This is a genomic window from Micrococcus sp. (assembly GCF_030523875.1).
Taxonomy (GTDB): Bacteria; Actinomycetota; Actinomycetes; order Actinomycetales; family Micrococcaceae; genus Micrococcus.
The window spans coordinates 1-48,323 of the sequence record NZ_JAUNHR010000006.1 but is presented as its reverse complement, the minus strand read 5'-3'; the positions used below and the strand labels follow the sequence as shown (position 1 = coordinate 48,323).

Sequence of the window (48,323 nt, the reverse complement as noted above, 5' to 3'; positions counted from 1 at the left end):
CGCCAGCTGGCCGTGGGCCTGGCCGTGGCCCAGCGCCGACGCGCCGAGGCCGAGCGCGTGGCCGCCGCGGAGGCGGAGGCCCTGCGCGCGCACCAGGCCCGCGAGACCCGGGCCCTCATGCTCGCCGCCCGGGAGCTGGACGGCCCCGAACGGGTCCCCGCCCCGGACCGCCGCCCCGCGCTGGCCTCCCCCGAGGAGGGGCTCGACGACGACGCCCTGCTCGCCCGCGCCCGTCAGGTCCTGCCGGAGTGGCGGCGCCGCGAGCGCCTGGCCACGAAGGCCGCGGCCGTGCAGGCCATGTCCCAGGGGTCCCGGCCCGCGGCCGGGCCCACGGCCCCCACGTTCCCCCTGGTGCCCGGCTACGCCCCGCCGTCGGGGCCGGAGGAGGAGGTCGGCCGCGCCACGGGCCGGGACCGCCTGGCCCAGCTCGGCGTGAGCGCCGCGTTCGTCCTGTTCGTGCTGGCGAGCGCGTGGGGCCTGGGCCTGGCCGGGTTCCTGCCGGGCCTGGACGCCCTCGACGCCGGCTCCTACCGCACCGCCCACGAGGGCCGGTACCGGGCGGACGCCACCGTCCTCTCCCTGTTCTTCCTGCACCCGGCGGTCTGGCCCGTGCTGTGGGCGCTGCTGGGGCTGTACGTCCTCCACCAGTGGGCCCCGCGCCAGGGCGCGGCGACCCGTCAGCGGCAGACCCGGTGGCCCGTGGCCGCGGTGCTCGTGCTGACGGCGGCCTGGTTCCCCCTGGCGATCCTGGTCCCGTGGGGCCTGGAGTCCGTGGTGTGGCTGGCCGCGCTGGCCCTGATGGTGGTGGTGCTGCGCCGGTTCACCGCCGCGCCCGCCCGCACCCCGGCGGCCCGGCTCTGCACCGACGGCGCGCTCGGCACGCTCGCCGGGCTGCTGCTCGCGGCCGCCCCGACCACCGTGGCCGCGGCGCTCGCGGCCCACGGTGTGGCCGCGCCGTGGCTGCCGGCGGCGCTGCCCGGCACGCTCGCGGTGGCGGCGGTGCTGCTGGCCGGCTTCCGCCTGGCCCTGGAGGACCGCGGCCGCGTGGGGCTCGCCCTGGGGATGTCCTGGTCGCTGGTGTGCCTGGCACTGCCGCGCCTGCTGCCCGCCCCGGTGGGCTCGCACACCAGCGCCTGGGTGGGGCTGACCGCCGCGTTCGGCGCGCTCGCCCTGCTGCTGGCCGTGCTCCTGCGACGCACCTGGGTGCGCGAGCTGGAGGAGGACGCGGCCGCGTCCTCGGACGCCTCCCGCTGAGCCGGGCCCGCGGTCAGCGGGCGGCCGGCACCGGCAGCCAGCGCCCGCCCTCGCGCCGCAGCACGTCGAGGCGCCCGGTGGTGGCGACGCCGCCCACCGCCTCCGCCATGCGCGCCCCCACCGCGGCGGCCTCCTCGTCCTCGGCCCGGCGGTGCGAAGCCGGGACGGTGAAGCGCAGCACGATGCGCGGCACGCGCCCGACGACCTCCACGTCCTTCGCCGCGACCTCGTGCGTGGCCCCGACGGCGGCCTCGGCCGTGTCCATGACGTCCTCCGGGCGGTGGCCCGGGAGGACGTCGCCGATCTGCAGGCGCGCGCGGAAGGAGGGCATGGGCTCCAGGGTAGGCGGGGTGCGCCGTCGTCATGGGCGGCGGTGCGCGGTGAGCGGAGCGGCGCGCACCGGACGTGCCCCGGGAGGGTTTCTCCGGTAGAACAGAGGGCATGAGCGTGCGCACCCCCGACCCCAACCCGGGATGGCTGTCCGAGGAGGACCTCTACGAGGCCCGCCGGCGGCTGCCCATGGTCTACGTGGAGGCGATCCCGGTGCGGCTCGACGCCCTGGGCTACGTCTCCGAGATCGGTCTGCTGTACGTGGCGGACGAGACGGGGCAGTTCCAGCGCACGTTCGTGTCCGGGCGGGTGATGTACCGGGAGACCATCCGGGCGGCGCTGATGCGCCACCTCGAGAAGGACCTCGGCCCGCTGGCGTTCCCGCAGCTGCCGCCGTCGATCGTGCCGTGCGCGGTGGCGGAGTACTTCCCGGCCCCCTCGGAGACCGGGCTGACGGACGACCGGCAGCACGCCGTGTCCCTCGTGTACGTGATGCCGGTGACGGGCGAGTGCAGCCCGCGTCAGGACGCGCTCGAGCTGACGTGGCTGACGCCGGAGGAGGCCCTGGGCGAGGACGTCCAGGCGGAGTTCATCGGAGGCCGCGGGAACCTGGTGCGCCAGGCCCTGGCCCACGTGGGATGGGGACGCTGACATGGCACCGATCGCGGGCGGGTACCTCCGCCACCTCAAGGCCCAGGACGTGCAGCCGGGCGACTCCTTCCTCACGCGCCGCGGCGACCCCGCCCCGCCCGTGGCCTCCACGCGGGTGGTGCGGGACGACTTCGGCACGCCCGCCCTCGTGATCGCGACGCTGCAGGGCGGGCGCGAGGTGAGGATCGCCCACGGCTCCGTGATCCGCGTGCGCACGGACCGCCCCGAGGAGGTCAAGGCCGCGGCGGACACCTCCTTCTCCCCCGTGGACGCCGGCTCGCCCGAGTCCCGCGTGGTGGCCGTGGGCCGGCGCCACCTCGACGACGTCGAGCTGACCGCCACCGCCGCGCGCCTGTCCCACGGGCTGAACCTGCGCTCCGGGTCCCAGCTGGAGGACCTGTTCGGCATGGCCGAGCGGATGTACCTGCTGCACGAGGACACCGAGGGCACGCTCTCGACGCTGGGGCTGCTGACGAACCTGCCGTGGGACGGGGCCGTGGGCCGCTGGAAGTCCATCCAGGCGGCGCTCGGACTGGCCTCGCTCATCCTGCGCGAGGAGGGCGACCACATCACGGCCGCGAACCTGGGCGCCCGGCTCAAGGAGGCCGACGAGGTCCCCTCCGAACCCGGCCGCGCCGCCCGCGTGCTCGAGGTGCGCCAGCGCCAGCTGGACGCCCCGCAGCTCTACGAGCGGGAGGTCTCCAAGGCCCTGCAGTCGCACGACCAGGAGGCCGAGTACCGCTGGCGCCGCGCCCGCTTCGCGCAGCTGCTGTACCTGCGCGGCCGCGGCGGCTCCCAGACCCTCTCCGAGGCGGACCTGGACTCGCGGATCGCGCGCGAGCTGGGGACGCTGCGCACCCTGGCCCGGGAGCTCGAGGCGAAGGCCGCCCGCGGGGCGTGAGGCGAGGAGGCCTCGCCTCCCTCGGCTCCGTCGACAGCCGACCCCGGCGTGAACTGGTGAGGACACACCCTATTCCGGCCTCGTGAGGGCCCCATGAGGGTGTGTCCTCACCAGCAACGCCGAGGCGGGAGGCGACCCTGGGCCGGTGACCCCCGGGGCTGGGTTGTCCACAGCACCGACGGGTGCCGAGCGGGCGCGCCTCCCTCGGGAGCAAGGTGGCCCTATGGCCAGACCGCCCCTTCCGCTGCCACCCCCTCTGCACGGCGCCGTCTTCACCTTCGACGAGCTCGACGACGTCGGCGTCTCCCGCTACCGCGTGCGCGCCGCGGACGTCGAGCGGCTGGGACGCGGGCTGTTCCGCCACCACCCGAGCGACGGGTCCGCGCCGCCCCGGCGGACGAGCGTGCCGTGGGACGCGGAGGTGGCGGCCACCCTGCTCCGGGATCGGCTGGACGCGGTGGTCTCCGATCTCTCCGCCGCCCAGGTGCACGGCCTGCCCCTGCCCGCGTGGGCGGAGACGGACGGCCGCCTGCATCTCACCGTCGCCCGGGCCCACCGGATCGACCGCCCAGGGGTCTGCACGCGCCGGCGCGCGGTGGACCGCCGGCACCTCGTCATCCGGCGCGGGCTGCGCTGCACGTCGCCCATCCGGACCCTGTGGGACCTGTGCGCGCCGTCATCGGGGCTGACGTTCGACGACCTCGTGGTGATCGCGGACGCGCTGATGCCGCAGGAGTGGGTGGAGGGCTTCGGCCTCGGCGAGGTGCGCGTGGGGACCCGGGACCTGACGGCGGTGCTCGAGGAGATGGGGCGGTTCCGTGGGGTGCGGCGGGCCCGCGAGGTCGCCGCGCTGATGCGGGAGGGCGTGGGCTCGCCACAGGAGACCCGCACGCGACTCGCCCTCCTGGACGCGGGCCTGCCCGTGCCGGAGGTCGCGGCGGTCCTCACCGACGACGACGGCGTGGCCGGTCCGACCGTGGATCTCGCCTACCCACGGTGGCGGGTCGTCATCCAGTATGAGGGCGCCCGCCATCGGTCCGTCCGACAGCAGGAGAGGGACGTCGAGCGGGACCGCTGGTGCGAGCTGCACGGGTGGCTCGTGGTGAAGGTGACGGCCCGCGACTTGCGGGACGGCCTACGGAATGTGCTGCCGATCCTCCGGGCCCGCATCGCGGCATCCGCCTGACCCCACCACCCCGCGCCCCCTGTCCTGCCCCCGCCCCGTCCCGCGCTGCCACGCTTACTGGTGAGGACACACCCTCATGGGCGCGTTGCGGACTCAGATGAGGGCGTGTCCTCACCAGTTCGTCGATGTGCGGGTGGCCCCCGCGACACGCGGAGCCGCGGACGGTGATCCACGTCTCGCCAGGCTCTACTCTGACGCGATGACCAGCACCGACCCCGCCCGCCCCGGCGACGACGCCGCGCGCCCCTTCCTCCTCGTCCAGACGCGGCCCGAGGACGACGCCGCCACGGCCGAGGTCGAGTCCGTCCGCCGCCTCGGCGGCTACCCCGAGGACCGGCTGCGGGTGATGCGCCTGGACCGCCGCGTGGCCGAGGCAGGCACGGACCGGGCCGTCACGGACGGCACGGACGGCGCCGCGGCCCTGGCCGGAGCGGACGCCGGCGGCGACGCCGAGGCGCAGGCGGCGGCCGGCGTCGTGGACTGGGCGGCGGAGCTGGACGGCGTGGCCGGGGTGATCCTGCCCGGCAGCCCGTTCACGGGGTCGGACCCGGAGGAGTCGAAGTCGGACCTGCAGCGCGCCGTGGAGGCGGAGCTGGGACGGCTGATGGCGCTCGTGATCGAGCGGCAGACCCCGTTCCTGGGCTGCTGCTACGGCGTGGGCACGCTGGGGCGGGCGGCGGGCGGCGTCGTGGACACCACCCACCGGGAACTGCCCGGGCCCATCCCCGTGACCCTCACGGAGGACGGTGCCGAGGACCCGCTGCTGGCCGGGATGCCCGACGAGTTCACCGCGTACGTGGGCCACAAGGAGGCCATCCGGGAGCTGCCCCCGGGCGCCGTGCTCCTGGCGAGCGGGCAGGCGTGCCCCGTGCAGATGTTCCGCGTGGGCGAGCACCTCTACGCCACCCAGTTCCACCCCGAGCTGGACCAGGACGGCCTGCTCGAGCGGCTGGCCATCTACTCGCACCACGGCTACTTCTCCGAGGACGAGGCCGGGGACATGTTCGCGGCCATCCGGAGCCGGGAGGCCCCGATCCCGCCGCGGATCCTCGAGAACTTCCGCGAGGTCTACGGCTGACGGCGCCGGGGCGGCGTCACACCCAGCCGCGGCGCACCGCCTCCGCGCCCAGCTGGAAGCGGCTCTCTGCCCCCGCCCGGCGGGACAGCTCCGCCAGGCGCCGCTGCACGGTGCGCGTGGACACCCCCAGCTGCCGGGCCAGCGCCTCGTCGGTGAGCCCCGCGGCCAGGAGCGTCAGCAGCCGCCGGTCCTCGTGCTCGGGCCCCTGCCCCGGGGCGGCCACGGGGGCGGCCTGGTCCCACTGCTGCTCGAAGAGCCGGATCAGCGCCCCCAGCAGGAGCGACCCCCGCACCAGCAGACCCTCCCCCGTCTCCGAGAGGGCCTCGGGAGGACCGTCCTCCGCGGGCAGCGCCACGAGGGCGGCCGACTCGTCCGCCACGAGCATCTTGAACGGCAGCCGCGGGAGCACACGGGCCTCCTCCCCGGGGCCGGCGAGGTCCTCCCGCCCCCCGTCGGTCCCCTGCAGGGAACGGCTCTCGTAGACCACGCGCCAGCGCACCCCCCGCCGCGCGGATGCGGGCTGGGCCTGACCGGGCAGCGGCCCGGGGGCGAAGTACGGGCCCCGGTCGAACCCCCGGATCACGGCCACGGCGTCCCCGGCCAGACGCACCGCGGCGCGGGTCACCTCCTCCGCGCCCACGAGCACCTGCAGGGACTCGGCACCGGCGCCGGGACGTTGCCGGTACTCCGCCCCCAGGGCCTCGGCGGCGTGCCGCAGCGCGTCGACGGCCCGTTGCCGGCGCAGCGTCTCCGCCCGCAGGGGCGGCCAGGGGGACAGCGCCGTCGCCCGCCCGTCCCGGACGGAGACGAGCCCCGCCTCGACCAGCCGCTCCCACGGGCCCCGCTCCGGATCCGCGGCGACGGGCCCGCTCGCCAGCAGACGGCGGTACGCGGCGACGTCGGCGGACGACAGGCCCAGGAGGGACAGGTCCGGCTCCGCCGCGGCCGCCTCCGCATGGTCCGCCCGATCCCGCTGATCCGACTCGGTCATGCCCCTCCCTCTGCCGCTGGCACATCTCCGTCATGGCGGGGGCCCGCCTCAGCGCCCCGATGTGCTGTGCATCACACCATGGTGGACTGAGACTCTCACGGACGCCTGCCCGGCGTCATCTCGCATCCACCGTGAAGGATCCCCATGTCTGCTCGCCCTTCTCGACGCCGCGTCGTCGGCGTGACCACCGCGGTCACGCTGGCCCTCGCCGGCGCCACCGTCGCCGGCGCCGCGCCCGGCGGCGTCCCCGGCGCGGCCCCCTCCGCGACCGAACAGGCCGTCGGCCACCTCATCGGCCCCGCCCAGCGCACCGTGCCCGCCTCCTTCCAGGACGGCGCGTACATCGTGCTGATGGCCCAGGACCCGGTCGCCACCTACGACGGCGGCCTCCCCGGCTACGCCGCCACCAAGCCCACTCCGGGCGGCCTCGCCAAGCTGGACGCCGCCAGCCCGGCCGCGAAGAAGTACGCGCAGCGCCTGGCCGCCGGCCAGAACGCGGCGCTCAAGCGCGCCGGCGCGCCCGCCAGCAAGGTGCACACCCGCTACACCACGGCCGTCAACGGGTTCGCGGGCACCTTCACCGGCCGCGAGGCCGCCGCGCTCGCGACCGACCCGGACGTCCTCGCCGTCGTCCCCAACGAGATCCTGCAGCTGGACACGGTCTCCTCCCCCGAGTTCCTGGGCCTGAGCGGCCCGGGCGGCGTCTGGGAGGACCTCGTCGGCGCCGACGGCGACCCGGCGGAGATCGGCCAGGGCGTCGTCGTGGGCGTCGTGGACTCCGGCATCATCCCGGACAGCCCCTCCTTCGTCGATGCCGGCCACCAGGCGCCCCCCGCGGACTGGCAGGGCTCGTGCGAGACCGCGGACCCGGAGACGTTCCCGGCGGACAGCTGCAACGACAAGCTGATCGGCGCCAAGTACTTCGTCAACGGCTTCGGCGCCACCCGCCTGGCCGAGGACGAGTCCCTCTCCCCCTACGACGCGGGCGGACACGGCACCCACACCGCCTCCACCGCCGCCGGCAACCACGGCGTGACCGCCACGGTCGACGGCGTCGCGCGCGGCGAGATCTCCGGCATGGCGCCGGGCGCCCACGTGGCCGCCTACAAGGCCTGCTGGGAGGGCCCGACCTCGGGCGGCTGCTCGACCATCGACACCGTGGCCGCGATCGACGCGGCCGTGGCCGACGGCGTGGACGTCATCAACTTCTCGATCTCCGGCTCCCGCACGGAGGTCATGGACCCCGTGGAGCTGGCCTTCCTGAACGCCGCCTCCGCCGGCGTCTTCGTGGCGGCGTCCTCGGGCAACTCGGGGCCGACCCCCTCCACCACGGCGCACGCCTCCCCGTGGATCACCACCGTCGCCGCCTCGGCCCACGCCGTGTACGAGCAGACCCTCGTCACCGGCGACGGCGAGCGCCACATCGGCGCCTCGATCATGCGTCCGCTCGAGGAGGAGACCCCCATGGCGTACGCCGGGGACCTCGTCGCTGAGGGCGCGGACCCGGCCAAGGCGGCCCTGTGCATCGCCGACACCCTGGACCCGGTCAAGACCGAGGGCAAGCTCGTGGTCTGCGACCGCGGTGAGAGCGGCCGCGCGGAGAAGTCGTTCGTGGTCGAGGGCGCCGGCGGCGCCGGCATGGTCCTCGTGAACGTGGACGACTCCCAGGGCCTGAACGCCGACGTGCACGCGATCCCGGCCGTCCACCTGCCGGCCTCCGAGCGCGAGGAGGTGGTGGCCTACGCCTCCACCGAGGGCGCCACCGGCCGCATCCTGCCCACCAACGAGGGCTCCACCACGCAGACCCCACTGGTCGCGGCGTTCTCCTCGCGCGGCCCGTCGCTGGCGGCGGAGTCCGACCTGCTCAAGCCGGACATCTCCGCCCCGGGCGTGGACGTGCTCGCCGCGTACTCCCCGAACCGCGGCGGCGAGGACTTCGCCTACTCGTCCGGCACCTCCATGTCCTCCCCGCACATCGCCGGCCTGGCCGCGCTCGTGAAGCGGGGTCGGCCCGACTTCAGCCCCATGGAGATCAAGTCCGCGATGATGACCACGGCGCGCGACCACGCCGAGGCCACCTCGCCGTTCGCCGAGGGCGCCGGCTTCGTCGACCCGACCCGCATGATGAACCCGGGACTGACCTTCGACTCGGACCGCGCCGACTGGTACGACTTCCTGGCCGGCCAGGGTGTCGTGTACTCGGACACCGGCAACCCGGTCTCGGAGAACCCGATCGACGCCTCGGACCTGAACGTCCCCTCGCTGGCGCTCGGTGAGCTCTTCGGCGCGCAGACCGTGACCCGCACCGTGACCGCCGTCGACGGCGGCGGCACGTGGACGGCGAGCGTCGAGGGCGCCTCCGGCCTGGACGTGTCCGTCTCCCCGGCCACGTTCACCCTGGCCGACGCCCAGTCCCAAGACGTGGAGATCACCGTGGCGGCCGGCGCGGCCACCCCGGGCGAGTGGGCCACCGCCCACATCGTGTGGACCAGCTCGGACGGCTCCACCGTGCGCATGCCGCTCGTGGCGCAGCCGGGCGTCGCCGACGCCCCGGAGGCCGTCGAGGGCCACACCACCGACACGACGCTTTCCCTGCCGGTCCGCTCGGGTGTGGACGGCACCCTCGAGACCCGTGTCCGCGGCCTGGTCCGCGTGGAGGAGAGCACCGGAGAGGCTCCGGAGCAGGCGGTCTTCAACGCCGCCGACCCCCGCCTGACCGGCCATCCCTTCCCGTACCCCAACGGCTACCCGCAGGTGCGGATCGAGGCGGAGACCGTCGGCGACGTCGAGGCCGACCTCGACATCTACGTCATGAGCTCCTGGTCCTCGTACCCGGTGCAGCGCTCCGTGTCCCGCGGCACGGGCCCCGAGGTCTTCGACGGCCTGATCTACTCCTCCGCCCCGGAGCACACGATCTACGTGGTGGCCAAGGGCAGCACGGAGGCGACGGTGCCCTACACCCTGCGCGTCTCCTTCCCGACCGAGGAGGACACCGGCGTCCTCACCTTCGACCCGTCCGCCGCGACGGTGACCTCCGGTGAGACCCACGTCCTCCAGGGGGTGCTGACCACGGACGGCGAGTCCGCCTACAACGGCTACGTGGACGTGCTCCACGAGGGCCGCGTGGTGGACACCACCGCCGTCCGGATCCTCAACGGCGCGAAGACGCCCGAGGAGCCGGTGGACCCGGTGGACCCGCCCGTCGATCCCGTCGACCCGCCCGTCGATCCGGTGGTCCCCCCGGTGACGCCTGAGGAGCCGGGAGCCGGCGAGTGCGTCCACCCTCGTGACGGCGGCGACCCCAAGGAGTGGAAGAAGTGCACGTCCGGCTCGGGCACCGATGGGCCCGGCACCGGGACGAAGCCCGGCAAGGGCAAGGGCCGCGGCCGCTGATCGGACCGACCCGCCCCGGTCCGGCTCGGACCGGGGCGGCCGGACCTGAGCGCCGCTCCCGCTCGCTCCACCGCTGAAGGGCCCGGACGCCTCCTGGCGTCCGGGCCCTTCGCCGTGCCGCGGCGGTTCGGCCGTCGACCGAGTGCGTACGGTGGAGCCCATGACGGACATGAGCCCAGCCGCCCCCGACGCGTCCTCTCTCCCCTACGTCTCCGGCCCCGCCCTGCGCGCCGCCCTGAGCCCGACGCGCGCCGTTGACGCCCTCGAACGCACCCTCGCCGACGGCCTGGACCCGGAGTCCGACGCCCCGCGCACCCGCGTGGAGACCTCCTCCGGCACGCTCCTGCAGATGCCGTCCACGCGCGGCCACGACGTCGGCACGAAGCTGCTCACCCTCACCCCGGACAACGCCTCGACGGGCCTGCCGGTCATCCAGGGCGTCTACGTGCTCTTCGGCGGACCTGCGCAGGCCCCCCGCGCCGTCCTCGACGGCATCGAGCTGACGAACCTGCGGACCTCGGCGGTGTCCGCGCTCGGCGCGCGCCTGGCCGGGGCCACGACGCCGGACGCTCACCTCGTCCTCTTCGGCACCGGTGTGCAGGCCTGGGAGCATGCCGTGACGTTCTGCGAGGTCTTCTCCGTCGGACGGATCACCGTGGTCGGCCGGAACGGAGAGCGGGCCGAGGCCCTCGCCGCGCGGATCGCGGAGGAGCTGGACGTCCCGGCTCAGGCCGGCGATGCGGACGCGGTGACCCAGGCGGACGTGGTGGTGTGCTGCACCGCCTCCGCGGTCCCGCTCTTTGACGGCGCCCGGGTGAAGGACGACGCCGTGGTGGTCGCCATGGGCGCCCACACCCCGGACGCCCGCGAGCTGGACGACGCGCTGCTCTCCCGCGCCCAGGTGATCGTCGAGTCCCGCGACTCGGCGCTGCGCGAAGCCGGGGAGGTGGTGCTCGGCATGGAGTCGGGCGCGGTGGCCGAGCCGGAGCTGGTCACCTTCGCGGACCTGGCCACAGGCCGGGTGAGGCGGCAGGCGGGGGTGCCGGCCGCCGCCGTGACCACGGGCATGCCGTGGCAGGACCTGGTGGTGGCCTCCGCGGTGATGGACGCCCTGGGCGGCTGACCGGAGACGACGACAGGGCGGCCTCCGTGGGACCGCCCCGTCGTGAACTCGCGAGTGCTCAGGCGCGGCGTGAGGCCGCCGTGGCGACGCCGCCCAGGACCGCGAGCAGCGTGGCGGTCACGAGCCACAGGAAGCCGCCACCGATGTTCGGGTCCGAATCCATGACCCAGAGCTGGGTAGCGATCAGCACGAGCGCGAGGGCCACCGCCGCCACACCGAGACCGCGGACGGAGCGACCGGCGTGACGGCCGACCGCGACCAGCACGACGGCTCCGACCAGGGCCACGAGGTGCTCCACGGCGATGAAGGCGTAGGTGCCGGCGACCGTGCCGGGCGCGGTGGTCTCCGTCAGCATCATGAACACGGTGACCGCCAACGGCACCCCCAGCGCGAGGCCGGCCGCCGTGAAGAGGCGGGGGCTCGGCGCTCCGCGGGCGGGGCGCGTGGCGTCACGCGAGGTCTCGGTGCTCATGAGGGGGCTCCTTCGGAGTCGGTGGCTGCCCTTCCAGGGCGTCCCGTCGTCGGAACACTGAAGCACACACGTCCCGTGCCGCTCTCGAACGCCGGGGCGCAGGCCCCGCCGGGCGCCCCCACTACCCTGGATCCCATGCCCGACACCCCGCAGCCCCCCGCCGCCCCCGCGCATCCGGACCACTTCGGGTTCGAGGTGACGCACCGGCTGGAGGACGGCGGCACGGACGGGGCGCCGCTGGGCCGCACGGGCGTCATCCGCACCCCGCACGGGGAGATCCGGACGCCGGCGTTCATCCCGGTGGCCACGCAGGCGACCGTGAAGGCGGTGCTGCCGGAGTCGATGCAGGATCTCGGCGCGCAGGCCCTGCTGGCCAACGCCTACCACCTCTACCTGCAGCCCGGCGACGACCTCCTGGACGAGGCCGGCGGGCTCGGGGCCTTCATGAACTGGCCCGGCCCCACCTTCACGGACTCCGGCGGCTTCCAGGTGATGTCCCTGGGCTCGGGGTTCAAGAAGGTCATCGACATGAAGGGCCCGGACGCCCCCTCCGGCGCGGGCGCGGACGACGCCGTCGCCCCCGGCAAGGAGCGCCTGGCGAACGTGGACGACGACGGCGTCTGGTTCAAGTCCCACCTCACCGGGGACCGGCACCGGTTCACCCCGGAGCGGTCCCTGCAGATCCAGCACCACCTCGGCGCGGACGTGATGTTCGCGTTCGACGAGCTGACCACCCTGCACAACTCCCGCGGCTACCAGGAGGAGGCGCTCGAGCGCACCCGCCGGTGGGCCCAGCGCTGCCTGGACGAGCACGCCCGCCTCACCGCCGAGCGCGCCGCGAAGCCGTACCAGGCGCTGTTCGGTGTGATCCAGGGCGCCCAGTACGAGGACCTGCGCCGCAAGGCCTGCCGGGACCTGGCCGCCATGGAGACGGAGTTCGCCGCCGACGGGGGCGCCGTGCGCCACGGCTTCGACGGCTACGGCGTGGGCGGGGCGCTGGAGAAGGAGAACCTCGGGACGATCGTGGGCTGGTGCGCCCAGGAGCTGCCCGAGGACCGCCCGCGTCACCTGCTCGGCATCTCCGAGCCGGACGACCTGTTCACGGCCGTGGAGAACGGCGCCGACACCTTCGACTGCGTCTCCCCCACCCGCGTGGCCCGCACCGGCGCGTTCTACACCCGCGACGGGCGCTACAACCTGCCCGGCGCCAAGTACAAGCGGGACTTCGGCCCGCTGGACCCCGAGTGCGACTGCTACAGCTGCGCGCACTACTCGCGCGCCTACATCCGCCACCTCTACAAGGCCAAGGAGATGGTGTCCCACACGCTGATCTCCATCCACAACGAGCGCTTCACCGTCTCCCTCGTGGACCGGATCCGCGCGTCGATGGCGGACGGCACCTACGCGGAGCTCAAGGCCGAGACCCTGGGCCGGTACTACGCCACGAAGCGCTGAGGCCGCTCCCGCCCCTTGTGGTCACGACATGCCGTGCGTCGTCCCGGTCCTCCGGCGTGTCGTGACCACAACCTGGACGACGACGCCGCCCCACCTCGCCGGCTGCCCGGACGGCCTCAGCCCTCCCGCAGCTCGTTCTTGCGGATCTTGCCGGTGGCCGTGCGCGGCATCTCCTCGACCGGCACGAACCGGTCCGGGACCTTGAACCCGGCCAAGCGCTCCCGGCAGTGGGCGCGCAGCGCGTCCTCGTCCGGCCGCTCCGCGCCGGAGCGGTACACCACGTAGGCCACGGGGCGCTCACCCCAGCGCTCATCGGCCACGGCCACCACGGCGACGTCGGTCACCGCCGGGTGCGCGGCGATCACGCCCTCCACCTCGATCGAGGAGATGTTCTCCCCGCCGGAGATGATGATGTCCTTGGCGCGGTCCCGCAGCTGGACGTAGCCGTCCGGGTGCATCACGCCGAGGTCCCCGGAGTGGAACCAGCCGCCGCGGAAGGCCTCCTCGGTGGCCTCGGGGTTCTTGAAGTACCCGAGCATCACGCCCTCGCCGCGCATCACCACCTCGCCCATGGTCGTGCCGTCCGCCGGCACGGGGACCATGTCCATGTCCACCACCGCGACCTCGCCCACCAGGGGCATGGCCACGCCCTGCCGGGCCATCACGGCGGCGCGCTCCCCGGCCTCCAGCTCCGCCCACTCGGGCTGCGGCTCGCACACCGTGAACGGGCCGTGGGTCTCGGTGAGCCCGTAGACGTGCACCGGGGTGATGTTGAGCCCCTCCAGCGCCTGGATCACCGACGGCGGCGGCGCGGCCCCGGCGGCCGCCATCCGGACCTCGCGGTCCACGGGGTGGGCGCGCTCGGCCTCGATCAGCATGGCCGCCACGATCGGCGCGCCGCACAGGTGGGTGACCCCCTCGCCGTCGAGCGCGTCCCACACCGCGTCCTGACGCACCGCGCGCAGGCACACGTGGGTGCCGCCGGCCGCGGTGACGGCCCACGGGCGGGTCCAGCCGTTGCAGTGGAACATCGGCAGCGTCCAGAGGTACCGGGTGGCGCCCGTGAACCGCTGCGTGAGGACGTTGGCCAGAGCCGTCTGCTGCGCGCTGCGGTGCGTGTACCGCACGCCCTTGGGCCGGCCGGTGGTGCCGGAGGTGTAGTTCAGGGTGATCGGCGCGTCCTCGTCATCCACCGTCCACGGCAGGTCGGGCCCGTCCGCGCCCTCGGCGACGAGCGCGTCGTAGGTGAGCCGGCCGTCGTCGGGCACGGCGTGGCCCGCCGTCTCGTCCACGACCTCGGCGACCGCGGCGCCCGTGCCGATCCGCTCGACGACGCCGCGCACCGCCTCCGCCACGTCCCCGTCGGCGAGGACCACGCGAGCCTCGGCGTGCTCGAGGATGTACTCCAGCTCGCGGGCGGTGAGGCGCGGGTTGAGGGCGCACAGCACGCCCCCGGCGAGCGGCACGGCGAAGTGCGCGGCGAGCATCGCCGGGACGTTCGGCAGGACCGCGGCCACGGTCTGGCCGGGCTCGATCCGGGCCGCGAGCGCCCGGGCCAGGGACTGCACATGGGCGGCGAACGCGCGGTAGTCCCACCGGAGGTCGCCGTAGACCACGGCCTCCCGGTCGCCGAAGACGGCGGCCGTGCGGCCCAGGAAGGCCAGCGGGGTGAGCGGGGCGCCGTCGGCGGAAACGGGCTCGGAGGCGGAGCGGGGGGTGTCCTGAGTCACAGTCATGCCCGCCATGATGTCGCACCGGGCGCCCCGGAACCACCCGGGTCCGCGCATGACGACCGCGCTGCGAAGCGCTGAGGCCCCTCCTCCTGCCCTCACGCTGTCACGCAGATGGCTGGTCCCACGGCGTCCGGGACGCTGAAAACAGCCATATGCGTGACAGCTGGGGCGGGGCGGCTCAGGCGAAGGCGCCCTTGCCGGTGATGTCGCGGCCGACGATCAGGGCCTGGACGGTCTCGGTGCCCTCGTAGGTGTGGATCGCCTCGAGATCGGCGAAGTGCTTGCCCACCTCGTTCTCGAGCAGGATGCCGTTGCCGCCGAGCAGGTCGCGCGCGTTGGCGGCGATCGAGCGGGCGGTGCGGGTGGCCGAGTACTTGGCCAGGGAGGCCTGCGGGCCGGTGAGGCGGCCGGCGTCCTCGAGCTGGGCGGCACGGAGCACCAGCAGCTGGACCTGGGTCAGCTCGGAGAGCATGCGGGCCAGGCGCTCCTGGACGATCTGCGACTCTGCCAGCGGGCGCCCGAACTGCACGCGCTGCTTCGCGTACTGCACGGCGGCCTCGTAGCAGCCGATCGCGTGGCCCACGGCGGACCAGGCGACGCCGAGGCGAGTGGCGAACAGCACGGCGGCGGTGTTCTTGAAGGACTGGGCGTCCGGCATGACGTCCTCCTCCGGCACGAACACGTCGTCGTACGTGATGAGTGCCTGGTGGATCGCGCGGAGCGCCATCTTCCCGCGGATGACCTCGGCGCTGTAGCCCTCGGCGTCCTGCTGGACGATGAAGCCCTTGACCTGGCCGTCCTCGGTGGAGCGGGCCCAGGTGACGGTGATGCCGCCGGCCGCGCCGTTGCCGATCCACTTCTTGTGGCCGTCGAGCCGCCAGCCGCCCTCCACGGGGGTGGCGCTGGTCTGCAGGGACACGGAGTCGGAGCCGTGGGTGGGCTCGGTCAGGGCGAACGCGCCGAAGAGCTCGCCGGCCGCCATGGCCGGGAGGTACTTGGCCTTCTGCTCCTCGGAGCCGCACATCTGGATGGAGCGCATGGCCAGGCCGCCCTGGACGCCCACGATCGTGGCGAGGGAGCCGTCCACGCGGGAGAGCTCCATGGAGGCCAGCCCGGAGGCCAGGCGGGACGGGGTCGCGCGGCCCTCGATCTCGACGCCGTCGCGCAGCAGGTCGGCCTCGGCCAGGCCGGCGATCAGCTGGGTCGGGTACTCGCCCTTGTCCCACGCCTCCTGGAGGGTGCGCTGCACCTCGGGGGTGAGGAACGCCCGCGCAGCGCGGTGCAGGGCGAGGTCCTCCTCGGACAGGTCGGCGAAGACGGCGTACGCGTCGGTGTCCAGGGGACCGGTGACGTCGTAGGCGGGCTCGGCGGTGGGCAGCTGCTCGGTCATGGGGGCCTCCGAGGGGTCGTGGCGGGAGCGCGTCGGGCGCGCGTCGTGGTCCACGGTACACCAGTGCTGACACTGCGTCTCATCTTCTTTGAACGGCGTCTCATGCCGGGGGCGGGCGTGGCACCATGACCCGCATGACCCCCGCCGAGGACACGCTCACCGCGCTCATCCATCTGCTGGACCAGGAGGGCTACGACGCCGTCACCGTGGACCAGCTCGCCCGCGAGGCGGGGATGAGCCGGGCGTCCTTCTTCCGTCACGTCGGCGGCAAGGAGGAGGTGGTCTTCGCGGACCACGCCGCCCTGCTGGAGCGGCTGGCCGTGTTCCTGCGCGGCACGTCGCTGCCCGTGGACGAGGTCCTCGCGGAGGCGGTGCTGCAGGTCTTCCGGCACCACGTCCAGGACCCCGAGCGGGCCCGCGCCCGCGCCCGCCTGCTGCGCGGTTCCCAGGCGCTGCGCACGCGCGAGCTGCTGACCTCGCACCGCTACGAGATGCTCTTCTCCGAGTGGCTTGCCCACGCCCTCCCGGACACCCCGGAGCGGGACGGGGTGGCGGCCGGGCTGGCGGCCGCCGTCGTCGCCGTCCACAACCGCGCCCTGCGGGCCTGGCTGCGCTCCCCCGACGACGACGCCGACGCCGCCCTGCGCGCCGAGGTCACCACCGTGGTCACGCGCCTGACACACGCTCCCGGCGAGGCGGAGCGGACGCTCGCGGCGGTGCGGCGCCTGCTCGCCTGACCGGCGGGCCGGGCGTGAGGGCCCGGACACGGCTCCGCCCGACGACGCAGGAGGTCGCCGGGCGGAGCGGTCGAGACCGGGGCGCGTCAGGCGCGGCCGGCCACCTGGGCGTTGTCCGAGCCGAAGGCGGGCGGGTAGCGGAACTCGCCGGACGGGGCCTCGGCCCCCTCCTGCAGCACGAGCACCTGGAGCGCCTCGGGCTGCGTGGCGAAGGACGCCGTGATCCCGGCCTCGGCGGCGGGGCGGAAGCCGAACCGCGAGTAGTACTCGGGCCAGCCGTAGACCACCACGACCTTCTCGCCGTCGGCGCGGGCGGCCTGCAGCAGGCTCTCCACGATCGCGGTGCCGGCGCCCTGGCCCTGGTGCTCGGGGAGCACGGCGTGCGGGGCGAGGGCGAGCACGGGGTCGGTGTCCACATGGGCGCGGACCAGCAGGCCGTGCCCCTCGGGGTCGGAGTGCAGGTCCGTGCCCGGCACGGCGCCGATCATCACCACGTGGGAGTACTGGGGCAGCCAGCCCTCGCCGCCGCCGGCCAGCTCCTCCACGAGGTCCGCCTCGGCGGACGAGCCGAAGGCCAGCTCAGACAGGACGCGGATCGCGCGGCGGTCCCCCGGGTCGGCGTGGTCAGCCTTGCGGGTGGCCCAGCGCGGGCCGAGGTCCTGACCGGAGGGAATGGACGGGGTGGGGGTGTTCTGACGATCGGTGCTCATGGGCCCCACGCTAGCCACGGATGTGACGTGGCCGACAGGGGTGGGGCCCATGAGTCCGGGCATGACGCCCGGCGTCAGCCGATCTGCAGCTCGCCCATGGGGCCGAAGCCCTCGGCGCCGACCTGCTCGGAGATGATCTGCGGGGTCGTGGCCAGCAGCGGGCGCATGGCGTCGAGGCCCTCCTGGAAGTGGGGGGACTCCACGTGGGCCTTCGCACCCTCGTCGGTGAAGCCCTCGAGGAGGAAGTACTCGTTCTCCCCGCCCTCCACGGGCCGGTACCACTCGAAGAACATGTTGCCCGCCTCCGAGCGGACGTCCGCGGTGTACTGCGCGACGGCGTCCATCCACTGGTCGGCGAGCTCGGGCTTCACGGTGAACTTGAGGTTGATGAGGATCATGCGGCCATGCTCGCACCGCGGCCGCCGCGGCGTCCCGCCCTGACGCGCCGTGCAATGATCCACAGCGCCGCCACGACGGCCGCCAGCACCACGACGACGAGCACCGGCAGGAACAGCGCCGCGGCGGTGAGGGCCAGCGCCGAGGCGTCCTCCGCCGTCGAGAGCACGGGTGCCGCCGCGCCCACGGTCACCGTGTTGGCGGCCGCCCGCGTGCCGGCCTTGGTCAGGTGCACCACGAGCGCCAGGACCGCGCCGATCGCGATCGGGACCCACACCCGGGAGCTGAGCAGGGTGTCCGGGTCCTGGACGGTCACCGTCTCCGCGCCCACGCCCGAGGCGAAGGTGATGCCGCCGGCGGCCGGGCGGACCAGGGTCTGCAGGACGTCGTTGGCGGAGTCCACGGCGGGGATCTTGTCCGCCACCACCTCGGCCACGAGCAGCACGCCCAGGATCCAGAGGGACACGTCCGAGGAGAGCCAGGACCAGGCCGGCGGCAGCTCCACGAGCCCGGTGAAGCGGTCCAGCAGGCCCAGGGCGAGCATGGGGATGAAGGCGTTGAGCCCGGCCGAGGTGGCCAGGCCCGTGCCGGTGAGGATCTCGAGCATGCGCGGGGTCCGTCCTTCGCGGTGCGGCCCCGGCGGTCCGGGGCGGGCGGCGGGGCCGTGCGACCCCGCCCGAGGGGGAACCGCGCACGGCACCGGGGTGTTCCCTCCTACGATGGCCCCATGACCCAGACCCAGGACACCCCCCGCACCGCCGCCTCCCCCGCCCTGGCCCTCACCGTGGCCGGCTCCGAGGCGACCGGCGGCGCCGGCGCCCAGGCGGACCTCAAGACGTTCCAGGAGCTCGGCGTCTTCGGCATCGTCTCGCTGACCTGCATCGTCTCCTTCGACCCGGCCGCCGGCTGGGACCACCGGTTCTTCCCCGTGCCGCAGGACGTCCAGCAGGCCCAGCTCGAGGCGATCCTGGGCGACTACCCGGAGGCGCTGCGCACCGTGAAGCTCGGCATGCAGGGCTCCCCGGAGACCATCCGCACCACCGCCGAGGCCCTGCGCGGCCACACCTGGGACCACGTGGTCCTGGACCCCGTGCTGATCTGCAAGGGCCAGGAGGCCGGCCACGCCCTGGACACGGACCAGGCCCTGAAGGCCGAGCTGCTGCCGATGGCCACCTTCACCACCCCGAACCACTTCGAGACCGAGCAGCTCTCCGGCATGACCGTGGAGACCGTGGACGACCTGATCGCCGCGGCGCGGCGGATCCACGAGATCTCCGGCGCCGCCGTCCTGGCCAAGGGCGGCATGCACATCGAGGGCCCGGACGCCGTCGACGTGTTCGTGGACGGGGAGACCGTGGAGGTCCTCTCCGAGCCCAAGATCGGCGACTCCGGCGTCTCCGGCGCCGGCTGCTCGCTGGCCGCCGCCGTCACGGCGGAGCTCGCCAAGGGCGCCACCCCGCTGGAGGCCGCACGCCGCGCCAAGGAGTTCGTCACCGCGGGCATCCGCCAGGCCGTCTCCGGTCAGACCCCGTTCGCCGCCCTGTGGCAGGGCGACCTGCGCGCGTGAGCGACGGCCGCCCGGCCCGCCGCGGCGCCTGAGGGCCGCCGCCGTGGGACCGTCCGCGCCGCCGCCCCTCGAGGGGCTGGACCTCGCCGTGGCCACCGCCCTGCAGGTGGATCCGCGCGCCTCCTGGCGCCGGATCGCCCGAGTGCTGGACGCGCCCGAGCGCACCGTGGCCCGCCACGGCGCGGCCCTGCTGGAGTCCGGCACGGTCCAGGTCGCCGGCATGCCCACGAAGGCGGAGACAGCCCTGCTCACCGTGCGCTGCGCCCCCGGCACCGCCCGCGTGGCCGTCGAGGCCCTCGCCCAGCGCCCGGACACCACGTTCGCCTACGCCGTGACCGGCGGTGCGGACGCGGTGGCGGAGCTGCTGTTCGACGCCGGCCGCATGACGCCGGTGCTCCTGCAGGAGATCCCCACCGTCGTGGGGCTGACGGAGGTGCACACGGCGCCGGTCCTGCGCTACTTCCGGACCATCCGGCGGTGGACCTCCGGGGCCCTGACGGACGCGCAGGTGGCGGCGCTGCGCACGGAGGACGGCCCCGAGCTGTCCGCGATGGGCCACACGGAGCCCCTGAGCCCCGTGGACCGGCGGCTCACCGAGGCGCTCGTGGCGGACGGCCGCGCCACCGTGGAGGCGCTCGCCCGGGCCGCGGACGTCTCCGAGTCGACGGCGGCGCGCCGGCTCTCAGCGCTGCTCTCCTCGGAGCGGGTCCAGGTCCGGGCCCTCGTGGAGCCGGCGCGGCTCGGGCTGCCCGTGGAGGCGCTCCTGTGGATCAGCGCGCCGCCCTCGCGCGTGGACCGGCTCGGCCGCCTCCTCGCGGAGGATCCGCGGGTGCGCTACGCCGCGGCCGTGGCCGGGGAGCACCAGGTGGTGGCGGACGTGACCTGCCGGACCACCACGGAGCTGTACGAGCTGACCACGGCCTCCCCCTGGCTCGAGCACACCTCCGCGGTGGAGACCTCGCTCGTGCTGCACGCCCGCAAGCGGGGCGGCCGAACCCTCCCCTGGACGGATTGATCCGGCCGATTCCGTCACCGCCCCCCGCGCCAGGCCCTCCGAGAGGTGGGAGATGACGGAATCAGCCAGAGACGTGGCGATATCCGGAGTTCATTGCCAGGATCCGTGACGTGGGTCACGCTGATGGTGCAGCCGTGACCGCGGCACCCCCACCCCGCACCGGGAGGCCCCCATGCTCGTCCCCGCCCTCGCCGGCACCATCGACCCGGAGTCGACGGACATCCTCGCCGTCGCGAACCACCCGCTGCTCTGGGCCTTCGCCCTGGGCGTGTTCGCGATCATCCTCGTCCAGTCCTTCCTGTACATCCGCGCCGCCCGCAGGGCCGCCCCGGACCTCGACATCCCCGCCACGGAGCTCACCACCGCGTTCCGCTCGGGCGCGATCGCCTCGGTGGGCCCCTCGCTCGCCGTCGTGATCGTGGCGATCTCCCTCCTCGCCCTGTTCGGCACCCCCGCCGTCCTCGTGCGCATCGGCCTGATCGGCTCCGCCGCCTTCGAGACCGGCGCGGCCAAGATCGCTGCGGGCTCCACGGGCGCTCCGCTCGGCGGCGCCGGGTACGACCAGCAGGTCTTCGCGCTGGCATTCATCACGATGTCCCTGGGCGGCGCCGGCTGGATCCTCGCGACCCTCCTGTTCACGCCGATCCTGCGCCGCGGCTCTGCGAAGCTCTCCGAGGTCAACCCGGTGGTCCTCACGGTGATCCCGGCCGCCGCCGTCCTCGGCGCGTTCGCCGGCCTCACCTTCGGCGAGTTCGCCAAGACCACGCCGAACTCCCCGGTCGTGTGGATCACCGCGGGCGTCTCCGCCGCCGTCATGCTGCTGCTCCTGTTCACGGCCAAGGCCCTGCGGGCCGACTGGCTCAAGGAGTGGGCCCTCGGCATCGCCATCATCGTGGGGCTCGTGGCGGCGTACTTCGCCCACGTCGCCCTGGTCCCGGCCGCCTGACGCGCGCCCCTCCCCCGCACCCCGCAGCACCTCAGGAGCCCCCATGAGCACCGCAGCCACCACCACCGCCACCCCCGGCCTGGCCCACCAGGCCGCCCTGGACGGATTCGTCCGCAGCACCTCTCGCACCGGCACCTGGACCATGCTGGTCGGGCTGCTGCTGTCCCTCGCCGGCCCCGCCTGGCTCTACTTCTTCACCGATCTCGGCGTCACGGGCCCGCAGATCCTCACCGCCTGGCTCCTCGTGGCCACCACCTTCGGCGTCCTGTGGATCGTCGAGCCCATCGCCTACTTCCCCGTCCTGGGATCCTCCGCGATGTACCAGGCGTTCCTGATCGGCAACATCTCCTCGAAGCTGCTGCCGGCCGCCGTCGTCGCCCAGGACGCCGTCAAGGCCAAGCCGGGCACCGCCCGCGGCGACATCGCCGCCGTGATGGCCATCTGCGGCGCCGCCACGGTCCACCTCCTCAGCCTGTTCGTGTTCGTGGGCCTGCTGGGCACCTGGCTCGTGTCCCTCCTGCCCAAGGACGTCATGCTCGTGGTGAGCACGTACATCCTGCCCGCCGTCCTCGGCGCCGTGATCGTGCAGGCCATCTGGTCCTACAAGGCCCCGCGCACCACGATCGTGGCGCTCGTGGTCGGCGCCGCGGTCGCGTTCCTGCTGGTGCCCACCCTGGCCCCGCTGTGGAAGCCGCTCGCGTTCCTCGGGACGCCCCTGACCGTGGTCCTTACCGTGGTGATCGCCTACCTCGTGCGCCCCAAGGCCATGCCGGCCCGGCGTGAGACCGGGGAGCTGCACTACTGAGCCCCGCCTGAACCCTCCCGGGCCACGCCCCCGTCCGCACGACGGCGGGGCGCGGCTTGGACCTCGGCCCCGCCTCCGTCCTGGCGAGAGGATCGAGGCAGACCCCACGCGTCCGCGGCCGGCCGCCGCGGACCCGCCGCATGAGAGACCGGAGGACCCGATGACCGACGTCCGCACCGCCCCCGCCCCCCTGCCCGAGGCCCTGCGCCTGGACGAGGAGCTGACACAGACCCTCCACGAGGAGTACGTCCACCTGCACCGGAGCCCGGAGCTGTCCATGCAGGAGCACGGGACGGCCGCGTGGATCGAGGCGCGCCTCGACGAGCTGGGGATCGAGCACGAGCGGGTGGGCGGGACCGGCGTCGTCGGCATCCTGCGCCACCCGGACGCCACAGACGGACCCGTGGTCGCGTATCGGGCGGACACCGACGCCCTGCCGATGAAGGAGGACTCCGGGGTCGAGTACGAGTCCACCGCGCGCGGCACACTGCCCGACGGCACCGACGTCCCCGTCATGCACGCCTGCGGGCACGACTCGCACGTGGCCATGGCGGTCACCGCGGCCCGCGTGCTGGCGCGGAACCCCGAGACGTGGCACGGCACGGTCGTCTTCGTCTTCCAGCCCGGCGAGGAGACGGCGGCCGGGGCCAGGGCCATGCTCGACGACGGCCTCTGGGACCGCGCCCCCCGACCGGTCGCCGTGATCGGGCAGCACGTGATGCCCGCCCCGGCCGGGGTGATCGCCTACGCGCTCGGGGACGCGATGTGCCTGGCCGACTCCTTCAGAGTGACCTTCCGCGGCAAGGGCGCCCACGGGTCCATGCCCGAGCGCGCGATCGATCCCATCCTCCTCGCCTCGCACGCCGTGACCCGTCTGCAGGGGATCGTCTCCCGGGAGATCGCACCGGCGGACAAGGCCGTGGTGACCGTCGGGACCTTCCACGCCGGGATGAAGGAGAACATCATCCCGGACTCCGCGGAGATCGCTCTCAACGTCCGCACCCCCACCCCGGAGGTGCGGGACACGGTGGCGTCGGCGATCACGCGCATCCTGCACGCCGAAGCCCAGGCGTCGGGTGCCCCGGAGCCGGAGATCGAGCGGTACAACTCCTTCCCCCGGACCCACAACGACGAGGGCACGACGAGGCAGGTCATGGCCGCGATCGGGGCGGAGCTGGGCGAGGACCGCATCGTGGAGGTGCCTCAGATGATGGGGTCCGAGGACGTGGGTGCCCTGGCGGACGCCATCGACGTCCCCCTGGTCTACTGGTTCCTGGGCGGATTCGCTGCGACCGACCCCGCGGAAAACCCCGCGAACCACACCCCGCAGTTCGCCCCGCTCATCGAGCCCACGCTCACCACCGGCGTGCGGGCCGCCCTCGCCGGCCTGCTGCACTTCGTGGGCCGCTGATCCGACGGTTCCCCTCCCTCCCTCCCTGCAGCTATGGGGGCGTTTTGCGTCGGCATGGACGCTCCATGCCGACGCAGAACGCCCCCGAAAGCTGTGGTGGGTCAGAGTCGGGCCCGTGGGAGCATGACGGGATGACGACGTCCCTCTTCCCGACCGCCCCGCTCACCCGCTCCCAGGAGAGGGCGCTGCACCTGAGGCCCTCCGCCCTGGCTCCCGGGGGCCGCGTGTACGGCCCCGTCATGGCGGCGGCCCTCGCGGCCGCCGCCCTGCCCGACCCGAATGCGGGGTCGCGAGCCCGCCGGGAGGGCGCCCAGCGCGCGATCGCCGCCGTGTCGGGGGTCTACGGCGCCGCGGAGGCCGGGGCGGCCGCGCACTGCGCCCGGATCGCCTCCGGACGGCCGACGGTCGGCCGCGCCCGCCTGGCCGTCGGAGGCCTCGGGCTCGCCGGCGGGGCGGCCCTCGCGGGGGTGTCCCTGGCCGCCGCCCCGGTGAACCGCCGCACGGACGCCTGGCTCGTCCGCGGGCTGGAGGCCGTGGGCGTCGCCCGACCGCGCTGGGCCGTCGCCGGGCTGACCGCCGCGGCGGTCCTGGCCTGCAACGCCGCCGACCGCGCGGCCCTGCGCAAGGCGAGGGCCGCCGCAGCGCTCCGCGGCCCCGGCTCCGAGGGGACCGCCACGGAGGCGGGCGGGGAGCTCTCGCTGGTGGAGGTCCCCGCCGACGCCCGCGCGCTCCTGGAGGCGATGCTCGACGCCGCCCCCGCCGGCCGCGCCGCCCTGCCCGGCGGGGAGGCGCTGCGGGCCCAGCTGCCGCACGTGGGGGCCGCGGACCCGGGCGAGGGGATCACGTTCACGGACTGGCTGCCGCTCGTGGTGGCCGAGGACGCCGCCGTCCAGCGCGCGGTGCCCCACGACTTCACATGGCCCGTGCGCGCCCGGTTCGAGCACGGGGGCGAGGCGTTCGAGCTGACGCTCCGGGTGCTGGACGGCGAGCTCGGCGCGCTGGTGCTCGAGCCCGTGGACGAGTCCCGCGAGGAGTCCTGGGAGGCCCGCGCCACGCTCGAGCGCTGGCCTCGCGTGGACGAGGTGCGCCTCGTGGTCGACGGCGCCGCCCGCCCCTCCGCCTGAGCCGGCGGCCCCGGAGGCGGCCGGGGCGCTGACTAGACTGGGCCCGCCCCGTCGGCCGCGTGCCCCCGCGCCGCGGACCTGCGGGGCGTCCCCCGCCGTCGTCCTTCGGAGCCCCGCCATGACCACCCCCGCCCCGGTCACGTCCACCGCCCGCGCCCGCCGGAAGGCTGCGCGCGCGGCCGCCGGGCCCCGGCTGCGGCTGCGCATGGGCCTGAACGGCTTCCTGGTGGCCTGGCTGCTGCCGAACCTGCTGATGGCGGCGCTGGTGCTGGCCCTGACGCTGATCCCGTCCCTGCAGGAGCTGGGCTCGCTGACGCCGCTGCTCACCGTGGTGGGCGTGGCTGGCCTGGTGATCGGCCTGCCGCTCTGCCTGCTGGTGAACCACCTCTTCCGCCACGTGCTCAACCAGTGGGTCCATGTGCTCGCGTATGCGCTCGTGGGCATGCTGTACGGCCTGGTGGTGCTCACCCAGGGCGCGGCGGGCATCCTGCCGATGCTCATCCCCGTGATCGGCTTCCCGGCGGCGGTCCTCATGGGGCTGGGCCGGCTCGCGGCGCGCCCGCTGGTGCACGTGGAGTCCCCCGCCGCGGACGACGACGCGGTCCCCGCCTCCGTCTGAGTCCGGAGGGGACCGGGACCGGACGGGCCCCGGACACAGCGAGAGGGACGGTGATCCGTGGATCACCGTCCCTCTCTCAGAGCTGACGTCCGGGGCCCGCATCCCCTCAGGCATGTATCCCGGCTCGTGGGGCTCATCATGTGCACCGTCTCATGGGGCGTGTCCCAGTCTAGGAAGGTCCCCACCGGGGCGACACTGGCCGAAGGTGCAGACTTCCGCTTGTCAATGTGATCTATGTCACACAGAGCGTGTGCGGGCATCGAGCGGACGGTGAGTCGGTCCCGTGGGACCGGCTCCGTCCGGCCGGTGGTGCGGGACGCTCGCCCGGACCCGCCAGCCCTCCCGGGTGGGGCCGGCCTCCAGGTGCCCGCCGAACGCCTCGATGCGGTCCCGCATGGAGGACAGGCCGATCCGCGAGGAGTTCTCCCGCACGTCCTGCGGACCGTCCGCGGGCAGCGTGTTGAGCACCTCGAGCACCACGTATGGACCCTCGACGGCGATGCACACGCTGCACCGCTGCCCGGCTCCGGCGTGCTTGGCCACGTTGGTGACGGCCTCCTGCATCACGCGGTACAGCGCGGCACGGACGCCCAGGTTCAGGTCCAGGCTGCCGATGTCCACGCTGGCCTCGGCGTCCAACCCCGCGAGCCGCAGCTCCTCGGCCATGCGCCGCGCCCCCGGGCCCAGCTGCGCCACCGTGGCGGCCTCCTCCGTCTCCCCGGTGCCGGGAGCCGGGACCGGCTCGATGACGCCCTCCTGCTGGAGCACCGCCAGCATCCGGCGGAGGTCCACGAGCGCCTCCCGCGCCGAGTCGCCCACCACGCGCAGGACGTCCTGGGCGGCCTCGGCCGTGCCGATGTAGGCCGCCGCACCCGTCTGCATGGAGATGATCGTCAGGTTGTGCGCCACGATGTCGTGCAGGTCGCGCGCGAGGATTCGGCGCTCCCGCTCGGCCGCCTCCCGCGCGCGGCGCTCCGCCTCGGCGAGACGCTGCCGGTGCAGCCGGCGCTGGTGGTGCATGAGGCGGACGTAGAGCCCCACCCCCGCGCCGAGGACGGTCACGGGGGTCGCGACCCAGAGGACCCCCGGCCCCTCCCCCGTGGCCCAGGGCAGCGCCGCGAGCCAGGCCGCTCCCAGGCCGATCGCGCTCCAGGCGAACGCGGACGCCCGGGCGGTGGCCAGCACGGAGCCCAGCAGGGCGGGCAGCAGCAGGATCGGGAGCACCGGGTCCGCCCCGGCGACCACCAGGAGCGCCATGGGAACGGCCAGGGCGAAGGCCACCGTGGTGCGCCACCACTGGGCCAGGAAGGCGACCGCTCCCGTCAGCAGGACGGCGGAGTCCAGGACCGACCCCTGCCCGCCCGCGCGCTGGGCGATCATCAGGTCCGACGCGGTGGAGGCGACGGCGAGCACGGAACCGAGCACCAGGTAGATCCGACCGGCCGGCACCGCGTCCCAGAAGCCGACGGGGGCGCCGTCGTCCGGGGGCAGCGAGACGAGGGCCGCCGGTCCGGTCGACCGACGGCCCCGGGGGAGGGCGGGGATCAGCCGCAGAACATGCCCCAGCGCTCGCAGAGCAGGCGCCGCGTCGAATCCGCCATGCCCGTGGGCGAGGCCTCGACCTCGGTCGGAGCGCTCACGGCGGTCGCGACGGCGGCCCCGGCGGCCTCGGGGGTGGACGCGGCGGCGCCCGGGGCGCTGACGAGGGAGGCCGCGGCGAGGAGCGCGGCGGCGGAGGCGAGGCGGGTGCGAGTGATCATGGACACAAGGGTAGACCCGAGGGGGCCCGCTGCACAGCAGGTCATCAGGTGGCGCAGACCCGACGCCCTCCTCCGCGCCGTCCCGGGCACGGCCTACTCTGGGGGCATGTCCGAGACTCCCGGAACGGCCACGGAGGACATCCGCGTCCTCATCGCCGACGACCAGCCCCTGATGAGCGGTGCCCTGCGCATCATGATCGACTCCACGCCCGGCCTCACGTGCGTGGGCGTCGCCGCCGACGGCCTGGAGGCCGTCGAGGTGTGCAACGCGACACGCACCGACGTCGTCCTCATGGACATGCAGATGCCGCGCATGGACGGCGTGGAGGCGACCCGCCGGATCGTGGCGTCCCACCCGGAGACGCGGGTCCTGGCCATCACCACGTTCTCCTCCGAGGACTATCTCGTGCCCGCCCTGCGGGCCGGCGCGGCGGGCTACCTCCTCAAGGACGCGCAGCCGGCCACCGTGCTCGGCGCGGTGCGGGCGGTCCGTCGCGGCGAGTCCGTGCTCTCCCCCGCGGTGGCGCACAAGCTCATCGCCGCCGTCGAGACGGAGCGTCCCGCCGTCGGCGCCCTCCAGGTCTGCCCCGGGGACCCGGACGGATCCGACCTCACGCCGCGCGAGCGCGAGGTCCTGGACCTCCTGGCGCGCGGACGCTCCAACCCGGAGATCGCCGCCGAGCTGCACGTGTCCGAGTCCACCGTCAAGGGCAACCTCGGCCGGATCATGGACAAGCTCGAGGTCCGCGACCGCGTCCAGGTGATCATCCGCGCCGCCCAGCTCGGGCTCGTGACGCTGTCCCTGGACTGACGCCTCCCGGGTCCTGCCGGGCGGGACCTCAGCGGGCGGCGAGGGCGTTGCGGCGGGCGTTGAGGTCCTGCAGCACGCCCAGCCCCTGCTGCACCACGGGGTCCGCCGTCGCCAGGAGCTTCTCCTTCGCCGGCGCGTAGGCGAGGTCGGTGAACGTCCCCCGGGCCGGATCCAGGGCCTGGATCCGCTGCTGCACGAGGCGCACCGAGTCCACCGCGTCGGCGTAGGCCACGGAGGTGGCGTCGATCTCGGCGACGGTCTCCGCCTTGGGTGTCGTGGGGGTCTGCTCGAGGGCGGTGGTCGCCTCGAACAGCTGGTAGCCCATGCTGCACTGCTCGTCCCGGTCGTAGAGGCCCACGCCGTTGTCCCGGCTGCCGGCGGTCTGGGCCACCAGGTTGGCCTCCGCGATCTCCTCCTCGGTCTCCCGGCCCACGCCGAGGCCGGTGGGCGCGGCCATGCCCGCCTCGGCCATGGCGACGTTGACCTTGTCCCCGCCGATCTCGAAGACGGCCGCCTCCTGGCCCTCGGGGGCGCCCTCGTCACTGGTGTCGATCCGCACGGTGGCGCCCTGCGGCAGACGGTCGCGCAGCCAGACGTAGGCCTCCTCGCCCATGCAGAACTCGGGGCCCACCCGGTAGCCCTCGGGATTGCGGATGGCCGACCGCACGCCGGCCATGGTGAGGGTCCGCTCCTCACCGTCCCTGTTGACCACCACCGTGTTGCCGTCCACCACGTTGACCACCTGGACCGTCCTGCTCTCCAGGACCATGCCGCGCACCACGGTGAGCGCGCCGAGGGTCAGCAGGAGCGCCGCCACGATGAGGAAGACGACGAGGGCCTTCGTGGGCACGCGGGCCTGGGCGGCGACGTGGGTCATGGCACTTCCTCGGGACGGACGGCGGGGGACGGCGGCGGACGGCCGCCCGTCGATTCGACGGGGACGGCGAGGCCCGGAGCCCGAGTCTAGCGAAGGGCTCCGGGCCCCCTGCCCGGACGCGGCGGCCGCGGGCGCGGCCGGCCCCCCCGGCGCCGGCCGGTCAGCGCTCGCGCCGGTAGAACGGCAGGGCCACCACGGTGAACGGCTCGCCCTTGCCGCGCAGGTCCACCTGGAGGGACGTGCCCTCGGCGGCGGCCTCACGGCGCACGCGCGCCATGGCCACCGGGTGGCCGAGCGTCGGGCTCGGGGCGCCCGAGGTGACCTCGCCCACGGTGTTCCCGTCGGCGTCGAGGACGGCGTAGCCGTGGCGGGCCGCCCGGCGGCCGTCGCCGCGCAGGCCCACGAGGACCTCGTCCACCTCGTCCTTGCCGACGAGCGCGTCCTTCCCGACGAAGTCGACCTCCTTGGAGGCGGGGACGGCGAAGCTCACGCCGGAGGCGTGGGGCTGGTGCGCGGTGTCCAGCTCGTTGCCGTACAGCGGCATGCCCGCCTCGAGCCGCAGCGAGTCGCGCGCGGCCAGGCCGCAGAGCGTCAGCTCGACGTCGGCGGCCTCCGCGGCGCGCACGACGGCGCTCCACACCGCCGACCCGCGGTCGCCCGCCTCCGCGGGCGAGGAGGCCGGCAGGAACAGCTCGAAGCCGTCCTCACCGGTGTAGCCGGTGCGGGCCACGACGGCGGTGACGTCCCCGGCGTCGGTGGGCACGGTCAGGGTGAGGTGGCCGTAGTACTTCAGCTCGGCGAGCCGCTCGGCCTCCTGCGGCATGAGCTGCGCCAGGACGGCCTCGGAGCGGGGGCCCTGCACGGCCACGAGGGCCGTGTCGGCGGACTCGTCCACCACGGTGGCGTCCCAGCCGGAGGCGCGCTGGGTCAGCGCGGTGACCACGGCGGCGATGTTGCCCGCGTTGGGCACCACCATGAACTCCTGCTCGCCGCCCTCGGCACCGTCGTCCATCCGGTAGACGATCAGGTCGTCCAGGATGGTGCCGGCGTCGGTGAGGCAGAGCGCGTACTTGGCGCGACCCGGCTTGAGCGTGGAGAGCGTGCTGGAGAGCGCGTGGTCCAGCATCGCGCCGGACTGCGGGCCGGAGACGCGCACCTCGCCCATGTGGGAGAGGTCGAAGACGCCCGCGGACGCGCGGACGGCGCGGTGCTCGGACAGCTCGGAGCCGTACTTCAGCGGCATGTTCCAGCCGCCGAAGTCGGTGAACGTGGCGCCCGCGGCCTCATGGACGGGGTGCAGCGGGGAGTTGCGTGCGGAATCGGACATGACGGGATCCTCTCAGTGGCTGGTGGAGGCGGTCGCGGCGGCGGGGATCGGCTCCGGGTCCGCGGGCGCCTCCGCCGCGGCCTGCTCGAAGGCCTCCGGCGGGGGGCAGGAGCAGACCAGGTTGCGGTCGCCGTACGCGCCGTCGATGCGGCCCACCGGCGGCAGGTACTTGTCCTCCAGCAGGGAGGGCAGCGGGTAGAGCGCCTGGGCCTGCGTGTAGGAACGGTCCCACGTGCCGGTGACGGCGGAGGCCAGGGTGTGCGGCGCGCGGCGGAGCACGGAGTCCTCCACGGTCTCGGGCGTGGTGGCGGTGATCTCGCCGTGGATGGAGACCATGGCCTCGATGAACCGCTCGATCTCCGCGAGGTCCTCGGACTCCGTGGGCTCCACCATGAGGGTGCCGGCCACCGGGAACGCCAGGGTCGGCGCGTGGAAGCCGTAGTCGATCAGGCGCTTGCACACGTCCTCGGCGGTGACGCCGTGACGCGCGGTCAGCTCGCGCAGGTCGAGGATGCACTCGTGCGCCACCAGGCCGTCGTTGCCCGCGTACAGCGTGGGGAAGTGGCCCTCGAGCCGGCGCGCGATGTAGTTGGCGCTGACCAGGGCCTGGGCGGTGGCCTCGCGGAGGCCCTCGCCGCCCATCATGGCGATGTACGCCCACGAGATCGGCAGCACGCCCGCCGAGCCGTGCGGCGCGGCGGTGACGAGGTTCTCCCGCGAGGGCAGGAACGGCACCAGGTGCTCGCCCACCGCCACCGGGCCGACGCCGGGGCCGCCGCCGCCGTGCGGGATGCAGAAGGTCTTGTGCAGGTTCAGGTGGGAGACGTCACCGCCGAACCGGCCCGGCTGGGCCAGGCCCACGAGCGCGTTCAGGTTGGCGCCGTCGATGTACACCTGGCCGCCCGCGGCGTGGACCTTGTCGCACACCTCGCGCACGTCCGCGTCGTACACGCCGTGCGTGGACGGGTAGGTGATCATGATCGCCGCGACCCTGCCCTCGTTGGCCGCGATCTTCGCGTCGAGGTCCTCGGCGGAGATCGTGCCGTCCTCGGCGGTGGCGACCACCACGACCTTCAGGCCGGCCAGGACGGCCGAGGCCGCGTTGGTGCCGTGCGCCGAGGCGGGGATCAGGCAGACGTCGCGCTCGCCGTCGCCGTTGGCCAGGTGGTACTGGCGGATGGCCCACAGGCCCGCGAACTCGCCCTGCGAGCCGGCGTTCGGCGCCACGGAGACGCCCGCGTAGCCGGTGATCTCCGCGAGCCGGGACTCGAGGTCCTGGATCAGGAAGCGCCAGCCCTCGGTCTGGTGGTCCGGGGCGAACGGGTGGATGGAGCAGAACTCGGGCCAGGAGATGGACTCCATCTCCGTGGTCGCGTTGAGCTTCATGGTGCACGAGCCCAGCGGGATCATCGTGCGGTCCAGGGCGAGGTCGCGGTTCGCCAGCTTGGTGACGTAGCGCAGCATCTGCGTCTCGGAGCGGTGGGTGTTGAACACCGGGTGGGTGAGGTACTCCGAGGTGCGGCGCTGGGCCTCCGGCACGGCCGGGGTGGCCACGGCGCCCTCGTGGGGGGCCGGGGGCAGCGAGGCGGGGTCGACCTCGAACGCCTCGAGCACGGAGGTCAGGTCCTCGTCCACGGTGGTCTCGTCGCACGCCACGCGGACGGTGTCGGCGTCCACGAGGCGCAGGTTCACGCCGTTCTCCTCGGCGGCGCGCACGATCTCCTCGGCGCGGCCGGGGACCTCGAGCGTGAGGGTGTCGAAGTACTCCGCGTGCGCCACGGTGACGCCGCCGTCCGCGAGCGCCGTGGCGAGGCGATGGGCCTGGCCGTGCGCGTGGCGGGCGATCGCGGCGATGCCCTGGGGGCCGTGGTAGACGGCGTACATGGAGGCGACGATCGCCAGGAGGGCCTGCGCGGTGCAGATGTTGGAGGTGGCCTTCTCACGGCGGATGTGCTGCTCGCGGGTCTGCAGGGCCAGGCGGTAGGCGGGGCGGCCGGCGTCGTCGTGGGAGACGCCCACGAGGCGGCCCGGCAGCTGGCGCTGGATGCCCTCCTTCACCGCCATGTAGGCGGCGTGGGGACCGCCGAAGAACAGCGGGACGCCGAAGCGCTGGGAGGAGCCGATCGCGATGTCCGCGCCCTGCTCGCCGGGGGGCGTGATCAGGGCCAGGGAGAGGATGTCCGCGGCGATGGTGACGAGGGCACCGGCCTCCTTGGCGGCGTCGATCGCGGCGGCGTGGTCGCGGATGCGGCCGGAGTCGCCGGGCTGCTGCAGCACGATGCCGCACAGGCCCTTGGCCTCGACGTCGGCGCGCACGTCCTCGGGGATGCCCGCGGACAGGTCGGCCACGCGCACGTCCAGGCCCACGGCCTCGGCGCGCATCAGGGCGACGGAGCGGGTCTGGGGGAACAGGTCCGCGTCCAGGAGGGTGATGCCGTCCGCCTTCTTGCGGTTGGCGCGGTGCATCAAGAGCACGGCCTCAGCGGCCGCGGACGCCTCGTCCAGCAGGGACGCGTTGGCGATGGGCAGGGCGGTCAGGTCCTGGACCATCTGCTGGTAGTTGAGCAGGGCCTCGAGACGACCCTGGGAGATCTCCGGCTGGTACGGGGTGTAGGCCGTGTACCAGGCGGGGTTCTCCAGCACCTTGCGCAGGATCACGCCGGGGGTGACGGTGTCCGAGAAGCCCTGGCCGATCATCTGGGTCTTCACGACGTTGCGGTCGGCGATCTCGCGCAGCTGCTCGAGGGCGGCGGCCTCGGTGAGCGGGGCCGGCAGGTCGAGGGACCGCTCCTGGCGGATCACGGGCGGCACGGCGGCGTCCACGAGCTCCTCCACCGAGCCGTAGCCCAGGGTGTCGAGCATGTGCTGGACGTCGTCGGCGCGGGGGCCGATGTGGCGGGAGACGAACGGGGCCGAGGCGGTGTCCCGCGGCTCCGTGGTGGTCTGGGGGCTGGTCACGAGTACCTCCGGGGGTCCTGCCGCATGCGCGGCGTGGCTCTGCGCCTCCCCGCTCTGTCATGCACCTGCGCGCCGACGCCGGCGGGCCGGGACGGGCGGCAGACGGCCCCGCCCGCCCGCGGGTGCGGGCGTCGGTGGTGCGGGACGACTTCCAGAGCGTCATGGTCCCCGCGCGGTCCGTCTGCCTGAGAGATTCCCGGGGAGGTCTTGCTCCTTCGGCGGCCGGCGTTCGGCGCCCTCCGGCCCCGCTCCGACGCTCTCCCACGCGGGGCTCTGTGACGTCGCCGACAGTATTCCACACGGTCCCGGGAGCCGGTCCAGGGGCCGGTTGCCAGGCCGCCCCCGGGCCCGTCTAGCGTCGATGATGACGGCGGGGTCGCCGACGGCCCCGCGCCGCCGACGAAGGAGGAGATGCGATGTTCACGCGCAGCCGAGCCGATGTCGAGGAGGTCGAGTGGGGCGGAGGCACCAGTGAGCGGCTGGTGACCGCCCAGGACGGCGTGGGGTTCGCCGTCGCCCACACCGTGGTCCGGGCCGGGAGCTCGTCCAAGCTGCAGTACCGCGACCACCAGGAGGCCTGCTACTGCATCGCCGGGGACGGGTCCGTCGTCGAGCCCGACGGCACCGTCCACGAGATCACGCCGGGCGTCGTCTACGTGCTCCCCGACCACGAGCCCCACGAGCTCCGCGGGGGCACGGAGGACATGCACCTGGTGTCCGTCTTCAACCCCGCGATCACCGGAGACGAGCAGCACACGCTCTCCGAGGACGGGTACTCCAGCTACTGACGAGCGGGGGGGCATCCCCTTCCGCCCCCGCAGGAAGTCGGCGCCCGTCCGGACCTAAGGTGAGCGGGTGAGCCCCACCGCCGTCCCGTCCACCCCGCTGCGCCTTGCTCCGGGAGTGGCCGTGTGCGCGCTGCTCGGCCTCGCCGCCCTGGCCGTGGCGACGGCGGCACACCCCTGGGCCCCGGCCCTGAGCCCCCTGCTGCTGGCCGTCCTGGCGGGGGCGGCCTGGCGGAACCTGGCGCCCGTCCCCGCGGCGCTGGGCCCCGGGGTGGCGTTCACCGCCAAGCCCGTCCTGCGGGCCGGCATCGTGCTGCTGGGCCTGCAGCTGTCCCTGCCCGAGGTCCTCGCCCTCGGCCCCGGTGCCCTCGCCCTGGTGGCGGGGACCGTGGGGGCGACCTTCGCCGTCGCCGTGCTCCTGGGGCGGGCCCTGCGCCTGCCCGACGACCTGACCCTGCTGGTGGCCTCCGGCTTCTCGATCTGCGGCGCGGCGGCCGTGGCCGGCGCCGACTCCGTGGTCCGGGCCCGCCGTGAGATGGCGGCGAGCGCCCTCGGCCTCGTGGTGCTCTTCGGCACCCTGATGATCCCGCTCATGCCGGCGCTCACCGCGGCCCTCGGGCTCGACGCCCGCACCGCCGGCCTGTGGATCGGCGCCTCCACCCACGAGGTGGCGCAGGTGGTGGCCGCCGGCGGGATCGTGGGCCCGGAGGCCCTGCAGACGGCCGTGACCGTGAAGCTGGCGCGGGTGCTGATGCTCGCCCCCGTCCTGGCCGGGCTCGCCTGGTGGATGCGCCGGCGGGCCGCGGCGGGGGACCACGGCCCCCTCGGCGAGGGCCAGGGCGCCGCCCGCCCGCCGCTGGTGCCGTGGTTCGTGCTGGGGTTCGTGGCCCTCATGCTCGTGCGCTCCACCGGCCTCGTCCCCGGCCCCGCCCTCGAGGCCGCCGCGGCGGTCCAGCAGCTGCTGCTCGCCGCCGCCATGGCCGCCCTCGGCCTGGGGGTGGACCTGCGCGCGATCGCCCGCCTCGGCCCCCGGCCCCTCGCCCTCGGCGCCGGCACGACGGCGGCCGCGCTCGTCGTCGGCGGGGCGGGGGCGCTGCTGGCGGGCTGAGCCGGGGAGGGAGCAGGAGCCCGGGCTGGCTCACACGAAGGCGGAGACCCCCGTCAGCGCCCGGCCGACGATCAGGGCGTTGATGCTCTGGGTGCCCTCGTAGGTGTAGATGGCCTCGACGTCGCCCATGAAGCGGGCCATCTCGTACGAGGCCACGATCCCGTTGCCGCCCATCGCGTCCCGGGCCAGGGCCGCGGACTCGCGGGCCAGGCGGGTGGATGTGGCCTTGGCGGCGGCGGCGTGGACCATGTCCAGCGTGCCGTCGTCCTGGAGGCGCTGGATCTGCATCATCAGGCCCGTGGCGGCCGCCAGGTTGCCGGCCACCTGCGCGATCGCGGCCTGCACCAGCTGGAACCTCGCCAGGGGCTTGCCGAACTGGGTGCGGCTGAGCGCGTAGTCCCGCAGCACGCGCAGGATGCCCTGCTGCACGCCCACGCCCTGCCAGCCCACCCAGGCGCGGGAGTCGCGGAGCATCTCGCGGGTGGCGTCGAAGGAGCGGGCGCCGGGGAGCAGGCCGTCGGGGCCGAGGCGGACGTCGTCGAACACCATGTCCGCGTTCTGCATGATGCGCAGGCCGAGCTTGCCGGTGATCTTGGAGGCGGAGAAGCCGGGCGCGTCGGTGGGGACGAGGAAGCACTTGACCTGCCCGTCCGAGGTGTCCTTGGCCCACACCAGGGCGACGGCGGCCACCGTGCCCGCGCCGATCCAGCGCTTGGTGCCGCGGAGGACCCAGCCGTCCCCGTCCGGGGTGGCGGTGGTCTCCACGCCGCCGGCGATGTCCGAGCCGTGGTCCGGCTCGGTGAGGCAGAAGGCGCCCAGGGCGTCGAAGCGGCGCAGCGCCGGGACCCAGCGGTCCCTCTGCTCCTGCGTGCCGAAGCGCTCGATGGAGCCGATGTTGAGCTCGTTGTGGATGCCCACGAGCGCCGACAGGGAGAGGTCCACCCGGGCGATCGCCACGTGCGCGAGGTTCTGGAAGAGGCGGGAGGTCCCGAGGAAGTCGAGCTCGCCCAGGCCCACCTCGGCGAGGCCGGGCAGCAGCTCCATCGGCAGGGTCTCGGTGTTCCACGGCTCGGCCAGGTGGGGTCGGACGTGCTCCTCGAGGTGCGCCTCGATGGCCGCGAGGCGCTCCTGCTCCTCCGGGGGCAGGAGGGAGCGCAGGTCGAACAGGTCCACGTCGGGCAGGGCCGCGCGGTCGGGGGCAGGGGCGGGCGAGGGGGTCATGCGACGGCTCCTTCGGCGGGACGGGGTCGGGAGGGCGCGGCGTGGTCGGCCGCATGATGTCGGAAAGTCTCTTTACCGATTATAGGACTTCCACGTACATTGGCGAGTGTCGCAGATCACACCCCGGCGCACCATCGAGCACCCGCTCCCCCTCCGCCGGGGCCCCCAGCCAGGAGGACGCCGATGACCACCGCTTCCGTGACCGACCGGTTCCGCGCCGCGCGCGACCTGCTCGTCGAGTGCCAGGAGGACTACGAGCGCGCCCGCGCCGAGTTCGAGTGGCCCCGCTTCGAGCACTTCAACTTCGGCTTCGACTGGTTCGACGCCCTCGCCGCCCGCCCGGACCGCGCGGACACCCCGGCGCTGATCATCTCCGACGCCGGCGGCGGCCACCTCTCCCGCACCTACGCCGAGCTCTCGGCCGCCTCCAACCGCGCCGCGAACTGGCTGCGCGGCCAGGGGATCGCCCCCGGGGACCGCGTGATCCTCATGCTGGACAACCAGGTGGAGCTCTGGGAGCTCATGGTCGCCTGCATCAAGCTGCGCGCGGTGATGGTCCCCACCACCACGCAGATGACCGCCACCGACCTCGCCGACCGCGCGGAGCGGGCGGAGGCGGCCTGGGTGGTCGCCTCCGCGGAGAACCTCGCCAAGTTCGCCGGGGTGGGCGAGGGCCTGCGCCTCGTGCACATCCCGGTCGTGGCCGCCGAGGGCGCCGCCCGCACCGCCCCCGAGGTCGCCGGGCACACGGTCCTCTCCTACGACGACGCCGCGTCCGCCTCCTCGGAGCTCACCCCGGACGCGCCCACGCCGGCGGACGAGACCCTGCTGCTCTACTTCACCTCCGGCACCACCTCGAAGCCCAAGCTCGTGGAGCACACCCACACCTCGTACCCCGTGGGCCACCTGACCACCGTGTACTGGATCGGGCTGGAGCCGGGCGACGTCCACCTCAACGTGGCCTCCCCCGGCTGGGCCAAGCACGCGTGGTCCAACTTCTTCGCCCCGTGGATCGCGGAGGCCACGATCTTCGTGCACAACGCCCGCAAGTTCGACCCGGTCGCCCTCATGGCGGACATGGACGAGTTCGGCGTGACCTCCCTGTGCGCCCCGCCCACGGTGTGGCGCATGCTCATCAAGGCGGACCTGAGCCTGCTCAGGACCCCGCCGGTCAAGACCATCTCCGCCGGGGAGCCGCTCAACGCCGAGGTGATCGACCAGGTCCACCGCGCGTGGGGCACCACCATCCGGGACGGGTTCGGCATGACGGAGACCACCCTGCAGGTGGCCAACACCCCGGGCCAGAAGCTCGTGATCGGCTCCATGGGCCGCGCCCTGCCGGGCATGGACGTGGTGCTGATCGACCCGCTCACGGGGGAGGAGGCCGCCGAGGGCGAGATCTGCCTGCGGCTGGACCCCCGCCCCGTGGGCCTGCTCACGTCCTACTTCGGCAACCGGGAGAAGACGGACGAGGTCTTCCGGGACGGCGTGTTCCACACGGGGGACATCGCCTCCCGGGACGAGAACGGCGTGCTCACCTACGTGGGCCGCGCGGACGACGTCTTCAAGTCCTCGGACTACAAGATCAGCCCGTTCGAGCTGGAGTCCGTCCTGGTCCAGCACCCCGCCGTGGTCGAGGCCGCGATCGTCCCCACCCCGGACGAGGTGCGCCTGGCCGTGCCGAAGGCGTTCGTGACCCTCGCGGCGGCCTACGAGCCCACCGCCGAGACCGCGCGGGACATCCTCCAGCACGCCCCCACCCAGCTGCCCCCGTACAAGCGGGTCCGCCGCATCGAGTTCCTCGAGCTGCCCAAGACCATCTCCGGCAAGATCCGCCGCGTGGAGCTGCGGAAGGCGGAGGTCTCCCGCACGGAGACCGGCCGGACGCCCGAAGGCTTCGGCACCGAGTTCCTCGAGGAGGAGCTGGACCTGAAGCGCTGAGCGGGGCCCGTAGGATGGCGGGAATGAGCCCCCGTCACCCCCTGCCCAAGGACCCCATCGCGGACGCCCGCGGCCACTGGGAGCGCCACGGCTGGGAGGAGGAGGCCGCCCCGATGGCGGCCGTCACCGCGATCATGCGCGTCCAGCAGATCCTCCTGGCCCGCACGCAGGCGGCCCTCAAGCCGTTCGGGCTGACCTTCGCCCGCTACGAGCTCCTGGCCCTGCTGAGCTTCTCCCGCGAGGGCCGGCAGCTCATGTCCCGCGTGGGCGCGGTGCTGCAGGTGCACCCCACGTCCGTGACCAACGCGGTGGACCGCCTCGAGGCGGCCGGCCTCGTGGAGCGCCAGCCGCACGAGACGGACCGCCGGGCCCTGGTCCTGGCCCTCACGCCGGAGGGGCGGCGCGTGGCCGCGGAGGCCACCGCCGCCCTCAACGCGGAGGTCTTCGGCCGCACCGGCTTCACGGACGACGACGTCGAGCACCTCAACGAGATCCTCGCCCGCTTCCGGGCCCAGGCCGGGGACTTCGAGGCCGGCGGGGCCTGAGCCACACGACGCACCGGTCCCCCTCGCACGACGACGGCTCCGCCCCCTCGAGGGGGGCGGAGCCGTCGTCGTACGGGACCGTCAGCGGGGCGCGGCCCCGGTCGGCGGGGCGCCGGTCAGCGCGGCTCGAGGCGCACGGCGCCGTCGAGGCGGATGGTCTCGCCGTTGAGGAAGGGGTTGGAGACGATCTGCTCCACGAGCAGGGCATAGTCGTCCGCACGGCCCAGGCGCGCCGGGTGCGGCGTCTTGGTGGCGAGCGCCTCCCGGGCGGCCTCGGGCAGCCCGGCCATCATCGGGGTCTCGAAGAGGCCCGGCGCCACGGTGACCACGCGGATCCGGGAGGACGCGAGCTCGCGGGCGGCGGGCAGGGTCAGCGAGTGCACGGCGCCCTTGGAGGCCGAGTAGGCGATCTGGCCGATCTGGCCGTCGAACGCGGCCACGGACGCGGTGTTGACGATCACGCCACGGTCCTCGCGCCACAGCTCCTGCTCCTTCATGGCGGCGGCGGCGTGCGCCATGAAGGCCACCGTGCCCACCACGTTGACGGCGAGCACCTTCGCGAGCACGTCCGCGGAGAGCGGCCCCTCACGCCCCACCAGCTTGCCCGGGGTCGCGACGCCGGCGCAGTTCACCAGCACGCGCAGCGGCCCCGCCCCGAGGGCGGCCGCCACGGCCTCCTCGGCGGTCTCCTCCCGGGTCACGTCCCCGGTGACGAACCGGGCGCGGTCCCCCAGGGCGGCCACGGCGTCCGCACGGAGGGCCTCCCCCTCGCGGTCCGGCAGGTCCACCACCACGACGGCGGCCCCCGCCTCGGCGAGGCGCCGCGCGGTGGCGTGGCCCAGGCCCGAGGCCCCTCCGGTGACGATCGCGCTGGCGCCCTGCAGGTCCATCGACTCACGACGTGCCATGGGTGTCCCCTTTCTCTGCCGGAGATCTCTCTGCCGGAGATCATCCGGCGACAGATAGTTGCATGTCCTACGGTATGTGCCTAGATTACCGGAACAGAGACACAGATCACACTCCCGGGCCGCCGTCGGCTCGGGCTGGCTCCGACCGCCCCGTCCGACGAGGAGACGCCATGTCCCAGCAGATCATCCCCCACTTCATCCACGGCGAGCGCACGACGGGCGACGGCGAGCGCACCGCCGACGTCTTCGAGCCGGCCACGGGTCGGGTGCAGGCCCGGGTGGCCCTGGCCTCCCCCGAGGAGGTCGTGCAGGCGGTGGACTCCGCCGAGCGCGCGTTCGCCGAGTGGTCCGCGCTCAACGCGCAGCGCCGCGGCCGGATCCTCCTGAAGTGGGTGGACCTGATCAACGAGCACATGGACGAGCTGGCCACCCTGCTCTCGAAGGAGCACGGCAAGACGTTCCCGGACGCCAAGGGCGACGTCCAGCGCGGCGTCGAGGTGGTGGAGTTCGCCGCGGGCGCCCCGCACCTGCTCAAGGGCGAGTTCAGCACCTCGGCCGGCACCGGGATCGACGTGCACTCGCTGCGCCAGCCGCTCGGCGTCGTCGCCGGCATCACCCCGTTCAACTTCCCCGCCATGATCCCCCTGTGGAAGGCCGGCATCGCCCTGGCCGCGGGCAACACGTTCGTGCTCAAGCCCTCCGAGCGGGACCCCTCCGTGCCGGTGCGCCTGGCCGAGCTCGCGCTCGAGGCGGGCATGCCCCCCGGCACCCTGAACGTGGTCCACGGGGACAAGACCGCCGTGGACGCGCTGATCGACGACCCGCGCGTGCAGGCCGTGGGCTTCGTGGGCTCCACCCCGATCGCCCGCTCCATCTACGAGCACGCCGCCCGCCGCGGCATCCGCGCCCAGTGCTTCGGCGGCGCGAAGAACCACGCGGTGATCATGCCCGACGCGGACCTGGAGATGGCCGCGGACGCCCTGATCGGCGCCGCGTTCGGCTCCGCCGGCGAGCGCTGCATGGCCATCTCCGTGGCCGTGCCCGTGGGCGAGGAGACCGCCGACCGCCTCGTGGCCCTGCTCCGCGAGCGCATGGCCGGGCTCACCGTGGGCCCCTCGCTCGAGGAGTCCTCCGACTTCGGCCCCGTCGTCTCCCAGGACGCGAAGGAGCGGATCGAGGGCCTCATCCAGACGGGCGTGGACGAGGGCGCGGAGCTCGTCGTCGACGGCCGCGGCGTGCAGGTGCCCGGGCACGAGGACGGCTTCTACGTGGGGGCGACCCTGTTCGACCGCGTCACCCCGGACATGCGGATCCACCGCGAGGAGATCTTCGGGCCGGTGCTGTGCGTGGTCCGCGCGGAGGACTACGAGGCCGCCCTGGCCCTGCCGAACGACCACGAGTACGGCAACGGCGTGGCGATCTTCACCCGCGACGGCGACACGGCCCGCGACTTCACCGCCCGGGTGCAGTGCGGCATGGTCGGCGTCAACGTGCCGATCCCCGTGCCGATCGCGTACTACACGTTCGGCGGCTGGAAGGCGTCCGGCTTCGGCGACCTGAACCAGCACGGCACGGACGGCCTGAAGTTCTACACGAAGACCAAGACGGTCACCACGCGCTGGCCCTCCGGGGCGCGCGAGGGCGCCAGCTTCGTGATGCCCGCCGGCTCCTGACCCGCCGACCCACCCTCCAGGAGGAGACCATGACCACCGTCCTGTTCCTCGGCCTCGGCCACATGGGCGGCCCGATGGCCGCCAACCTCGCCGGCGCCGGCCACCGCGTGCTCGGCTTCGACCTCGTCCCCGCGGCCCTCGAGGCCGCCCGCGCCGCCGGCGTGGAGACCGTGACGGACACCGCCGCGGCGGCGGCGGAGGCCGACGTCGTCCTCACCATGCTGCCCAACGGCCGCCTCGTGCTGGACGTCTACCGGGGCCGCGAGGGCGCCCCGGGCCTGCTGGACGCCGCGCGCCCCGGCACGGTCTTCCTGGACTGCTCCACGATCGAGGTGGCCCAGGCCCGCGCGGCTGCGGAGGCGGCGGAGGCGGCGGGCATGCGCGCCGCCGACGCCCCGGTCTCCGGCGGCCAGGTGGGCGCCGAGGCCGGCACCCTGGCGTTCATGGTCGGCGCGGCCGAGGAGGTCTTCGCCGAGATCCGGCCGCTGCTGGAGGTCATGGGCCGGCGGATCGTGCACTGCGGCGGGCCCGGGCTGGGCCAGGCCGCGAAGGTCTGCAACAACATGGTGCTCGGGATCAGTCAGATCGCCGTGGCCGAGGCCTTCGTGCTCGGCGAGCGCCTCGGCCTGGACCACCAGGCGCTGTACGACGTCATGAGCGAGGCCTCCGGCCAGTGCTGGGCGCTGACCACCAACTGCCCCGTCCCCGGCCCGGTCCCCGGCTCCCCCGCCAACCGGGACTACGCCCCGGGCTTCGCCGGCGCCCTCATGTACAAGGACCTGACCCTTGCCCTGCACGCGCTGGACGACCAGGGTGTCCAGGGAGGCCTGGGTCGTGCCGCCCAGGGGATCTACGAGCGGTACGCGGCAGGCGACGGCGCCTCCCGCGACTTCTCGGGGATCGTCGAGACCATCCGTGCCGCAGGGAAGGACGCCTGAACCATGACCGAGCAGACCACACCCCAGCAGGACTCCGCCGAGTCCCCCGTGATCGTCAGCCGGGACGGCCGCGTGGGCCGCATCCAGCTGAACCGGCCGAAGGCGCTCAACGCGCTGAACGCCGCCACCATGGAGGCCGTGGTGGCCGCCGCCGTCGAGTTCGACGCCGACCCGGAGGTGGGCGCGATCCTGCTGCTCGGCTCCGAGAAGGCCTTCGCCGCCGGTGCCGACATCAAGGAGATGAAGGACAAGGACGGGTCCGAGATGTACGCGGCCGACTGGTTCCGCCGCTGGGAGGACCTGACCCGTCTGCGCATCCCGATCGTGGCGTGCGTGCAGGGCTACGCCCTGGGCGGCGGCTGCGAGCTGGCCATGATGGCGGACGTGCTCGTGGCCGGGCGCTCGGCGAAGTTCGGCCAGCCGGAGATCACGCTCGGCGTGCTGCCCGGCATGGGCGGCTCGCAGCGCCTGACCAAGTCCGTGGGCAAGGCCAAGGCCATGGACATGGTGCTCACCGGCCGCATGGTGGAGGCCGAGGAGGCCGAGCGCATGGGCCTGGTCTCCCGCCTCGTGGCGGACGAGGACGCGGTGAGCACGGCCGAGGAGGTCGCCGCGACGATCGCCGGGTTCTCCAAGCCCGCCGCCATGATGAACAAGGAGGCCGTGCTCAACGCCTTCGAGACCCCGCTGACCCAGGGCCTGGTGTTCGAGCGCCGCGTGTTCCACGGGCTGTTCTCCTCGGCCGACCAGGCCGAGGGCATGGCCGCCTTCGCGGAGAAGCGCTCCCCGGAGTGGACGCACCGCTGAGCCGCGCACGCCCCCGCCGCCCGCCCCGAGACCCCCAGGAGGACGCATGACCGAGCAGACCGCACCCGAGCAGGAGATCCTGACGGAGGTGGCCGACGGCGTCGGCCTGATCACCCTGAACCGCCCGAAGGCCATGAACGCGCTCTCGCACGGCATGGTGGTGGCGATCCGTGAGCAGCTCGAGGCGTGGGCGGAGGATGCGGACGTGCGCGCCGTCGTCGTGCGCGGGGCGGGCGAGCGCGGCCTGTGCGCCGGCGGCGACGTGAAGACCCTGCACGGCATGATCACGCAGGGCCGCGCCGCCGAGGCCATGGGCTACTTCCACGATGAGTACCGGATGAACCACGCGATCGCCGCGTACCCCAAGCCGTACGTGGCGCTCATGGACGGGTTCGTCCTCGGCGGCGGCGTGGGCGTGTCCGCGCACGGCTCGCACCGCGTGGTCACGGAGCGCACGAAGGTGGGCATGCCGGAGACCGGCATCGGCTTCACGCCCGACGTCGGCGGGTCCTGGCTGCTGGCCCGCGCGCCGCACCGCCTGGGCCGCCACCTGGGCCTGACCTCGGAATTCGCCTCCGGCGCGGACGCGGTGGCCCTGGGCTTCGCGGACGTGCTGGTGTCCTCCGGGGACCTCGCCGCCGTGGTGGCGGACCTGCGGGCCGCCCTGCGCGAGGCCGACGCCGCCGGGGCCGAGGCCGCGGTGGACGCGGTGCTGGCCCGGCACGCCCAGGAGCCCGGCGAGGCCCCGCTGGTCACCGCCGCCGCGTGGCTCGAGCCGGCCTACGCCCACGACACGGTGGAGGAGGTCCTCGCGGAGCTGGAGCGGGTGGCCGCCGAGCACGAGGACGCGCAGGTGCGCGAGCACGCCGGGACCATCGTGGAGACCCTGCGCGCCAAGTCCCCGACGTCCGTGAAGGTCACCCTGGAGGCCCTGCGCCGCCTCGAGGGGATCGAGGACGGGGACGTGCGGGACGCGCTGCGCCAGGAGTACCGGCTCGCCTCCCACATGGTGCGCCGGCACGACATGGCCGAGGGCATCCGCGCCCAGCTCGTGGACAAGGACCGGAACCCGCAGTGGGACCCGGCCACGATCGAGGAGGTGGGCGACGACGTCGTCCAGGCCCACTTCGGCGCTCCGGCCGACGGGGAGCTCGCCCTCGGCTGACCGCCCCGGATCGACCCAGGCCCTTCCCGCCCCTCCGCCCCGCGCTTTCGCACGCGGAACAGGCCCTGTTCCGCGTGCGAAAGTGCTGATTCGCCCGACTCCACGTTCGACAACACGCCGCCCCGGTAGGCTCTGCCCGTGCCGACGACGACCCCCGCGACCCGCCCCGACCCCGCCACCGACCCCCGCCTGAACGGGCCCCGCCGCCTGCCGCTGGGGCGGCCGGAGCAGCTGTCCGGCCTGCGCCGCCGGGAGACGGTCCGCCTGACCGCCGACGGCGACCTGCACCCCGCGGACTGGGAGGTCGGCCCGTGGACCCGCGACCTGGACGGCCGCCCCACCGGCGCGGCCGCGTGCGTGGCCGTGGACAACCTCACCGCGGTGACCCTGCACTGGGCCGCGGAGAACGCCATGACGGCCGTGGTCACCACGCAGCTGCAGATCAACGTGCTCCGGCCCCTGCCGGCCTTCGACCCGGCCGACCCCGCGGACCGGCCGCGCCTGGCGATGCTCGGCGTGCCCCTGGTGCACGACGCCCTGGGCGGGGCGGCCCGCGGCCTCCTGGTCGACGACGCCGGCATGCCCTACGTGGAGGCCACCGGCTGGTTCCAGGCCGTGGACGGCATCCAGTCGGCCGGGCGGGACGCGTTCGTCGAGCGGGCCGCCCAGCCGATCGCCGAGGCGGACCGGGACTCGATGGCGACGGTGACCGCCGTCGTCCCGGAGAGCGTGCCCGCCCCGCGCCCGGGCGAGCGTCCCGCGGTGACCGAGGATGCGGTGGAGGGCCTGCGGTTCCGCCACGAGCCCGCCCTGGACAACCCCGGCGCCATGACGCACGGCGGCATCCAGACCATGCGTGCGGTCCTGGCCGCCCAGGCCGCCCTGCCGGACCGGCAGGAGTACGACGTGCAAGCGGTGCAGGTGGTGTTCGCCCGCCCGGGTCTCGGCGAGCAGGTGGCCCTGACACGCGTGCGGCACGCGGGGCGGAGCCTGCGCATCGTGGAGGTCGAGCTGGTGGGCCTGGACCCGGAGACCGGCGCACCCCTGACGGGGCGGCCGGCCATCCAGGCGCAGGTCAGCTTCCGCGCCGCGCAGCGCTGACGCCCGGTTCGGGGGCCCGCCTCAGCGGGCGGCCGGCTCCGAGCCCACCGAGGTGCCGGACACGGGCACGTCCTCGTGGCCGAGCAGGTCCTCCCGGCGCAGCATGGCCGTGCCGACGAGGGCGACGGCGGCGGTGAGGAGGAAGAAGTACATCGGGGAGGACACGTCACCGGTCTCGGCGATCAGCCAGGTGGCGATGAACGGGGCCGAGCCGCCGAACAGCGCGACCGGGACGTTGTACCCCAGCGCGATGCCGGTGGAGCGCACGTGCGCGGGCATGAGCTCGGTCATGGTGGCGTAGGGCACGCCGCAGTAGAGGCCGGTGGTGACGCCCAGGGCCAGCAGGGCGGGCACCAGAGGCAGCGCACCGTCGGTGCCGGGCGCCGTGGTGAAGAACCAGACGACGGCGCCGGCCACCAGGACGGCTCCGATGGCGAGCATGGGCCGGCGGTCGCCCATGCGGTCCGAGACGGCGCCGCCGATCGGCATGCAGATCGCGGCGACGGAGCCGGTGAGCAGAACGAGCCAGAAGATGGCGCCCGGGCCCAGCTCCAGGATGGTCCGCATGTAGGTGGTCAGGTACGTGAGCACCAGGTAGAAGGTGGAGCCCAGCAGCGTGATCAGGGCGCCCATGAGGAACAGCTGGCGCTGGTGCCGCAGGGTCTCGCGCAGCGGCGCCTTCGACGTCTTGCCCTCGGAGTGCAGGCGGCGGAACTCCGGGCTGTCCTCGAGCTTCATGCGGATGAACACGGCCACCACCCCGAGGACGCCGGCCAGCAGGAACGGCAGGCGCCAGCCCCAGGCGCCCATGGCCTCGGTGCCGAGGACGGCGGTCAGGCCGTTGGCCACGACGCCGCCCAGGAGCAGGCCGGAGGCGGCGGTCACCATGAGGAAGGAGGTGGCGAAGCCACGGCGTCCCTTGACGGCGTACTCGGCCACGAACGCGGAGATGGTGGAGACCTCTCCGCCCGCGGAGAAGCCCTGGACGAGGCGCAGGAGGACCAGCAGGGCCGGGGCGGCGACGCCGATGGTCTCGTAGGTGGGCAGCATGCCGATCAGGGCGGTGGCGCCGCACATGAGCCCGAGCACCAGCATGAGGGTCTTTCGCCGCCCGATCCTGTCCGCGAGGGGCCCGAAGAAGAGGCCGCCGAGCGGGCGGACGAAGAAGGACAGCGCGAAGACGGCGAACGCGGACAGGATGCCGACCGTCGGGTTCTCGCTGACGAAGAAGTTGGCGGCCACGTAGACGGCAAGGAAGCCGTACACGCCGTAGTCGTACCACTCGATCAGGTGGCCGGCGATGGCACCGACGAAGGCCTTGCGGCGCTGGGCCGGGCTGACGTGGTCGTCGATCTCATGGACCTGGGCGGAGGGTGAAGCGGGGGTGTCTGCCATGGCGGCCTCCTGGTGGCGGGCACAGAGGCGGACGCCCCGCTCTGTGTCTCACATCACACTAGGGGCAGATAGTAGGACGTGCAAGGAGTTTCTCTGCAGCCCCTTCGGCTCAGCGCCCGACGCGGCCGAAGCGCTCGGCCACGGGCGAGACGATCGCGGGCTTGAGCAGCACCCAGGCCGCCGCCGTCACCGCGCAGGCCACGAGGAAGGCCACGAGCCCCCACGCGTCCGCCGCGTCGCGCGCCAGGAACATCGCGTTCAGGTTGTGGAGGACGCCGGAGAGCAGCGTGAGGGCCACGTGCACCACGATGAACAGCACGAACAGCACCATCACGGGGAAGTGCACGCGGCGGGCCAGCTCCATGGGGAACGCCCGGCTCAGGGCCGCGTTCTCCGCCGGCCACCAGCTGGACATGCGGAACCCGGTCAGGGCGGCCAGGGGCGCCAGGACGAACACCACGCCCGCGTAGGCCGTCATCTGCAGCGCGTTGTAGTGCACCCAGCCGTCGTGGGCGGGCCAGTCCAGGGTGGCGTACTGCAGCGCCGTGGAGGCCATGTGCATCGGGGTGGCCGGATCCGTGGGGATCAGCCGCATCCAGTGCCCGGTGGCGAACACCAGCACGGCGAACACCAGCCCGTTGAGCAGCCACAGCGCGTCCAGGACCTGGTGGATCCAGATGGTGAGCGAGAACTTCTTCCCCGTGCTGCCGGGCGGGGCGAACAGCCCCGGCTTCTTCGGGGTGAAGTTCGCCGGGGGGCGCGTCTCGTGGCGCACCTGCAGGCCCGTGCGGATGACCAACACCATCAGGAATGCGTTCAGGAAGTGCTGCCAGGCCAGCCAGGCCGGGATGCCGACGGGCGTGGCCTCCGGGTGCACGGGCACGCCCGGGTACCGGGCCACGAACTCCGCCACGGCCGGCACGGTGACCAGCCAGCGCGCGCCGAGCACGGCCAACAGGCCCAGTACGACGACGCCGCCCACCGCCACGCCGAGGCGTCGCCGCACGGACGGGGCCGACTTCCTCGCCTCGCCGTCCGGCGAGCGCCGGGACGCGGTGGGGGTGGGGACCGAGGAGGCCGGCGGGGCCTCGCGGGTGGCCGCGGCCGTGGTGGCGGAGGCGCCGGACACGGCCGCCGGGGCGGGGGCCGGGGTCTCAGCGGGCGGGGCGGGGGCTTCGACGGGAGCGTCGGTGACGGCCTGGACCTCGTCGGCGTGTTCGGCCGGGACCGGCGTGGCGGTCACGGCCGTTGCGACGGGCTCGGCCTCGGGAACGGCGACGGGCGCCTCCGCGGCGATCGGCTCCGGGGCGGCCGGCGGCCAGGGCGTGCCGCGGAAGGCGGTGTACCCGGCCATGCGCTGACCCGGCTCCCGGGCTGCGGAGGGGGCAGCCGCGGCGGCGGCAGGCGCGGTCTCCGAAACCGGGGAGGCCTCCAACTCAGGGGCGGACGAGGCGACGGGCGCGACGGCGGGCGCCTCGGCGGTCATGACCGCGGGCGCCTCGGCCGTGCGCGGCGGCCACGGTGCCCCGCGGAACGCCGTGTACCCGGCCATGCGCCGGCCCGGCTCGCGGACGGCAGGGGCCTCCGGCAGCGCCGCCGCGGCCGACACAGGGGCCGGCTCCGTCGTCGGAGCGGGCAGGGCGGCGGCCGGCTCGAGGGCCGGGACGGGCTCGGGCGCCGGGAGCGGCTCATGCCCGGCGGCGGGCGTCGTCGTCG

42 protein-coding genes, 1 pseudogene and 1 riboswitch are annotated in these 48,323 nt (G+C 74.3%); of the genes and pseudogenes, 26 read left to right on the top strand and 17 right to left on the bottom strand.

What is annotated here, in order from left to right; all coding sequences use genetic code 11:
* Nucleotides 1–1,254 (top strand): annotated as a pseudogene (locus tag Q4D18_RS01820) (hypothetical protein); the annotation flags it as partial.
* A gap of 13 nt (nt 1,255–1,267) precedes the next feature.
* On the opposite strand, the gene Q4D18_RS01815 reads toward Q4D18_RS01820, so the two are convergent.
* Nucleotides 1,268–1,585 (bottom strand): hypothetical protein, encoded by a 318-nt coding sequence (locus Q4D18_RS01815; RefSeq protein WP_303125189.1) that lies wholly within the window; start codon nt 1,583–1,585, stop codon nt 1,268–1,270.
* A 110-nt stretch (nt 1,586–1,695) separates the two neighbouring features.
* Between Q4D18_RS01815 and Q4D18_RS01810 the strand changes: the two genes are divergently transcribed.
* The 4 genes from Q4D18_RS01810 (at nt 1,696) to Q4D18_RS01795 (ending at nt 5,400) form a co-directional block, all read left to right on the top strand.
* The gene (locus Q4D18_RS01810; protein ID WP_135030295.1) at nt 1,696–2,235 is read left to right on the top strand and encodes an NUDIX hydrolase family protein; all 540 of its coding nucleotides are present in this window, start codon (nt 1,696–1,698) and stop codon (nt 2,233–2,235) included.
* A gap of 1 nt (nt 2,236) precedes the next feature.
* Nucleotides 2,237–3,136 carry a DUF6707 family protein gene (locus Q4D18_RS01805; protein ID WP_303125186.1) on the top strand — a complete coding sequence of 300 codons (900 nt, stop codon included), beginning with the start codon at nt 2,237–2,239 and terminating at the stop codon, nt 3,134–3,136.
* A gap of 223 nt (nt 3,137–3,359) precedes the next feature.
* Complete coding sequence (locus Q4D18_RS01800) at nt 3,360–4,322, top strand: hypothetical protein (RefSeq protein ID WP_303125184.1); 963 nt, start codon at nt 3,360–3,362, stop codon at nt 4,320–4,322.
* 199 nt (nt 4,323–4,521) lie between these two features.
* Nucleotides 4,522–5,400, top strand: a complete 879-nt coding sequence (locus Q4D18_RS01795) for a glutamine amidotransferase (protein WP_303125181.1) — start codon at nt 4,522–4,524, stop codon at nt 5,398–5,400.
* A 16-nt stretch (nt 5,401–5,416) separates the two neighbouring features.
* Here Q4D18_RS01795 and Q4D18_RS01790 read toward each other — a convergent pair whose 3' ends face one another.
* Nucleotides 5,417–6,391: a LuxR C-terminal-related transcriptional regulator gene (locus tag Q4D18_RS01790; RefSeq protein WP_303125179.1), complete on the bottom strand. Its 975-nt coding sequence runs from the start codon at nt 6,389–6,391 to the stop codon at nt 5,417–5,419.
* Between the two features lie 144 nt (nt 6,392–6,535).
* Between Q4D18_RS01790 and Q4D18_RS01785 the strand changes: the two genes are divergently transcribed.
* Both Q4D18_RS01785 and Q4D18_RS01780 read left to right on the top strand, forming a co-directional pair.
* Nucleotides 6,536–9,784 carry a S8 family peptidase gene (locus Q4D18_RS01785; protein ID WP_303125178.1) on the top strand — a complete coding sequence of 1,083 codons (3,249 nt, stop codon included), beginning with the start codon at nt 6,536–6,538 and terminating at the stop codon, nt 9,782–9,784.
* A 160-nt stretch (nt 9,785–9,944) separates the two neighbouring features.
* Entirely contained in the window at nt 9,945–10,907 is a 963-nt protein-coding gene (locus Q4D18_RS01780) for an ornithine cyclodeaminase family protein (protein ID WP_303125176.1), read from the top strand.
* Between the two features lie 58 nt (nt 10,908–10,965).
* Here the strand turns inward: Q4D18_RS01780 and Q4D18_RS01775 are convergent, their stop codons facing one another.
* On the bottom strand, nt 10,966–11,379 hold the full coding sequence (locus Q4D18_RS01775; protein ID WP_303125174.1) for a hypothetical protein: 414 nt from the start codon (nt 11,377–11,379) through the stop codon (nt 10,966–10,968).
* Nucleotides 11,380–11,514: 135 nt separating this feature from the next.
* Here Q4D18_RS01775 and tgt point away from each other — a divergent pair, with 135 nt between their 5' ends.
* Nucleotides 11,515–12,834, top strand: coding sequence for a tRNA guanosine(34) transglycosylase Tgt (gene tgt / locus Q4D18_RS01770; protein WP_303125172.1), 1,320 nt, complete (start codon nt 11,515–11,517; stop codon nt 12,832–12,834).
* 116 nt (nt 12,835–12,950) lie between these two features.
* Here tgt and Q4D18_RS01765 read toward each other — a convergent pair whose 3' ends face one another.
* Nucleotides 12,951–14,570, bottom strand: a complete 1,620-nt coding sequence (locus Q4D18_RS01765; protein WP_303125170.1) for an AMP-binding protein — start codon at nt 14,568–14,570, stop codon at nt 12,951–12,953.
* A 175-nt stretch (nt 14,571–14,745) separates the two neighbouring features.
* Entirely contained in the window at nt 14,746–15,957 is a 1,212-nt protein-coding gene (locus Q4D18_RS01760) for an acyl-CoA dehydrogenase family protein (RefSeq protein WP_303125168.1), read from the bottom strand.
* Nucleotides 15,958–16,091: 134 nt separating this feature from the next.
* Between Q4D18_RS01760 and Q4D18_RS01755 the strand changes: the two genes are divergently transcribed.
* The gene (locus tag Q4D18_RS01755; RefSeq protein WP_303125166.1) at nt 16,092–16,694 is read left to right on the top strand and encodes a TetR/AcrR family transcriptional regulator; all 603 of its coding nucleotides are present in this window, start codon (nt 16,092–16,094) and stop codon (nt 16,692–16,694) included.
* Nucleotides 16,695–16,780: 86 nt separating this feature from the next.
* Here Q4D18_RS01755 and Q4D18_RS01750 read toward each other — a convergent pair whose 3' ends face one another.
* The 3 genes from Q4D18_RS01750 to Q4D18_RS01740 all read right to left on the bottom strand — a co-directional run bounded on the left by Q4D18_RS01750 (nt 16,781) and on the right by Q4D18_RS01740 (nt 18,407).
* Nucleotides 16,781–17,404, bottom strand: coding sequence for a GNAT family N-acetyltransferase (locus tag Q4D18_RS01750; protein WP_303125164.1), 624 nt, complete (start codon nt 17,402–17,404; stop codon nt 16,781–16,783).
* A gap of 74 nt (nt 17,405–17,478) precedes the next feature.
* Nucleotides 17,479–17,802, bottom strand: coding sequence for a putative quinol monooxygenase (locus Q4D18_RS01745; RefSeq protein WP_303125162.1), 324 nt, complete (start codon nt 17,800–17,802; stop codon nt 17,479–17,481).
* Complete coding sequence (locus Q4D18_RS01740; protein ID WP_303125161.1) at nt 17,799–18,407, bottom strand: DUF4126 domain-containing protein; 609 nt, start codon at nt 18,405–18,407, stop codon at nt 17,799–17,801. Before Q4D18_RS01740 ends, Q4D18_RS01745 begins: the two co-directional genes overlap by 4 nt.
* Before the next feature lie 120 nt (nt 18,408–18,527).
* Between Q4D18_RS01740 and Q4D18_RS01735 the strand changes: the two genes are divergently transcribed.
* From Q4D18_RS01735 to Q4D18_RS01705, 7 genes are all read left to right on the top strand, one after another.
* The gene (locus Q4D18_RS01735) at nt 18,528–19,367 is read left to right on the top strand and encodes a hydroxymethylpyrimidine/phosphomethylpyrimidine kinase (protein ID WP_303125160.1); all 840 of its coding nucleotides are present in this window, start codon (nt 18,528–18,530) and stop codon (nt 19,365–19,367) included.
* 43 nt (nt 19,368–19,410) lie between these two features.
* Entirely contained in the window at nt 19,411–20,382 is a 972-nt protein-coding gene (locus tag Q4D18_RS01730) for an Lrp/AsnC family transcriptional regulator (RefSeq protein WP_303125158.1), read from the top strand.
* A gap of 172 nt (nt 20,383–20,554) precedes the next feature.
* Nucleotides 20,555–21,328: a DUF5058 family protein gene (locus tag Q4D18_RS01725; RefSeq protein ID WP_303125157.1), complete on the top strand. Its 774-nt coding sequence runs from the start codon at nt 20,555–20,557 to the stop codon at nt 21,326–21,328.
* Between the two features lie 43 nt (nt 21,329–21,371).
* Nucleotides 21,372–22,133, top strand: a complete 762-nt coding sequence (locus Q4D18_RS01720) for a hypothetical protein (protein ID WP_303125155.1) — start codon at nt 21,372–21,374, stop codon at nt 22,131–22,133.
* Between the two features lie 160 nt (nt 22,134–22,293).
* Entirely contained in the window at nt 22,294–23,544 is a 1,251-nt protein-coding gene (locus Q4D18_RS01715; RefSeq protein WP_303125154.1) for an amidohydrolase, read from the top strand.
* A 131-nt stretch (nt 23,545–23,675) separates the two neighbouring features.
* Complete coding sequence (locus tag Q4D18_RS01710; RefSeq protein WP_303125152.1) at nt 23,676–24,668, top strand: hypothetical protein; 993 nt, start codon at nt 23,676–23,678, stop codon at nt 24,666–24,668.
* A 118-nt stretch (nt 24,669–24,786) separates the two neighbouring features.
* A complete protein-coding gene (locus tag Q4D18_RS01705; RefSeq protein ID WP_303125151.1) occupies nt 24,787–25,287 on the top strand; it encodes a hypothetical protein in 501 nt (166 codons plus the stop codon).
* A 237-nt stretch (nt 25,288–25,524) separates the two neighbouring features.
* On the opposite strand, the gene Q4D18_RS01700 is transcribed toward Q4D18_RS01705, so the two are convergent.
* Entirely contained in the window at nt 25,525–26,712 is a 1,188-nt protein-coding gene (locus Q4D18_RS01700) for a sensor histidine kinase (protein ID WP_303125150.1), read from the bottom strand.
* Between the two features lie 119 nt (nt 26,713–26,831).
* Complete coding sequence (locus tag Q4D18_RS01695) at nt 26,832–27,047, bottom strand: hypothetical protein (RefSeq protein ID WP_303125149.1); 216 nt, start codon at nt 27,045–27,047, stop codon at nt 26,832–26,834.
* A gap of 106 nt (nt 27,048–27,153) precedes the next feature.
* Between Q4D18_RS01695 and Q4D18_RS01690 the strand changes: the two genes are divergently transcribed.
* Nucleotides 27,154–27,858 (top strand): response regulator transcription factor, encoded by a 705-nt coding sequence (locus Q4D18_RS01690; protein WP_303125148.1) that lies wholly within the window; start codon nt 27,154–27,156, stop codon nt 27,856–27,858.
* Nucleotides 27,859–27,886: 28 nt separating this feature from the next.
* On the opposite strand, the gene Q4D18_RS01685 is transcribed toward Q4D18_RS01690, so the two are convergent.
* The 3 genes from Q4D18_RS01685 to gcvP all read right to left on the bottom strand — a co-directional run bounded on the left by Q4D18_RS01685 (nt 27,887) and on the right by gcvP (nt 33,020).
* The gene (locus Q4D18_RS01685; RefSeq protein ID WP_303125147.1) at nt 27,887–28,735 is read right to left on the bottom strand and encodes a thermonuclease family protein; all 849 of its coding nucleotides are present in this window, start codon (nt 28,733–28,735) and stop codon (nt 27,887–27,889) included.
* A gap of 160 nt (nt 28,736–28,895) precedes the next feature.
* Nucleotides 28,896–30,062 carry a glycine cleavage system aminomethyltransferase GcvT gene (gene gcvT / locus Q4D18_RS01680; protein ID WP_303125146.1) on the bottom strand — a complete coding sequence of 389 codons (1,167 nt, stop codon included), beginning with the start codon at nt 30,060–30,062 and terminating at the stop codon, nt 28,896–28,898.
* Between the two features lie 12 nt (nt 30,063–30,074).
* Nucleotides 30,075–33,020 (bottom strand): aminomethyl-transferring glycine dehydrogenase, encoded by a 2,946-nt coding sequence (gene gcvP, locus Q4D18_RS01675; protein ID WP_303125145.1) that lies wholly within the window; start codon nt 33,018–33,020, stop codon nt 30,075–30,077.
* A gap of 163 nt (nt 33,021–33,183) precedes the next feature.
* A riboswitch (glycine riboswitch) is annotated at nt 33,184–33,294 on the bottom strand.
* 142 nt (nt 33,295–33,436) lie between these two features.
* Between gcvP and Q4D18_RS01670 the strand changes: the two genes are divergently transcribed.
* Together Q4D18_RS01670 and Q4D18_RS01665 are read left to right on the top strand one after the other, a co-directional pair.
* Complete coding sequence (locus tag Q4D18_RS01670; protein ID WP_303125143.1) at nt 33,437–33,808, top strand: ectoine synthase; 372 nt, start codon at nt 33,437–33,439, stop codon at nt 33,806–33,808.
* Between the two features lie 67 nt (nt 33,809–33,875).
* Entirely contained in the window at nt 33,876–34,913 is a 1,038-nt protein-coding gene (locus tag Q4D18_RS01665; protein ID WP_303125142.1) for a YeiH family protein, read from the top strand.
* A 30-nt stretch (nt 34,914–34,943) separates the two neighbouring features.
* Here the strand turns inward: Q4D18_RS01665 and Q4D18_RS01660 are convergent, their stop codons facing one another.
* Nucleotides 34,944–36,134 carry an acyl-CoA dehydrogenase family protein gene (locus tag Q4D18_RS01660; RefSeq protein ID WP_303125140.1) on the bottom strand — a complete coding sequence of 397 codons (1,191 nt, stop codon included), beginning with the start codon at nt 36,132–36,134 and terminating at the stop codon, nt 34,944–34,946.
* 183 nt (nt 36,135–36,317) lie between these two features.
* On the opposite strand from Q4D18_RS01660, the gene Q4D18_RS01655 reads away from it, so the two are divergent.
* Complete coding sequence (locus Q4D18_RS01655; RefSeq protein ID WP_303125139.1) at nt 36,318–38,075, top strand: AMP-binding protein; 1,758 nt, start codon at nt 36,318–36,320, stop codon at nt 38,073–38,075.
* Between the two features lie 23 nt (nt 38,076–38,098).
* Nucleotides 38,099–38,620 carry a MarR family winged helix-turn-helix transcriptional regulator gene (locus Q4D18_RS01650; protein WP_303125138.1) on the top strand — a complete coding sequence of 174 codons (522 nt, stop codon included), beginning with the start codon at nt 38,099–38,101 and terminating at the stop codon, nt 38,618–38,620.
* Between the two features lie 116 nt (nt 38,621–38,736).
* Here the strand turns inward: Q4D18_RS01650 and Q4D18_RS01645 are convergent, their stop codons facing one another.
* Nucleotides 38,737–39,510, bottom strand: a complete 774-nt coding sequence (locus tag Q4D18_RS01645) for an SDR family NAD(P)-dependent oxidoreductase (RefSeq protein ID WP_303125191.1) — start codon at nt 39,508–39,510, stop codon at nt 38,737–38,739.
* Nucleotides 39,511–39,698: 188 nt separating this feature from the next.
* Between Q4D18_RS01645 and Q4D18_RS01640 the strand changes: the two genes are divergently transcribed.
* The 5 genes from Q4D18_RS01640 to Q4D18_RS01620 all read left to right on the top strand — a co-directional run bounded on the left by Q4D18_RS01640 (nt 39,699) and on the right by Q4D18_RS01620 (nt 45,212).
* Nucleotides 39,699–41,201 (top strand): CoA-acylating methylmalonate-semialdehyde dehydrogenase, encoded by a 1,503-nt coding sequence (locus tag Q4D18_RS01640; RefSeq protein WP_303125136.1) that lies wholly within the window; start codon nt 39,699–39,701, stop codon nt 41,199–41,201.
* A gap of 29 nt (nt 41,202–41,230) precedes the next feature.
* Nucleotides 41,231–42,139, top strand: a complete 909-nt coding sequence (gene mmsB, locus Q4D18_RS01635) for a 3-hydroxyisobutyrate dehydrogenase (RefSeq protein ID WP_303125134.1) — start codon at nt 41,231–41,233, stop codon at nt 42,137–42,139.
* Nucleotides 42,140–42,142: 3 nt separating this feature from the next.
* A complete protein-coding gene (locus Q4D18_RS01630) occupies nt 42,143–42,946 on the top strand; it encodes an enoyl-CoA hydratase-related protein (protein ID WP_303125132.1) in 804 nt (267 codons plus the stop codon).
* 46 nt (nt 42,947–42,992) lie between these two features.
* Nucleotides 42,993–44,111 (top strand): enoyl-CoA hydratase/isomerase family protein, encoded by a 1,119-nt coding sequence (locus Q4D18_RS01625; protein WP_303125130.1) that lies wholly within the window; start codon nt 42,993–42,995, stop codon nt 44,109–44,111.
* A gap of 138 nt (nt 44,112–44,249) precedes the next feature.
* Nucleotides 44,250–45,212: a hypothetical protein gene (locus Q4D18_RS01620; protein ID WP_303125129.1), complete on the top strand. Its 963-nt coding sequence runs from the start codon at nt 44,250–44,252 to the stop codon at nt 45,210–45,212.
* 21 nt (nt 45,213–45,233) lie between these two features.
* Here Q4D18_RS01620 and Q4D18_RS01615 read toward each other — a convergent pair whose 3' ends face one another.
* Together Q4D18_RS01615 and Q4D18_RS01610 are read right to left on the bottom strand one after the other, a co-directional pair.
* The gene (locus Q4D18_RS01615) at nt 45,234–46,607 is read right to left on the bottom strand and encodes an MFS transporter (protein ID WP_303125127.1); all 1,374 of its coding nucleotides are present in this window, start codon (nt 46,605–46,607) and stop codon (nt 45,234–45,236) included.
* A gap of 109 nt (nt 46,608–46,716) precedes the next feature.
* On the bottom strand, nt 46,717–48,323 hold a 1,607-nt coding region (locus Q4D18_RS01610), incomplete at its 5' end, for a cytochrome b/b6 domain-containing protein (RefSeq protein WP_303125125.1).

Bases quoted from the DNA above. Each gene is read 5' to 3' on its own strand.
- Q4D18_RS01815 (WP_303125189.1), bottom strand. From the start codon at position 1,585: ATGCCCTCCTTCCGCGCGCGCCTGCAGATCGGCGACGTCCTCCCGGGC.
- Q4D18_RS01810 (WP_135030295.1), top strand. From the start codon at position 1,696: ATGAGCGTGCGCACCCCCGACCCCAACCCGGGATGGCTGTCCGAGGAG.
- Q4D18_RS01805 (WP_303125186.1), top strand. From the start codon at position 2,237: ATGGCACCGATCGCGGGCGGGTACCTCCGCCACCTCAAGGCCCAGGAC.
- Q4D18_RS01800 (WP_303125184.1), top strand. From the start codon at position 3,360: ATGGCCAGACCGCCCCTTCCGCTGCCACCCCCTCTGCACGGCGCCGTC.
- Q4D18_RS01795 (WP_303125181.1), top strand. From the start codon at position 4,522: ATGACCAGCACCGACCCCGCCCGCCCCGGCGACGACGCCGCGCGCCCC.
- Q4D18_RS01790 (WP_303125179.1), bottom strand. From the start codon at position 6,391: ATGACCGAGTCGGATCAGCGGGATCGGGCGGACCATGCGGAGGCGGCC.
- Q4D18_RS01785 (WP_303125178.1), top strand. From the start codon at position 6,536: ATGTCTGCTCGCCCTTCTCGACGCCGCGTCGTCGGCGTGACCACCGCG.
- Q4D18_RS01780 (WP_303125176.1), top strand. From the start codon at position 9,945: ATGACGGACATGAGCCCAGCCGCCCCCGACGCGTCCTCTCTCCCCTAC.
- Q4D18_RS01775 (WP_303125174.1), bottom strand. From the start codon at position 11,379: ATGAGCACCGAGACCTCGCGTGACGCCACGCGCCCCGCCCGCGGAGCG.
- tgt (WP_303125172.1), top strand. From the start codon at position 11,515: ATGCCCGACACCCCGCAGCCCCCCGCCGCCCCCGCGCATCCGGACCAC.
- Q4D18_RS01765 (WP_303125170.1), bottom strand. From the start codon at position 14,570: ATGACTGTGACTCAGGACACCCCCCGCTCCGCCTCCGAGCCCGTTTCC.
- Q4D18_RS01760 (WP_303125168.1), bottom strand. From the start codon at position 15,957: ATGACCGAGCAGCTGCCCACCGCCGAGCCCGCCTACGACGTCACCGGT.
- Q4D18_RS01755 (WP_303125166.1), top strand. From the start codon at position 16,092: ATGACCCCCGCCGAGGACACGCTCACCGCGCTCATCCATCTGCTGGAC.
- Q4D18_RS01750 (WP_303125164.1), bottom strand. From the start codon at position 17,404: ATGAGCACCGATCGTCAGAACACCCCCACCCCGTCCATTCCCTCCGGT.
- Q4D18_RS01745 (WP_303125162.1), bottom strand. From the start codon at position 17,802: ATGATCCTCATCAACCTCAAGTTCACCGTGAAGCCCGAGCTCGCCGAC.
- Q4D18_RS01740 (WP_303125161.1), bottom strand. From the start codon at position 18,407: ATGCTCGAGATCCTCACCGGCACGGGCCTGGCCACCTCGGCCGGGCTC.
- Q4D18_RS01735 (WP_303125160.1), top strand. From the start codon at position 18,528: ATGACCCAGACCCAGGACACCCCCCGCACCGCCGCCTCCCCCGCCCTG.
- Q4D18_RS01725 (WP_303125157.1), top strand. From the start codon at position 20,555: ATGCTCGTCCCCGCCCTCGCCGGCACCATCGACCCGGAGTCGACGGAC.
- Q4D18_RS01720 (WP_303125155.1), top strand. From the start codon at position 21,372: ATGAGCACCGCAGCCACCACCACCGCCACCCCCGGCCTGGCCCACCAG.
- Q4D18_RS01715 (WP_303125154.1), top strand. From the start codon at position 22,294: ATGACCGACGTCCGCACCGCCCCCGCCCCCCTGCCCGAGGCCCTGCGC.
- Q4D18_RS01710 (WP_303125152.1), top strand. From the start codon at position 23,676: ATGACGACGTCCCTCTTCCCGACCGCCCCGCTCACCCGCTCCCAGGAG.
- Q4D18_RS01705 (WP_303125151.1), top strand. From the start codon at position 24,787: ATGACCACCCCCGCCCCGGTCACGTCCACCGCCCGCGCCCGCCGGAAG.
- Q4D18_RS01695 (WP_303125149.1), bottom strand. From the start codon at position 27,047: ATGATCACTCGCACCCGCCTCGCCTCCGCCGCCGCGCTCCTCGCCGCG.
- Q4D18_RS01690 (WP_303125148.1), top strand. From the start codon at position 27,154: ATGTCCGAGACTCCCGGAACGGCCACGGAGGACATCCGCGTCCTCATC.
- Q4D18_RS01685 (WP_303125147.1), bottom strand. From the start codon at position 28,735: ATGACCCACGTCGCCGCCCAGGCCCGCGTGCCCACGAAGGCCCTCGTC.
- gcvT (WP_303125146.1), bottom strand. From the start codon at position 30,062: ATGTCCGATTCCGCACGCAACTCCCCGCTGCACCCCGTCCATGAGGCC.
- Q4D18_RS01670 (WP_303125143.1), top strand. From the start codon at position 33,437: ATGTTCACGCGCAGCCGAGCCGATGTCGAGGAGGTCGAGTGGGGCGGA.
- Q4D18_RS01660 (WP_303125140.1), bottom strand. From the start codon at position 36,134: ATGACCCCCTCGCCCGCCCCTGCCCCCGACCGCGCGGCCCTGCCCGAC.
- Q4D18_RS01655 (WP_303125139.1), top strand. From the start codon at position 36,318: ATGACCACCGCTTCCGTGACCGACCGGTTCCGCGCCGCGCGCGACCTG.
- Q4D18_RS01650 (WP_303125138.1), top strand. From the start codon at position 38,099: ATGAGCCCCCGTCACCCCCTGCCCAAGGACCCCATCGCGGACGCCCGC.
- Q4D18_RS01645 (WP_303125191.1), bottom strand. From the start codon at position 39,510: ATGGACCTGCAGGGCGCCAGCGCGATCGTCACCGGAGGGGCCTCGGGC.
- Q4D18_RS01640 (WP_303125136.1), top strand. From the start codon at position 39,699: ATGTCCCAGCAGATCATCCCCCACTTCATCCACGGCGAGCGCACGACG.
- mmsB (WP_303125134.1), top strand. From the start codon at position 41,231: ATGACCACCGTCCTGTTCCTCGGCCTCGGCCACATGGGCGGCCCGATG.
- Q4D18_RS01630 (WP_303125132.1), top strand. From the start codon at position 42,143: ATGACCGAGCAGACCACACCCCAGCAGGACTCCGCCGAGTCCCCCGTG.
- Q4D18_RS01625 (WP_303125130.1), top strand. From the start codon at position 42,993: ATGACCGAGCAGACCGCACCCGAGCAGGAGATCCTGACGGAGGTGGCC.
- Q4D18_RS01615 (WP_303125127.1), bottom strand. From the start codon at position 46,607: ATGGCAGACACCCCCGCTTCACCCTCCGCCCAGGTCCATGAGATCGAC.